The sequence below is a fragment of the Mycolicibacterium sarraceniae genome (assembly GCF_010731875.1).
In the GTDB taxonomy this organism is placed as follows: Bacteria; Actinomycetota; Actinomycetes; order Mycobacteriales; family Mycobacteriaceae; genus Mycobacterium; species Mycobacterium sarraceniae.
This window is the reverse complement of record NZ_AP022595.1, coordinates 4,611,278-4,668,435: the sequence shown is the minus strand read 5'-3', so window position 1 is coordinate 4,668,435 and position 57,158 is coordinate 4,611,278. Positions and strand designations below refer to the sequence as shown.

The following is a 57,158-nucleotide window of genomic DNA, read 5'->3' as shown; positions in this document are numbered from 1 at the left end:
GTAGTGGGCCGTAACTCGCGCGGAGTGCACGTCTCGGGCGAGGTGACGGTCGTTCCCTACAACTCCGGCACGACGTCATGACCGCATCGGCAACGGGGTTCTCCGGCCGCGCGGCCATCGCCGGCATCGGCGCAACCGAATTCTCCAAGGACTCCGGGCGTAGCGAATGGCGGCTGGCCTGCGAAAGCGTGCTGAACGCGTTGGCAGACGCGCAGATCGACGTCGCCGAGGTCGACGGATTCGCACTGTTCACCATGGAAAACAACCCCGAGATCGCGGTTGCGCGGGCGCTGGGCATCCCGCAGCTGAGGTTCTTCAGCAGGATTCCGCACGGCGGCGGCGGCGCCTGCGCGCCGATCCAGCAGGCCGCGCTCGCGGTGTCCGCGGGCGTCGCCGACGTGGTGGTCGTTTATCGGGCGTTCAACGAGCGCTCCGGGCACCGATTCGGCGCTGGCCCACCCCCATTCGCCTACACCGCCAACACCGACCAGGAATACCGTAACTGGATCAACCCGTACGGGTTGATGACGCCGGCGCAACAGGAGGCCTTCCTGGCCCGCCGCTACATGCACACCTACGGCGCGACCAGTGCCGATTTCGGTGCGATCTCGGTGCTCTCACGCAAACATGCCGCCAACAACCCCAAGGCCTGGTTCTATCGGCGGCCGATCACCCTCGAGGAACACCAAGACTCCCGGATGATCGCCGATCCGCTGCGGCTGCTGGACTGCTGTCAGGAAAGCGACGGCGGCCAAGCCATCGTCGTCGTCAGTACCGAGCGGGCTCGAGACCTGCCGCACCCCCCTGCGGTCATCACCGGAGCGGCTCAAGGGGTTGGGCCCCAACAGATTTCGATGAGCAGCTACTATCGCGAGGACATCGAGAAGATGCCCGAGGTGCAACTGGTCGCCGAACAGCTCTGGGCGCAGTCCGGGCTCGGCCCGGACCGCATCGACGCCGCCATCATCTACGACGCATTCACCCCGATGGTGCTGCTCCAACTCGAGGAGTACGGGTTCTGCGGCCGCGGTGAGGCCAAGGACTACGTTGCCGAGGGCAATCTGGAAATCGACGGGCGGCTACCGATCAACACCCACGGTGGCCAGCTCGGCGAGGGATACATCCACGGCGTCAACGGGATTGCCGAGGGGGTCCGGCTGATCCGCGGCACATCCACCAACCAGCCGGCTAAACGGGTCGACAATGTGCTGGTCACCGCGGGCTCACCCGTTCCGCACAGCGGCATCGTGTTGTCCTCGGACTATTAATTCACGCCATGATTGAGCCAACCCACGATCAGGAGGAACCGGTGACGTACCAGACACCCCTCGAGCGCATCACCTATGCCCGCGCCACCCACGGCGAGGACGAGATAGCCGCCGTCCTGGAGGTGCTGCGCAGCGGCCACCAGGGGCTGCGGATCGGCCGGAACGTCCGCGAAATGGAAACCCGCGTGCCGGAATTGAGCGGCAAGAAGTTCGGCGTGATGTGCAACTCCGGCTCGTCGGCGTTGTATCTGGCCGTCGAACTACTGGGGTTGGAGCCGGGATGTGAGGTCATCACCTCACCGCTGACGTTCTCGACCGACGTGGCGCCCATCGTGCGGGCCGGGTTGGTGCCGGTGTTCGTCGATGTCGCGCCGAACACCTACAACGTCGACGCCGCCCAGATCGAGGCCTTGGTCTCCGACAAGACCCGCGCCATCCTGATCCCCAACCTGGCCGGCAATGCCCCCGATTGGGATGCGATCCGTGCGGTCGCCGGCCGCCACGGGCTCAAGGTCATCGAGGACACTTGCGACGCGTTGGGTGCCACCTTGGGCGGAACCCCCACCGGGGCGCGCGCCGATATCAGCGCCACCAGTTTCGCGATGGCGCACATCATCACGTGTGCCGGCAATGGTGGCATGGTGATGGTCGATGACGAGGACAGCTGGGAGAAAGCCCTCCTGTTGCGCCGCTGGGGCCGCCGCAGCGAACCGCATCTCTTCGGCCGCGGCGGCGGACGGGTGTTCCGCGAGAACCTCGATGGGGTCCCCTACGATAACGACTTCATCTTCGACGTCCTGCCGTGGAACTTCGAGCCGTCGGAGTTGGGCGCCGCCTACGGCATCGTCCAACTCAACAAGTTGGCCGCCAACCACGCGCGCCGCAAGGAGATCTTCGCGCGCTACACGACTGCCTACGGCGCGTTCCCGGACTTCTTCACGACCCCGGTGCAGGCACCCGGCCTGGACACGGCGTGGCTGTGCTACCCCGTCATGGTCAATGCCGATGCCCCGTTCGACCGCGGCGACCTGCAGGAGTGGCTGGAGGCTGAGGGCATCGACACCCGCACGGTGTGGAGCGGGAACATCACCCGCCACCCGATGATGGACGGCGTGCGCCATCGTGTTCCCGCCGGCGGTCTGCCGGAGGCCGACGCGGTCTTCGCGCGAGGCATGACGCTGGGGATGAGCCATGGCCTGCGCGACGACGAGGTGGACCGGATCGCCGACGCCATCCACCGATTTGCCGGGAAGTACTGATGGGCCAACGATTCTCGGGCCAACGGGCACTCGTCACCGGGGCGAGCCGTGGGATCGGTGCCGCGATCGCACAGCGGCTGGCCGCCGGCGGTGCCGACGTCGCGATCGTCGCTCGCACCGCCGAGCGGCACGACCACCTGCCGGGGAGCCTGGCTGAGACACGCGAGCGACTCGCCGGGTACGGGACCACCGTGGCTACCGTGGTCGCCGATCTCACCGACGAGGATCAGCGCGCCACCATCGTCGCGGGCGCCGTCGAGCAGCTGGGCGGGCCCATCGACATCCTCGTCAACAATGCGGCCGCGGCAATCTATCAACCCGTCGTGGGATATGCGCGCAAACGGCGCCGGATCACTTACGAGGCCAACGTCTTTGCTCCCATGGATCTGGCCGATGCGGTCGTTCCCGCCATGCTGGATCGGGGTCGCGGGTTCATCGTCAACGTCTCCAGTTCGACCGCCTCGGTCTGGCCGGGTCCGCCGTTCACCCTGACGTCACCGGGCACCTCGACCGGAATGTATGGTTCGTCGAAGGCGGCGCTCGTCCGGTGGAGCAATGCGTTGGGCGTTGAGCTCTATGGGCGGGGCGTCCGGGTGAATGCGGTGCGTCCGAAGGTTGCGGTGCTCACCGAGGGGGCCCAAGCCCTCGTCGGTGAGACTATCCGCCCAGATCAGTTGGAATCGGTGGAGCAGATGGTGGAATCCGTTGTTGCCCTGTGTGATTGTGCGCCGGAGGTGACCGGCCAGGTGTTCGCGAGCCTGGACCTGATCGCGGCCTGGGGGCTTGATGTGCGTGGACTCGACGGACAGTCACTTGTGAAGCAGCCCAGCGCATGACCCCGGTGATCGTCGACGCGGTGCGCACGCCCTTCGGGCGGCGCAACGGCTGGCTGTCCACCCTGCACGCCACGGAGTTGATGGGTGCGGTGCAGAAGGCCGTGCTGCAGCGCACCGGGGTCGACGCGGATTTCGTCGACCAGGTGATCGGCGGCTGCGTGACCCCGCTCGGCGAGCAGTACGGCAACGTCGCCCGCAGCGCGTGGATGCACGCCGGACTGCCGTCGGCGAGCGGCGTGACCGCGATCGACGCCCAGTGCGGAACCGCGCTGCAGGCGGTGAATTTGGTGGCCGGGCAGATCGCCGCCGGGGCCGTCGATGTCGGCATCGCTTGCGGAGTGGAGGTCATGTCGCGGGTGTCGTTGACCGCGAAGAGTGGCTTCGGGTTGGGTTTCCCCCGTCCGGCGGACTGGCGGTTCGACATGCCCGATCAGTACACCGCCGCCGACCGCATCGCCGCACTGCGCGGGTTCTCCAGGGAGCGGCTCGACGAGTTCGGCCTGCGCTCACAGCAACTGGCCCACGAGGCCTGGGCGGCAGGCAAGTTCGACCGTCATGTGATCGCGCTCAGTGCGCCCACCGAACCCGATAGGGACGTCACCACGGTCGTGGGTCGCGACCAGGGTTTGCGGGATACCAGCCTGGAGGCGCTGGCCGGGCTACGACCCACCAAGGACGGTGGTTTGCACACCGCGGGGACGTCGTCGCAGGTCTCCGACGGTGCCTCGGCCGCGCTACTGATGTCCGCGCAGCGCGCCAAGGCCCTGGGTATCGCTCCTAGAGCGCGACTGCGAGCCCAATGCGTGGTGGGTGGCGACCCGGAATACATGCTCGATGGGCCGATCGACGGGGCCCAGCGCCTGCTGGAGCGAACCGGGTTGGGTGTGAGGGACTTCGATTTGTTCGAGGTCAACGAAGCATTCGCCGCCATCCCCATGTCGTTCGCGTCGGTGCTCGGCATCGACGACACCCTGCTCAACGTCAACGGCGGTGCCATCGCGCTCGGACATCCCGCCGGGGCCACCGGAATTCGGCTGCTGGCCAACGTGATCGACGAACTCGAACGCCGCGATGGCGAGCGGGCGATGATCGCGATCTGCGCCTCCGCCTCCACCACGTGCACCATCGTGGAGCGGCTATGAAACTGCCCGTTGCCTGCATCGGCCTGAGTCGCGAGCTGCACGGCCTCGCGGATTCGGTCGCGGCGTTCGCTGCTCGCAACGCGCCGATCGCGGACACCAGGGCCCGACTCGGCGACCTCGCCGCCGGCGCGCTACCGCTGAGCTGGAAATCATTGGTGGATAACGATTTCCACCGCGTCCACCTCGGTGAGGACGTCGGTGGGGCAGGGGCCGGGCTGGTGGAGCTCGCGGTCATTTGCGAGCAGCTGGGACGCACCCTGTTTCCGGGGCCCTTCCTGCCCACCGTGATGGCCAGCGCGGCGCTGGCGACAGTGCCAGACCACCCGGCGGCGTCGCGCCTGCTGAGCCGTTTCAGCGGCGGCGAGACCGGGGCCATCGTCAGCTCGCGGGGGATGAGCGTCGACAACGTCGGGGACCGGTGGAACATCAGCGGCACCACCGAAACCGCGCTCGGCCTGCCCGGCGCCGACATCGTCGTGATGCGCGCCCAGTCGTCCACCGGCCATGATGTGCTGATCCCGATACCCGTTCAGGCCGTGGCGGTATCGGTGACCGTCGAGGAACCCACCGATCTCACCCGCCCGGCAGGGCGCCTGACGGTAGACAACCTGGAAATCCCTGGCGATCACGTGATCCCGTGCAGCGCGTCGTCGGTGGAGCTCGTCGTCACCGCGCTGTTGGCCGCCGAGGCCGCCGGAGTGGCCCAATGGTGTGTACAGGCGTCCCTGGACCACATCACCCGCCGCGAACAGTTCGGTCGGGTGATCGGATCCTTCCAGGCTGTTCAGCACAAGGCGGCGATGATGCTGGTGCACGCCGAGGTGGCGCGCTCGGCCGCGTGGGACGCCGCTCGCGCGATCGGCGACGACCCCGCCCAACAACAATTGGCCGCCGATGCAGCCGCGGTGAGCTCCTTGCAGCTGGCTAGGGATATCGCCCTGGACGCGGTCCTGCTGCACGGCGGGATCGGCTACACCTGGGAGCACGACGCGCACCTCTATTGGCGCAAGGCCGTCAGCCTGGCCGGCGCCGCCGGCGCCCGGCAGCAGCGCGCCCACGCCCTCGGCGCGGCCGCGGTGAATAACCGGCGCAGTTATGATTTCGTCGATCCCACCGCGTTCGCCGACCTACGCCAACACGTCGGCGAGGTGCTCGACCGCGCCATGTCGATGAGCGAGCAGGACGCCCGCGTCGTCCTGGCGGACGCCGGTCTGGTCGCCCCCCACTATCCCGCGCCCTACGGCATCGGCGCCGGGCCGCAGGAACAGGTGGTCGTCGCCGAGGAGTTCCTCCGACGCGGGCTGCGCCAACCGACCACGGTGGTGGGCGAGTGGGTTTTGCCGACGCTGCTGCTGCACGGCAGCCCGGAGCAGCAGCAGCGATTCCTCTCCGCCACCTTGGACGGCCGAATCGTGTGGTGCCAGTTGTTCAGTGAGCCTGGCGCCGGATCGGATCTGGCCGGTTTGTCGACCTCGGCGCGCCGCGTCGCCGGCGGTTGGCAACTCAACGGTCAGAAGGTCTGGACGTCCAACGCGCACGTCGCCCACTGGGGCGCATGCCTGGCGCGAACCGACCCGCACGCGCCGAAACACCGAGGCATTTCCTACTTCCTGGTGAAGATGGAATCCCCTGGCGTCGAAGTACGGCCCATCAGGCAGGCCACCGGGCGCTCGGAGTTCAACGAGGTCTTCCTTACCGATGTGTTCGTGCCCGACGACTGCGTGGTCGGCGAGGTCAATGATGGGTGGAAGCTGGCCACGACGACGCTGGCCAACGAACGCCTCAAAATGGGCAACGATTTCGCGCACGGCTCGACGCGGCACCTGCGTCAGGCCATTGGCAACGGTGACGTGGTCGCCACGCCGGAGGAAGCCCTGCGGGTGCTCGGCGAATGCACCGCCCGGGAAATGGCCTTGGCCGCCATCGGATTACGTACCATCCTGGGGCGGCTGTCCGGGCTGGACACCGGCGCGGCGACCAGCGTGCAAAAGGTGTTCAACGCGCTCGCGCAGCGTCAGGGCAGCGTCGACACGCTGTCAGTCGTCGGCCCGGCCGGGTGCGTGAGCGCCACCTACACCGACTACGCCACCGACCACCTTGCCCTGCCCGCCTCCATGACCGGCGGCGGCACCGTGGAAATCCAGCTCAACGTCATCGCTCAACGACTACTCGGCCTACCCCGCTAACCTTCGAAACGGACATCGCTATGTATTTGGAATTGTCAGACCGATCAAAGGCGTTACGCACCGAACTGCGTGAGTATTTCGCGGCAATCATCAGCGAGCAGGATCAGCTCGACCTGGTGGACCAAACCGAAGGTGGACCCACGTTCTCCCGGATCCTGCGCCGGATGGGGGCCGACGGCTGGTTGGGCCTGGGCTGGCCCGAGCAGTTCGGTGGGCGTGGCGAAGATCCAGAAGCGCTCTTCGTGTTCTACGACGAGGCCGTCCGCGCCAACGCACCCCTTTCCCTGGTCACCCTGAACACCGTGGCGCCCGCGTTGATGAAGCACGGTACGGCCGCACAAAAGGAGTTCTTCCTCCCGCCAATCCTCGCCGGAGAATTGATCTTCGCGATCGGCTACAGCGAGCCCTCGGCCGGCACCGACCTCGCGGCGCTGAAGACCCGCGGCGACATCGACGGCGACGAGTTGGTGATCAACGGCAACAAGATCTTCACCAGCGCCGGGATCTATGCCGACTGGATTTGGCTGGCGGTCCGCACCGACCAGAATGCCCCGACGCATCAGGGGATCTCGGTGGTCCTCGTGCCGACGAGCTCACCGGGATTCTCGGTGACCGAGATCCACACCGTTGCCGGCATCAGCACCGCGGCAACCTATTACGACGATGTGCGCGTGCCCCTGTCCAATGTGGTCGGCGAAATCAACCGGGGTTGGGGGCTGATCACCAATCAGCTCAACCACGAACGCGTCGCACTGGCTGCGCGCTGCGGCATCGCGTACCACCTCTTCGCCCAGGTCCTGGGGTGGGCGCGCACCGAACCCCACGGTGGGGGAGTCGTCTACGACCAGCCGTGGGTCCGGCAGAAGATGGGCGAGCTCTACGCGTTGCTGTCCGCAACCGATCTGATGAACATGCGGCTGGTTGCCGACGTCGCCAACAACACCCTCGACGGCGGGGATTCTTCGGCGACCAAGGTCTTTGGCACCGAGGCCTCCGTCGTCGCCTACAACGCGATGCAGGAGGTGCTGGGAGCTGCGGGGCAGCTGCGGCACGGCTCGGTGGGTGCCGCCATTGACGGCAGGGTCGAAGCCCTCGGGCGGCGCGCCCAGAACAACACCTTCGGTGGCGGCACCAACGAAGTGATGCGCGAGATCGTCGCCGCCAAGAACCTCGGCATGACCCTGTCACCGCGGCGTCGCGAACCCGCGTCGCCGGCACGCCCCAACGCAACAGCACAAGGAGCCTGACGTGGATTTCGAACTCGATGAACCTGTTCGCGAGCTCGGGCAGCTGGCGAGCACGATCTTCGATGACCGCTCGGGCGTCGAACGTGTCAAGCACGTCGAGTCCACACTCGGCGGGCATGACGCCGAATTGTGGTCGACGCTCGCCGAAACCGGTGTGCTGGGGGCGGCGCTGCCCGAACAGGTCGGCGGCGCCGGGCTGGGCATGCTCGGTCTCGTCACCATCCTGGAGGCGCAGGGCCGTCGCGTGGCCCCCGTTCCGCTGTGGCCCGTCCTGGCCGGGGCGGCGCTACCCATCGCCGAGTTCGGCACTGCCGATCAACGGTCCCGGTGGCTGGACGGTGTGGTGGCCGGCACCACTCTGGTCGCCGGCGCCCCCGGAGCGTCGACGGTTCGGGGCACGCGACACCACGACCGGATCGTCCTCGATGGTCAGCTTCCGCTGGTGTTCGGCGGGGCGGTCGCCGACGCCATCGTGGTTCCGGTGCGCTGCGATGACGAGGAACTCGTCGCGATCGTGCCGACTGAACATCTCACCGTCACCCCGGTGCAGGTGATCAGCCGGGTCAGCGCGGCCGCGGTGACATTCGATGATGTCAGCCTGACCGAGGCCGACCTCCTCGGGGGTGGAAAGGACGTCGGCGCATGGATTCTCGGTCGCTGCCGGACGGCGATCGCGGGCCTGCAGGCAGGCATCTGCCATGAAGCGCTGGCGATGGCCGCGGCGTACACGAGTCAACGCATCCAGTTCGGCCGGCCGTTGTCCACCAACCAGGCCGTGGCCATGCGCGCCGCCGATGCCCATCTCGATACCGTCGCGATCCGGCTCAGCGCCCAACGGGCGGCCTGGTTGATGGATCGTGGCGACGAGCAGGCCGCCGTGAGCGCCGCGTTGGTGGCGAAGTGGTGGGCCTCCCACGGCGGCCTGCGCACCGTGCACGCCACCCAGCACCTGCACGGCGGAATGGGCGCCGATCTCGACTACCCGATCCACCGCTATTTCATCTGGGGGCGCGACGCGGCGTTCTCGCTCGGTGGCGCTGACGCGGTTGCCGCCGAACTCGGGGACCTGCTGCCGTCGGCGCCTGCCATCGGTGCACCGCTGTAGACGGTTCTCGGGTCGGTCATGAGTGAGGGGACCCGCGTTGTGCCTCTGATCCAGTCCACCTGCGGCACAGCTGTTGCGGGCTGTTCTCGCCCCGTGAGGGCCGTGTCGTCAACCGATCCAAGCACCTGTGGGCCAAGGCATCCGAGAGCCGAATTGGCATGCGCACCATATGCCTACATGGCCGCAGGCTGTCACCGGCACGCACGCCATGGTCGCCACATACGCGACTTTCCAGTCGACCACTATCGGTCAACCGTCACGCTGTGCGGTCCTTGGCTCGCTGGACCAGCGTGCAGATGGACAGCGTGAGCCGGTAGGAGGCAAGCAGATGCACCGGCGTCCCCCAAACGTCTTGTCGGAGTGAGAGTTGATTCATGGCCGCGTCCACTTATCTGGACATCGGCGTCCGTTTAGGGTTAGTGTGGTGCCATGACCGGAGCCGACCACAGTGGTGTCGTCAGGCAGCGTCGTCGGCGTCGGGATGCCGAACACAACTCGTCCGTGGTGATGCAGGCCGCACACGAACTGTTTGCAGAGCAAGGGATGTCGACGACCGTCGATCAAGTGGCGGCGCGTGCCGGAGTAGGCCGAGCGACGGTATACCGCTCGTTCCCGACACGCTCCAGCCTGGTGGAGGCGATGAGCGCCGAACGCATCGACTGGATGCTGGCCCGGCTACGCCGGGCGTTGGCCGCCCCGGACATCACCACGGAGTTTCCGGTCTTCGTGCATGAGGTGATGCTTCGTGTGCTCGGCGATCGGGTGCTGGGGGAGGTGGTGGCCCCGCCATTGGAGCCAGGCGCCAACCGCGAGTGGGAGATTGGGGAGCTGATGGCTGCACTGGTCGCACGCGGCCACGCCGCGGGCTGTATCAACGAAGAGATCAGCCACACCGACCTGGGATTGTTGCTGTCCGGACTGGTTCTAGCACTGGTCCACCGATGCGACATTGACCCCGACAGCTGGCACCGGGCGGCCGATCTCGTCGTGATGGCATGTGGGGAAAGCGAACTGAGACCATGAATTCCAGGATCGAGGACGGCCTTGCGGTACTACGGGAGATGATGCCCGAGCAGTTTGACGAGGGTGGCGCCCATCAGGTGGTGGCACGACAGTTCGCGGATGGGCTGCGAGAGCAGAGCCTGGAAAACGTTTTTGGTGGGCTATGGGCCCAGAGCGCAACGTAGCCGTCACAAGTAACTGCAGCTGAGAGTAGCAACATGCCATTGCCCGTCATCCCCCGCCCAGCCGTCATGGAGCTGGCCGATGGCAGCGTGATCGTCGCCGATGGAATGCCGGTCGTCGCGTTAGGGCCGATCCTCGGACCCGTCGCCCAGCGGTTCGCCGCGGATCTGCGGGCCGACACAGGGATCGAGCTCCCGGTCGTGACGGAAGGAATCGCCCCGGGCGGTCCGCCGGCGATCACGCTCGCGATAAGTGAGGGAGGGCTCGCCGGGCTCGCGCCGACCAGCGGGGTGCGCGCAGACGGCCGCTCGGTGACCGAAGATGCTGACGAGCGGCACGCCCTGGAGATCGACGCCGACGGCGTCCGCGTCTGGGGTGCCACGGCCGAAGCCGTCTTCCGTGGCACCACCACCCTGCGACAGCTTCTGGTCGCCCAACTCGAGGGTGGACGCGCAGAACTCCGGGGCGCGCGGATCGCCGACAGCCCCCGTTTCGCGTGGCGCGGGCTCTCACTCGATGTGGCCCGCACCTTCCACTCACCCGAGACCGTGCGGCGCGTGATCGATATGTGCTCGCTCTATAAGCTCAATGTCCTGCACCTGCATCTCACCGACGACCAGGGCTGGCGGGTGGAGGTCCCGAGCCGACCACTGCTGACCGAGGTCGGTGCACGGGGCGCGCTCGGTGATCGCCCCGGTGGCTTCTACCGTTTGCACGAGATCGCCGCACTGGTGGCCTACGCAGCCGAGCGGTTTGTCACGGTCGTGCCGGAGATCGACATGCCGGGCCACGCATCAGCGGCGTTCCACGCCTACCCCGAACTCGGCGGGCTCACACCGATGGGCTCGGGCCCGCTGGAAGCCGAGGGAATCGGCTCGCTGCCAGCGATCAGCAACCTGGATCCCGGTCGGCCTGAGGTGTGGGCGTTCGTCGAGGACGTGCTCGACGCAGTCATTTCTCAGTTCCCGGCCAGCGCCTACGTGCATATCGGCGGCGACGAGGCGTTCGGAATGCCAGACACGGCCCATGCGACGTTCGTCGAGAAGGTCATCGAGCTGGTGCGCGCTCGCGGACGCCTCGCGGTCGGGTGGCAGGAGATCGCGCGGGCCGCGATCGACGGCGATGTCCTCGTCCAGTACTGGATGGATCCTGCCGAGACGGAGAGCATCACGGGCAGCGAGGCGTTCCAGTCGGCCGTGCCGGCGGAGTTCCTACCGATCCTGCTCGAGGCACTCGCTAAATCGACCGAGGACGTGCCCAGGGCGCTGGAGCAGGGCGCGAAGTTGCTCATCTCGCCGACGAACCGCGTGTACCTCGACCGTCCCCACGCGGCACCCTCGGCCGACCCGGCACAGGAGGAGCGGCGTAGGCGCGTAGGGCTGCCGGTTTATCCGCCAGCATCGCTGAGGCAGGGCGTGGAGTGGGATCCGATCGACGCTGCCCTCGGCGTGGACAGCGACGAGCAGGTCGCCGGGGTCGAAGCCGCCGCGTGGGGCGAGACCGTGACCGATCGCGACGACCTCGAATTCCTCCTCATGCCGCGCCTCGCCGGGGTGGGAGAGAAGGCCTGGGCCATCAGTGGTGCCACCGACTGGGACGAGTTCGCACTCCGCCTGGCCCCACACGCCACGGCCTGGGATCGCCGCGGCTGGGAGTGGTTCCGCTCGCAAGAGCTTCCGGCCGCGGTCACTGCACGGCCCGTCTCCGGCTAGCCCGACCGGTCAGCCTGCCTTTGGCCCGGCCGACTTCCCCAGTCCACGCGCCATGAACTTTCCGACCATCGTGACAGCGCGGCGCCGCGACATGAGCCGGGTATTGAGCAAGGTGAAGAACCGGTTCGCGTGACCTGGCATCACCATGTGCTTGCGCCCGATCGCGCGCAGCGCTTCGGTGGCGGCGTCGTTGGGGTCGGCGATCTGCCACTGCGGGTACTTCGAGTACGCATCTCCGTGTGTCCTCATCAATCCCGCCGACATCACCAGCACATCGACACCGGTGCCGCGGGTCTCGAACCACAGCGCTTCACCGAAGAGGGATTGGAATGCCTTGTTCGCCGAGTACGAACCCGTGAACGGAGTGGGCAGCAGGCCGCTGCCCGACGACACGACGACGATCGCCCCCTTCCCCCGTGTGACCATGAGGTTCCCGAAGGGGTGGATAAGGTTGACGTAGGCCCGCGCGTTGATGTCGATCATCGCGTTGTGCACATCCAGCGACATGTCCAGGATCTTTGGCGTGTCCTGCGGGGTGAACATGTGATCGCAGATCAGCACGTCGACATCGATATCGCTGACTGCGTCCAGGATTTCCGGATACACCGACAGGTCGGCGAGATCGGCGGGAATCGCACGCACGTCGACGCCGTACCGCGAGCGCAGCTCGGCGGCCCTGGACTCAAGCTCGTCGGCCAGGACGTCGACCAGGACGAGATTGATCTTGCGGCTGGCGATCTGACGTGCAAAGGCGTAGCCGAGTCCAACCTCCCTCGCGCTGCCGGTGATCAGCGCCCATGAGCCGGCGTACTTGTCAAGCGGATGAGGCTTATTCACGAAACATGGCTCCCTCTTGAATGCCGATGGTGTGTGCCATTACACGCCCGAGGTGGTGCGCCGAGCAGGCTCAGTGCCGCCAGGTGGAACCCGTTCACCGGCCGGTGAGGTGGTCGCGGTGCTGGATACCCCGTTCTCCAGCACCACCGTGGCCTTGGCGAAGCCGTCGAAGAACATGGTCCAGATGGTGTCGGCGAGTGCGGGTGTTGAGTATCGCGGCCGAATGGGCCAGTGGGTGGTCGACCACAACGTGTCGCGCGCTGAGCGGTAGAAGATCTCGGCGGGCACATCGTCGCGGAATGAACCGTCGGCCACCCCCTGGTTCAGCGCCGTCATCCAGAATTCCCGGATCCCGCGGGATGCCTCGTCGACAGGCTCGAGCAGACCGCGTTCACGCAGATAGGCCCGGTCATTCTGGTAGATCGTCGTCGCGTGGGGGTGGCGGTCGATCACATCGAGGGTGGCGCCGATCAGTCCGCGCACCGCGCCCTTGGCGTCGGTGGCCTCCTCGACCGCGGCGCTGAAGGTGTGGTGCACGTCCTCCATGAAGGTCGCCAGGATCTCGGCGACGATCAGGTCCTTGGAGGCGAAGAAGTGATACAGGCTGCCTGAGAAGATGTTGGCTGCATCCCCGATGTCGCGGACGGTGGTGCTGGCCACGCCCTTACGCGCGAACAGCTCGGCAGCGACGGCAAGTATGTCGCTTCGTCGGGTGTGACGTCCACTCATGATCGCCCTCTCCGGCGGCCGCGGATTCGCGCAGCGAAGTTGCTGTATCAACCCGCTGACCCTACGTCCGCTCGGCACGTCCCAGCGTCGGGTTCCCACTGGGCGGCAGGCCCGCACTGCGGCCACCTGCCGATGTGATACTCAGTGGGCTCGGCGTCGCTCGGCGCCTAGCGACGTTTCATCCGGTTCAACGCGAAGGATCCCATGTCGGGTCATCCCCAGATATCACTGCAATTGCGAACTTTCACCGACGACGCCGACCACGACTGGTCGTCGACGCTGGCGCTGGGCCGGGCGATGGATGTCGCTGGCGTGGATCGGGTGGTGGTCTCGGACCATGTCGTGTTCGGGGAGAACCCCGACGCCTATGCCAATCCGGCTGTCGGGGGCATCGCCGGCGGTCGCCAGCCCACCGGACCCGACGGGCAATGGCTCGAACCCCTGACGGTGCTGACCGCGTTGGCCGCTACGACGACTCGGATCCGGCTGGGCACCGCGGTGCTGTTGGCTGCCTTGCGCCGACCGGCGGTGCTGGCCAAGCAGGTCTCTACGTTGGATGTGCTCTCGGGAGGGCGGCTTGACCTGGGTGTGGGAGTGGGGTGGCAACGCGAGGAGTACGAGGCGGCCGGCTTGCCGTTCGAGCGGCGGGGACGCCTGCTCGACCACACCTTGGAGGTGTGTCAGGCGCTGTGGGCCCAGCAGCAGGCGCACTACGACAGCCCGGAGTTGTCGTTTCAGGGAATCCACCTGATGCCCAAGCCGGTTCAGGCCGGCGGGGTGCCCATCTGGGTCAGTGGGACGGTGAACAACGCGGTCGCTCGGCGGTTGAGCCGATTCGGCCGCGGCTGGATCCCGTGGGGCCCGGCGCGCGACGATCTGGCGGGGGCCATCGCCACCATGAAGGACGCGATGGCCGGCTTCGGCGCCGATCCGACGGATTTGCAGGTGCAGGGCAATGCCACCACCATCAACCGCGCCGACGGTTCGGTGGACCTGAAGGCCACGGTCGCCTCCGCGGTGCCTCTGGTGGCCGCCGGGGTGAGCGATGTGCGGGTCACCCTGGCGTTGCCCGGCGACGAGCAGCACGCCGTCGACCTGCTGACCGAACTGGTAGTGGCATTCCGCGCGGCAACCCGTTGACCGGCCGTTCCGTCCAGCGGAAACGCGGTTGTGTGCGGACATGTCACGCGTAGAGTCCGCGGCCATGACCAGCGATAACTCCGAGGCCCCCAGTCGGTGCCACGCCGAGGCCGTCCCCCCAATCGAGGATTGGAACCGTCTGCTCGACGGCCGGGTCGTCGTCGTGACCGGCGGCGGTGACGGTATCGGCGGCGCCATCACGCGGCTGTTCGCCCAACACGGCGCCCGCGTCGAGGTTGCCGAGATCGACCCGGAGCGCGCCGCACGTATCGGCGCGGAGGTGGGCGCGGCCGGTGGCGTGATCGGTACCCATGTGCTCGACGTGACCGACGACGATGACGTCGCACGCTTGGCCGACGCCGTGTTGAACGCCCACGGCCGCGTCGACGTGTTGGTCAACAACGTGGGGGACTACCGCCCGCTGGTGCCGTTCGAACGATCGACTGCGCAGTCGTGGCAGCAGATGTACGACATCAACCTGCGCCACATCTTCGCGGTTACGAGGGCATTCCTGCCAGCGATGATCGACAGTCGCCGCGGCAGCATCGTCAACGTGCATTCGGTGGAGGGCATGCGCGGCTACCCCAAGGACCCGGTGTACGGAGCCATGAAGGCCGCCGCCGCGCATTTCACCACGTGCCTGGCGGTGGATGTGGGGCGCTACGGCATTCGGGTGAACGGCATCGGCAGCGATCTAACCCAGACCCCCCAGGTCGATTACCTCACCGGTTATGAAGACGCCGAACATCTTTGGGCGTCATGGGCGCCGGTGGGCCGGCTGGGCTGGCCCGAGGACCAGGCCAGGGTCGCGTTGTTTCTGGCCTCCGATCAGTCCGCTTACGTCACCGGACACAACGTGCCCGTCGACGGCGGCACCAAGGCCGGCGGGGGTTGGTTGTTCTCGCCGCGGGAGGGCCGTTTCGTCAACCGATCGAGGAACCTGTGAGGCGCACTTTCGTGCGCGAATCGTCCTAGTACCGCTGGAGGCTCCTGACCTCGGCTACGAGGATGGAGTCATGCCGAAGCAACAGTCGCCAGGTAAGCCGACGACGCGCAGGTGCACATCCGATGAGAAGGCGTCTGTAGTGCGGATGGTACGGGCCCTGCGGGCAGGGTTGGCGACCGATCACGGGACGGTGCAGCGGGTCGCCTGTCAACTCGGGTATGGGATCGAGTGGGTCCGTTCCTGGGTTCGCCAGGCTGACGTCGACGACGGCCGTGCTCCCGGGTGTCGACCACGGAGTCACAACGGATCCAGGATCTCGAGCAGGAGAACCGAGAACTCAAGCGTGCCAACGGGATTCTGAAGCCAGCAGCGAGTTTCTTCGGGGCGGAGCTTGACCGCCAACACAAGAAGTCGTCGCCTCTATCGATGGCCAGTCGTGTCTCGCATGCGGACCACGGTAGTCCTCGATGCGATCGAGATGGCCCGCTGGTCGCGGGGAAACATGTTGGGCGGCTTGCGATGTCACTCCGATGCCGGATCGCAGCTCACGTCCCTCCGCTACGGCGAGCCGCTCGCCGAGATCGGCGCGGTGCCTTCCATCGGGACTGTCGGGGACTGCGACAATGCCCTGGCCGAGACCGTCGAGCTGGCCACCCTTGGCTGGGTGCACTGGCACAACACCCCGAGGCAATGCATATGGGCTCGTTGGAATTCAGCGAGGCGGAGCGTGAACGCATCTGCGGGGTGTGACGTGCTGTTCCGACAGTCCTCGACATGTACCTCGATAGACCGGCGGTGCTGACCCCATTCGTCGATGAGACCGAGGCCGATCATCGCCAACCACGGTGTCGATGAGCATGCTTTGCTGGACCTGCTTTTCGGGGCAAGCGCACCTCTTGGGAACTCACCCTTTGACCTGCCCAGGTCCCACGCCGCGGTGACAGCCAGCCGATCAGACGTGCCGTTCGATACTGCCGACCCGGTGTTCACCTTCGGCCACGGACTGCGATACGGACCGCAGTTCTAGGCTGTTGGGTCCGGTGTGCAGCACCCTGTTAGCGAGCTCAGATTCTCTCGATAATCGTCGCGCTGGACAGTGCGCCGCCCGCGCACATCGTGACCAGCGCGGTGCTCTTGTCGGTGCGCTCCATCTCGTGCAACGCCGTCGTCAGCAGACGCGCACCCGTGCTGCCCACCGCGTGCCCGAGAGCGATGGCGCCGCCGTTGACGTTGACTCGCGACATGTCAGCTTGGTATTCCTGCGCCCACGACAGCACCACCGATGCGAACGCCTCATTTATTTCAATCAAGTCGATGTCGCCGATTTTCATACCGGCCCGGTCAAGCACCCGGGCAGTAGCCTGCACCGGACCGTCGAGAAGGTAGTAGGTTTCCGCGCCGACCAGCGCTTGACTGACGATGCGAGCTCGCGGCCGCAGCCCTAGTGCCCCTGCCTTTGCCTCGTCCATGAGCAGAACGGCCGCCGCGCCGTCAGAGATCTGTGACGCCGTGCCCGCCGTGTGGATGCCGCCCTCAACGATTGGCTTCAGCGCCGCCAAACCTTCAAGCGTGGTCTCACGCAGCCCCTGATCGCGGTCGACTAAAAGTCTTTCGGTACTGCTGGGCAATTTGTTCTCGTCGATCGCCGGCGCGTCGATGGGGGAGATCTCCCGATCGAACCGGCGCTCGTCCCAGGCGCGCTTAGCTCGTTGCTGGGAAACAAATCCGAAGTGATCGACCTCCTCACGGGTAAGGCCGCGTCGCCGCGCAATTCGTTCGGCGCCGTCGAACTGGTTGGGTAGATCGATGTCCCATGACGACGCGCGTATCAAGGAACGGTCGTGACCGGCGTTGAGACCCAGCGGGACTCGGCTCATGGCCTCGACACCACAGCCGATTCCGACGTCGATGGCATTGCTGGCGATCAACCCTGCCACAAGATGGTTAGCTTGCTGAGCGCTACCGCATTGACAGTCAACCGTAGTAGCCCCTACCTGTTCCGGCAGCCCCGCAGTCAGCCAGGCCACTCGGGTGATGTTATTGGACTGCTCTCCGAACTGGGTGACACACCCGCCGATGACTTCATCCACCTCGGTGGGATCGATCCCGGCCTTCTCCACGAGCGCTTTCTGCACTGCGCCAAGCAATTCGGTGGCGTGCAGTGCAGAGAGCCAGCCGTTGCGCTTGCCCATGGGGCTGCGGGTGGCCTCAACGATGACAGGGTTGCCCATGATCGGTTCCTCACTCCTCGGATTCGGGTGCTCTGTTAACTCAGGTGCTCGGCATGGTGCTGCATCAGGTCGGCCCGTCGGTCGGCGAGCGAATCCCTATAGCAGAGTGGTTGGATTGCCGGAGTGTTCACGCAGTTGCAGTGATCATTACGATCGTCATCGTCGGCCAATGTCAACCGGCGGCTCGCCGCGGCGACGAGAAGAGCGGATCCGCAGACTCCCGAAGATGACTCTCCGAGAAGGAAAGTCACGGCGGCGGCAACATCGGTTGCGCTTGGTCCGACGCGATGCCCCTCGTCGACCGCAGTGAGCGGGTGGCAAGCGGCTCGGTTGCCCACAGTGACGGAGTTAATCTGCCACCGCGCGGCGGCCTGTTGGCTGGCCGTTGCGCGAACCGGCATCTGAACACCACGTTGAGCCGTCCGGTAGGCGCAACCTGCGTCGGGGAATCGGTCAGGGTGAACGAACGGTAGGTCCAGGAGTTCGCTAGGCGGAACGTGTCCAAGCGCAGCCTCATCATCGGCATTGATGCCAGCTTGATAGGCCTTCGCGCACGCGAGCGCCACGAGAGATCCCCCCGGCGAGAGCCGAGGCGCACAGCGATCGATGCATAGTGCTGCACCGCAAGACGTGCCGTGCAGGACATCCTGTACTGCCACGGAAGCGGGCACGGCAGAGGCATAGACGGCCGAACGTAATTGCCCCAACCGGACGGCAACTGAAGCAAGATGCTCGAAGGATCCGGCGTCGATCCGATCGACTAGAAAGGCCTCCACGGTGTGACCGAGATCGGTTAGTGTCGCGACGGATTCGTTCAACCGAACCGCGTCCGAGTCAGCCAGCGAAACATGCCCAGTTTCGTGCGATGCAGCCACGATGGCTCTATCCAGAGCGCCAGCACCCAAAACGAGCGTCACACCTCGGGCATTCCACGTTCGGAAAACTGATTGAAATCCGCCAAATTCCATGTGCAACATCACCTTGTTGAGATCAGATCGCTCTACCTGCCGCGTCCATACCCGTTCACTGTGGATCGCAGTCAGTTAGTGCTTGGCCGGCTCAACATTGAAGCTCGGACCAACTTGACTGATGCTAGCGGCCTCACTCTGAGTAGTCGGTGCTGTTCTCACTGGCTGAAACGTTGGTCGTCGAGGAACGGACAGAAACCTCCGTACGGCGCTTAGCTCAAGCCGACCGCACCGGCTCACCACTGCGTGTCGTCGGCTCGCGCTTCACCGGGTTGACCACAACCGTCGATATCGCCGGTGCCGTCATGGAGCCGCTGATATCAGCCTGCGCGGCAACGGGTTCCACAGCCTTGGTCGGTGCGCCAGTGCAGTCCTACGGACGTCGCTACGTTGCGACCGTTTTGGTCGACGCCAACGGGCCTATCGTCGTCTACCGCAAGACCCACCTCGGCGCTGACGAGAAGGGATCGTTCTGGTCGGGCCCGGGGCCGCACGCGATCTGCCTCGACGGGTGGCGCATCGGTCTGGGGATATGTCGCGATACCGGGATCGGCAAAAACCTAAGCGGCACAGCGCAACTGGGCGTGGACCTCTACGCCTGGGGCGTAGTTCACCACGATTGGGAGCTCGTCGAACAGGAGCGCCGCGCCCGACACATCGCTGCGATCTGCCGTGCACCGGTGGCCATGGCCAGCTTCGCCGGCTCGACCGGGGAAGGCTTCCTCACCACCGCCGGCCATTCGGCGATCTGGTCAGCAACCTCAACACTCATCGCTCGGGCCGGCAATGGGCCCGCTGAGATCGCCTCCGCCACGCTCCCACGCGTCCCATCCTTACCAACGGAAGAACTCTCCCGACACGCCGGGGCGGATCAGTCGGGCAGTTGGCCGAAATGGCGCGGGGGAGCCGAGGGCAGAGACAGCGGAGACCCGGTGTCACCGCACTCGCTCGTCACACCCCAGGACAAGTCCAATGTCCACTGCTCCCAGTACTCCTTCGACCTAGTGCCACCTAGTGGCCCCCGCCAATACACAGATCGCGCGCCGCGGGACATTCCGTGAGGACGGGTCCACCACCTCGGATTCGACTCTATGACAAAGAGTCTTGATTCTTAAGGGACATACTGGGATCTGTCCACTGTCAGCCCTGCCAGCTACCGTTCTGCGCATTGGCCGGTGTGCAGCCGGTCGGCCATCGGCATTGACTCTGTGTTCGAGCAGATGATCGCGTCGACCGGCGGTGTGTTCTTGGGTTGCGCCGCGCGCGACGGCCGGGACTGGTGCGCCGCCTTCGGCTGGTCAAGTAGCGCGCGCTCGGCCCGGTCGTTGAATTCTGCGTCCGTCAGCTTCGAGGTTCGTCGTGACGCTCGGTCAGATGCGCGCTCATGGTCGTGCGCAGGTCGATGAGGAGATCCTCGAAGCTGCTGAGCAACTCGGGTGTGTAGCGCGACATTGCCTGGTCGAGCTGGTGGGCCAGCGCCGCGAAGAACTCGTCCGCGCGGCTGTGGACCTGCGAACTGCTGCGCAGCGTCACCACCCGCCGGTCGGCACTCTCCCGACTGCGCACGACGTGTCCCGCTTCTTCGAGACGGTTGAGTAGCGACGTTGTGGCGCCCGATGTGAGGCCAATGCGGCTCGCCAGGCGTGCAGGCGAGAGCGGGACACCACGCTCCTCGCCATACACGATCTCCAGCAATGCCTCTGTGTCCGTGGAGTACAACCCGAGCCAGCTCCCGAATAGGCGGCTGAACTGGTTGAAGTTCGAACCGTAGATCCTGAGTTCTTCCATCAGGCGAGCGTGTTGCTCGGCGATGCCCGTGGTGGCCGGATAGTCCATGGCTGTCGATCACCTGCCTTCTTCATGGTCGCGCCGCGATCGTCGCGCGACCTTCACAACCTATCGCCTACCAGCATCCGTCTATATGACGAAGCTACTCGATTAGAAAGGGATTACCCTGTCGGCAACTCGAAGAACGCGCGAGGAGCTTCATGACCGACGAAATCCCCGATACCGCGGCGATCAACGCGTTCAACAAGACCGTCATCGACGAGTTCCGTACCAACGGCGGCAAGGTTGGCGGTCCATTCGCAGGCCAAGACCTGCTCCTGCTCACCACGACGGGCGCCAAGACCGGTCAGCCTCGGTTGGTTCCGCTGTCCTATCTGGTCATTGACTAGACGATGCTGCTCATTGGCTCCCTCGCCGGCGCCGATTATGACCCGGCGTGGGTGCACAACCTGCGGGCCACCCCGCGAGCACACATCGACCTTGGGACGGATTCCTACGAGGTCGTGACACGCGAGCTGCCACCGGCAGAACGGGACGCGGCCTTCCCGAAGGTCGCCGCCATGGAGCCTACCTATGCCGGCTACCAGGAGAAGACCACCCGGCCGATCCCGCTCTTCGAGGTACATCGGGCCTGATCGCCACGAATCGCCACCTCGGTCAGCCGACCAAGCAACTGCCGCGCCAAAGCGCCTGAGTCCGCCTCATCCTCGGCGATGATGTCCCACGCACGTCGGCCTTGGGCCCGGCTGTGTCCGGTCGTCACACACGGGCTTTCTGGGCCGGACCCCGAACGCTTCATGACAGCGTTCTTCATCCGTGGCCGCCCGACGTCAACGGATGAAGAACGGGCTCCCTGCCCAGGAACGCGACACCGACGCTGGGAATCGAAGCGACACCAGATGCGCCCGGCGACAGTCCTCGCTTGGCGGGCTGCATTGACAAACCCCCATTCACGGCGTGTACCTTCATTATCAAATCACTATTTACTGGAGGTATATCCGTGCGCATCTCGACGACTAACCGGCGATGGCTGGGCCTGATCGCGATCGCGCTCGGGGTGGCGCTCATCGTGGTCGACACCACCATCGTGAACGTGATCGTGCCGTCGATCATCGATGACTTGAAGGTCACCTCCGTTCAGTCGCAGTGGATTCAGGAGTCCTATGCGATCGTGTTAGCAGCGCTGCTGCTGTTGGTTGGGCGTGTCGCCGACATCCTCGGGGCACGACGGGTCTTCCTGACCGGTGTGGTGGTATTCGGCGCGTCGAGCCTGCTGGCCGGCCTGGCGTCGACCGGCGACCTGCTGATCGTGGCGCGCTTCGCCCAAGGCGCGGGCGCGGCGATGATCCTGCCCACCTCGCTGTCACTGCTGAACGCCTCCTTCACCGGTAAGGCCCGCGGACAGGCCTTCGCCGTCTGGGGATCGACCATTGGCGCCGCCGCCGCACTCGGACCCCTGCTGGGGGGCTGGCTCTCCGAACACGTGTCGTGGCGGTGGGCGTTCGGCATCAACATTCCGCTGGCGTGTCTCATCTTCGCCGCGTCGCTGGTCTTCCTGGACCGCTCACCCAAGGTCCTAGGACGGGTCGACGTCCTCGGTGCCGTGTTGTCGGTGTTGGGCCTGGGGTTGCTTGCGTTTGGCCTTATCGAGGGCCGAACCTACGGGTGGCTGCAGGTGAAGGAACCCCTGACCATGTTCGGTCTGAACTGGTCAGGGGGTCTTTCGCCGGTCGCGGTGGCGCTAATTCTCGCCGTCGCAGCGCTGGTGGGCTTCGCCGTGCGCCAAACGGTGTTGACCCGAAGCTCTGACCCGGATCGAGCGTTGATGGACGTGCGGCTGTTCTCCATCGGCTCGTTCCGCAACGGCAACATCGCCACCCTGATCATCGGCGTGGGCGAGTTCGGCATCGTCGCCGTGCTACCGCTGTGGCTGCAGTTCACTCTGGATTACAGCGCCGTGCAAGCCGGTCTGGCCCTAGTGCCGATCGCCATCGGAAGCTTCGTCGCCAGCGGTGCCAGTTTCGCGCTGGCCGCCAAGGCCTCCCCGCTGGACCTGGTGCGGCTGGGGCTGCTGCTGGAAGCAATAGGTCTGGCTGGCTTGGCCTTCGTCGCCGCCGTGGATGCTCCGTGGTGGCACCTGGCGGGCGTGCTGTTCTGCTACGGAATCGGTGTCGGATTCGCGACCGCCCAGGTCACCAACGTCGTTCTCAACGACGTGCCCGAGCAGAGCTCGGGCCAAGCGTCCGGCATCCAAAGCGCATTCCGCCAACTGGGCTCCGCCCTCGGCATCGCCGTTCTGACCACCACGTTCTTCAGTACACTCAGCGCGACATTGAAGACCGCGCTCACCGCCCGGGGCACCCCGCCGCAGCCAGCCGATGACCTCACCCACGCCGTCACCGACAGCGCCGGAGCAGCAATTCAAGGGCTCACCGCGCAACCGCAGACACTGTTCGTCGCCGACGCCGCACGGGATGCGATGACCCACAGCATCACTCTTTGCGGCTACATCGCCGCAGGCGTCATCGTGCTCGGACTCATCGCCACGACCTTCATCCGCAGCCAGCCCTCCGCATCAGCATCAGCCCTCGACCACGATCCCGCGCTCGAGCCGACGGACGGACGCCACCGCCAGCCGTAATCCCAACAACAGGCCTTCGCGCCCCCGGACAAGAGCTACACCCCACCGCCCTGGGCATCCGAGGCTCCAACCCCAGACATCAATGACCTTAGGGACTGTCCGAGGGTGGCCACGATGTGGGTGAGCATGCCGCGCACCCCGATGGTGGGGTTGGCCAGGTAGATGATGACGTGCCGCGCTGGGTCCAGGGCGGTGGCTGCGGCGCGGATCGCGACGGTTTTCCCGACAGGGCACGTCACCCTTGCGAGGAGGCCTATGCCACCGGTCCTCGACGCCTGCGCGTTGTCCGCGAGTCGTCTTCACGGCATAACGCGCTGCGGACCGAGTGCGGACTAGCAGATTTCAGCTAACTTATCAGTAATACTAGGTACCACTATCTAGCTGGTAAAAGTTGCGCCCCCGGCAGGAATCGAACCTGCGACCTAGGGATTAGAAGGCCCTTGCTCTATCCGACTGAGCTACGGAGGCAGCGCGTGCATAGTCTAGCGGGGCTGGTTTGCCACAAGGGGCGCGTGTAGCTCTCTGTGAATTGGAATCTTGATGAGCACAGATCCAGGCGAGCGTTCAATAGGCCCCGAAACGGGCCTGTAGCGACTTCTGTAAACGCTGTGCTTCCTTGAGCCTTTCGCGCAGCCGCAACACGGGTTCGGGCGTGCGCTCGGCACCCCAGCCCGCGTCGAGCCGGTTGGACCAGCGGCGCTCAGCAACCGCGATCAAGTCCTCGAGGTCCTCGATTTCGGCCTGCATCAACTCGCCGAACAGCCTCGCCTGAGCTGCATCGTTGGGGTGAAATCCCTGCCCTGTCGTCTTGCGCGGGAATCGCCGGCTCAACGGCACGGCCGTGTGCGTGATGTACGTCGGCTCGGCGCGGGCGGTCAGGGCACCGGCGGAGGCGGGGTACGGCTCTTCGAGAAGCATCGTCAAATCATCTATGGAAATTGCCCGACGTTTCCTGCGAGTCAAGTTGGCAGCCAATCCGCCGCCACCTGTTGTTCACTTTGCCGGCGACACGCTGCCCGGTTGAGCCGCCAGGGAGGTTTTGCCGATTATCTTGACCTCTGGCCTGCGTGAACATCTTCGCGCGCTGTCAGATCCTGAGGATTCCTCAGGTTCGGCCGGAGTTGAGTTAGGGTGTGACGACTGGCACACGCCTGGTCCACGCGCCACTCCGGTGCCGAAGACAGAGGTGTTAGGCAAGCTAAGGACAAGGGAGTCTTCAGCTATGAGCAGCCCGATCGAGCAGGTCACCGCGCGCTGTACGCGGGCGTTCCATACCGGTTCCCTGTTGCTGCGCGGGTCGCCGGCGGCCGCAGGCTGGGTTCTGGGCTGGCTCTCCGCTGAATTCGCCCCACACGTCCTTACCGGCCACGCGCTCTCGGCTGTGCCCTCACCGCTGGAGAAGATCGCCTCCGCCTGGGCCGTCCAGCGTGCCGACACCGTGCTCGACTCCGCTCTGAAAGAAACATTCGGCGAGAACTACACCGCGGCGGTACGTCAACCGCTTGAGGAGTACGCCGCCCGGCGGCCCAACCTGGCCGGCGTTGTCGCCGCCATGCGACACCGTGGCCGGTACGCCAAGAAGACCAGAAACATCTCCTACGGACCTGGCGGCCGCAATCACCTGCTCGACATCTGGCGCCGCCCCGACCTGCCGCAGGGATATCGCGCACCGGTCCTGATCCACGTACCCGGCGGCGGCTGGTCGGTCAACGACAAACGGGGACAGGGCTATCCGTTGATGACCCGGATGTCCGAGCTGGGCTGGATCTGCGTCTCGATCAACTACAGCCGCAGCCCACGCAACGCGTTCCCAGCGCACATCATCGACGTCAAACGGGCCATCGCCTGGGTGCGCGAGAACATCGCCGAGTACGGCGGCGACCCGGAATTCATCGCCATCACCGGTGGCTCGGCTGGCGGGCACCTGTCTTCACTGGCCGCGCTGACCGCGGGGGACCCGACACTGCAGCCGGGCTTCGAGGATGCCGACACCAGCGTGCAGGCCGCCGCGCCGTACTACGGCGTGTATGACCTGACCAACTCCGACAACATGCACCCGCTGATGATGCCCCTGCTTGAACGTGTCGTCGTGCAACGCCGCCTGGCTGACGACCCCAAGCTGTACCGGGACGCCTCGCCCATGCACCGCATCCACCGCAACGCTCCGCCGTTCTTCGTGCTGCACGGTGAAAACGACGCCGTCATTCCGAGCTCGCAGGCGCGCGCCTTCACCGACGCGTTACGAAAGTCCGTTCCCCGCACGGTTTCCTATGCCGAACTGCCCAACGCCCACCATGCCTTCGACACCATCGCCACCCTGCGCTGCCAGCTCGCGGCCGAGGCCGTCGCGAGCTTCCTGGGCATCGTTTACGGCCGGCACGTCGCGGCGGGCAAGCGCAGCAGAAGGGTCGCGGTCGGCTCGGCGAGCTGACGCTTACGTGACCGTCATCAGGTAGTCGGCGCTACCGCGGTAGACAATCGTCGACGGACTCGGGGTCACGGCGGCGTTGACGATCGCGGTGGCGAATTCCTCGGCCGGAACGATGCTCGTCCCGTCGCCGGATACCACCGTCAGGTGGATTCCCGCATGGTCGAACGCGGAACGCATTGCGTAGAGCGCAGTTTCACCCGCTCGCTTGCTGGCCGCAACGCCCGCATATCCCTTCGGCACCGCCTTGTTCGGGTAGAAGTGGGCCTGGTGGCTGGTAACGAACACCATCCGGGCACCCGCCGGCATCAGCGGCATCGCCAGCGACGCGAGTTGGCGCTGGGCATCGCCATTGCGTCGCATCTCAAGGCCGCCCGATGCGTTGAGAATCAACGCATCCAGCCTTCCGAAGTGGCTCGTGACGTATTGCATCATCGCCGCGACCTCAACTTCGTCGGAGATGTCCGCGGCCAGCGCGGTGGCATCGCCCCCGGCGCTGCGGATCGCGTCGATGACCGTGTTGGCGTGGTCCACCTTTTCGCGGTAGTTCACGATGACGTGGGTCTCGGGGGAGGCGAGCTGGCGCGCGACCTCGGCTCCGATGCCTCTCGATGCGCCCGTGATCAAGACGACGCGTGCAGGATGCTGCATGGCGGGTTCCTTCCGTTGCTGCGGCGATACCCACGCTACACGAACTTTAAGAAAAATAAGGTCAACATAAGATAACGCTAAACGATGGTCGGGCACCGACGCGTGCTGACAGCGATTGGTCGCACCGGCGAATTGTCGCCCGCGCCAGATCTGCGCTAAACCGCTGCCGCACGATGCGCCAGGTGGTCACGTCATACAGACATTGGCGAACAACAGCACGGGCCATGACGCGATCGAGCCGAGGAACGACACGACCAGATCGGCACCGTGCAACTGATGTGGGTGCTCGGTGTGCGTCGACGACCACACCAGGCCAACCGCGAGATACGGCACGCCGAGCAGCAACCCGATGCCGATTAACTCGGCGGTACTCAGCTGATAGCTGAGTACTTGTCGAAGCTTCGTCAGCAGCATTGAGGTCCCCTACCGCCCTGCGTGAGGCCAATCGTAAGCACCACGGCCCCCGCCGAGAACGATTTGTGGGCCTTCTTCCACCCTGAGGCGATGCCCGTCCGACTGCGGAAGGCGGCGTGGAACCCGCTGAAGTCGGGCAGCGGAATCGATTGCCGCTGCCAAACCTGACGCTTCGAGGGTTGTACACGCTGCCTGGTATCCACAAGTCGCTTTGCCGGCTCGGTCCGTTGGTGCCGGCCGAGCCGTCTCACAATCGAGACCCGTCATCCCTGCCCGCCGACTAGCGTGGTCGGGGTGAGCGGACCTGTCGACGAACTCGGTGCCCTGGATATGCTGCTGCATCGCGGGGAGGCCAATCCGCGGACGCGCTCGGGCATCATGGCCCTCGAGATCCTCGATCGCACACCGGACTGGAACCGGTTCCGGACGGGTTTTGAGAATGCTTCGCGCAAAGTGCTGCGCCTGCGCCAACGGGTCGTCGTACCGACCCTGCCGACCGCGGCGCCGCGGTGGGTGGTGGACCCCGACTTCAACCTCGACTTCCACGTCCGACGCGTGCGGGTACCGGAGCCCGGCACCCTGCGCGAGGTCCTCGATCTGGCCGAGGTGAGCCTGCAGTCGCCGCTCGATATCTCGCGACCGCTGTGGACCGTCACCCTCGTCGAAGGTCTTGAGGGCGGGAAAGCCGCCACCCTGCTGCACCTGAGCCACGCGGTGACCGACGGTGTCGGCGCGACCGCGATGTTCGCCGAGATCTACGACCTCGAACGTGAACCGGCCCCCAGGCCCGCGCCACCGATGCCGGTGCCGCAGGACCTGACGCCCAACGACCTGATGCGCGAAGGGTTCAACCAGCTGCCCGGTGCGATCGTCAGTGGGTTGTTCGGCGCTGTCTCGGGCGGGTTGTCGGTGATCGGACGAGCCGTGCGCAGCCCGGGCACCGCGGTGTGGGACGTCGTCGACTATGCCCGTTCGGGGCGCCGCGTCGTGAGCCGCGCCGCCGAACCGTCCCCGCTGCTGCGGCGTCGCAGCCTGTCGTCGCGCAGTGTGGCCATCGAGATGCGTCTGAGCGATCTGCGCGCCGCCGCTCACGCTGCGGGCGGCTCGATCAACGACGCCTACCTGGCCGGGTTATGCGGGGCGCTGCGGCGCTACCACGAGGCGCTCGGCGTCCCGATCAACAGCCTGCCGATGGCGGTGCCGGTGAGCCTGCGCGCTGAGGCCGACCCGGCCGGCGGCAACCGGTTCGCCGGGGTCAACCTTGCCGCGCCGATCGCCGTCGCCGACCCGGCCGTGCGCATCCAGAAGATCCGCAAACAGATGACCTCACGGCGGGAGGAAGCTGCCATCGATCTGATGGGGGCCATCGCGCCGGTGGTCGGGCTGCTGCCCGATGCTGTTCTCGAGGCGATGACCGGATCGGTCATCATCTCCGATGTGCAGGCCAGCAATGTGCCCGTCTATGCCGGAGATACCTACATCGCCGGGGCGAAGGTGTTGCGGCAGTTCGGAATCGGCCCGCTACCCGGCGTGGCGATGATGGTCGTGCTGGTGTCTCGCGGCGGCTTCGCGACGGTGACCGCTCGCTACGACCGGGCGTCGATCACCGACGAGGACCTGTTCGCGCGGTGTCTGCGTGCGGGTTTCGACGAAGTGCTGGCGCTGGCCGGTGATCCGCCGCCGCGCGTGGTGCCCTCGTCATTCCCCGACCAGGTCGACAACTCCGCCCAACCTTCCACGAACGGATCGGTGTCCTTCTGATGAGTGACAAGGAGATGCGGTTGCCCGGATCGGTCGCCGAGGTGATGGCCAGCCCAGCAGGGCCGCAGATCGGCGCATTCTTCGATCTGGACGGCACGCTGGTGGCCGGCTTCACCGCCGTCATCCTCACCCAAGAGCGTCTCCGCAGCCGCGATATAGGCATCGGTGAGCTGATCACGATGATCGCCGCCGGTCTCAACCATCAGCTCGGCCGACTCGAGTTCGAAGCGCTGATCACCAAGGCGTCACAAGCGTTGCGCGGGCGGCAGTTGAGCGATCTGCACGAGATCGGCGAGCGGCTGTTCGTGCAGAAGATCGAGAAGCGGATCTACCCCGAGATGCGTGAGCTGGTGCATGCGCACATAGAACGTGGGCACACCGTGGTGCTCAGCTCATCGGCCTTGACTCTTCAGGTCGAACCGGTAGCGAGGTTCTTGGGGATCGAGAACACCCTGACTAACCGGTTCGAGGTGGACGAGCACGACGTGCTGACCGGCGAGGTCGTCCGGCCGATCCTGTGGGGCCCGGGCAAGGCGAACGCCGTGCAGAAGTTCGCCGCCGACAACGACATTGACCTCAAAAAATCCTACTTCTACGCCGACGGCGACGAGGACGTTGCGCTGATGTATCTGGTCGGCAACCCGCGGCCCACCAACCCCGAAGGCAAGATGGCCACGGTGGCCCGCCGTCGCGGCTGGCCCATTCTGCAGTTCCACAGCCGCGGCGGCGGTGGCGTGATGGGTCAGGTTCGCACTCTGCTCGGGGTCGGTGCGTTAGTACCTGCGGCAACCGGTGCGATCTGGTGGGGCGCGTTGACCCGCAGCCGTCGGCGTGGCCTGAACTTCTTCACTACCGCGTTCCCGAACCTGCTACTGCTCGCAAATGGCGTGCGGGTCAACGTTCTTGGCCGCGAAAACCTCACCAAGCAGCGGCCGGCAGTGTTCATCTTCAACCACCGCAATAACGCCGACCCCGTCATCACGGCGTCGCTCCTGCGGGACAACTGGACCGGCGTCGGCAAGAAGGAATTGCAGAGCGACCCGGTCGTCGGCACGCTGGGCAAGCTCGTCGACACCGTGTTCATCGACCGCGACGACCCCAAGGCCGCTGTCGAAACCATGCACCAGGTCGAGGAAATGGTCGCCAAGGGGTTGTCGATCATGATCGCACCCGAAGGCACCCGCCTGGACACCCGGACCGTCGGTCCGTTCAAGAAGGGGCCGTTCCGGCTGGCGATGGCCGCCGGTGTTCCGCTGGTTCCGATCGTGATCCGCAACGCGGAGGTGATCGCCTCCCGGGATTCTTCTACCATGAATCCTGGCGAAGTGGATGTCGTTGTCTACCCGCCACTTTCGGTGGAAGACTGGACGCTAGAGAATCTTTCGGAACGCATCGACGAGGTTCGCCAGCTGTATTTGGACACGCTCAAGGACTGGCCGGAGGATGAGCTGCCGGTCCCGGCGATCTACCAGGTGCCCGCGAAGAAGGCAGCGAGGAAGGCGCCCGCGAAGAAAGCGGTAGCCAAGAAGACGCCGGCCAAGAAAGCTCCCGCCGCCCCGACGCCGAACACCAAGGGCCGAAAATGACCCATACCGACCACCTGGCCGACTTCAGCACCACCGACGATGCGCTGGTGCTGGCATCGGTGTCCTCCAAGGCGGAATTCGAGCTGCTGAACGACTGGCTGCACGCCCAGCGTCGCGCGCATCCAGACACCAAGGTCGAGGTGCTGCAACTGCCCGCCGGTGACCCACCGCCCGGCGTGGTGGCCTCGCTCGTCGAGGAGCTCTCCGGCGGGGCGGATCGGCTGGTGGTCCCGGTGCGGGTGTTCTGGGTTCCCGGTGGACTGCCCACCCGGGTGAAGATCGTTGGCCTGATCTCCGGGCGCGACACCTACCGGCCACCGCAAGTCCTGCAGCGCAACATCCTTCGCAAGGACCCCTCCCGTGCCCGGATCGTCGCCGGTGAACCGGCGAAGGTGTCCGAACTGCGTCAGCTGTGGCAGGAGAACACTGTTGGCGAGAGTCCGCGTGATTTCGCGCGCTTCGTGCTGCGCCGCGCCGCATTGGCGGTCGAGCGGATGGAACTGCGGCTGCTCGGACCGGAATACAAGTCGCCGCGGCTGATCACCGACGAGCTGATGGAGTCCTCCCGCTTCATGGAGGGCCTAGAGCAGATCCCCGGGTCCACGCCGGCCAAAGCCGAGGAGATGCTCAACGAACTGGCCACCGGGTGGAGCAGATTCTCCGTCGATCTGATCCCGAATCTCGGGCGCGCCATCTTCAGTCGCGGATTCGATCCCCGAATTGACTACGACACGATGGAAATTGAGTTCATGCGCCGGGGCCTCGAAGACCATCCGGCGGTCCTGCTGTGGTCACACCGCTCCTACCTCGACGGCGTCATCGTCCCGGTGGCCATGCAGGAGAACAAGTTACCGCCGGCGCACACGTTCGCCGGTATCAACCTGTCCTTCGGGTTCATGGGACCTCTGATGCGCCGCTCGGGTGTCATCTTCCTGCGCCGCAAACTCGACGATCCGCTCTACAAGTACGTGCTGCGCCAGTTCGTCGGTTTTATCGTGCAGAAGCGTTTCAACCTCAGTTGGTCGATAGAAGGAACTCGTTCTCGAACCGGAAAGATGCTGCCGCCCAAACTCGGTCTGCTCGCCTACGTCGCCGACGCGTATCTGGACGGCCGCAGCGAGGACATCTTGCTGCAGCCGGTGTCGATCAGCTTTGACCAGCTGCACGAAACCACCGAGTACGCCAACTACGCCCGCGGCGGGGAGAAGACTCCGGAGAGCGCGGAGTGGTTGTTCAATTTCATCAAGGCGCAGGGTGAGCGCAACTACGGCAAGATCTACGTCCGCTTCCCCGAAGCGGTGTCGATGCGGCAATACCTCGGCGAGCCAGGTGGTGCGATCGCCTCCGATGCGGATGCCAAACGTCTGGCCCTGCAGAAAATGGCCTTCGAAGTGGCGTGGCGGATCCTGCGCGTGACACCGATCAACGCGACTGCGTTGTTATCGGCCTTGCTGCTGACCACCCGCGGCCGCGCGCTGACGCTGAGCCAGCTGCATCACACCCTGCAGGATTCGTTGGATTACCTTGAGCGCAAGCAGAATCCGGTAACCAACAGCACACTGCGGCTGCGCACCCCCGAAGGGGTGCGTGCTGCTGTCGACGCCTTGTCGAATGGTCATCCGGTGACCCGGGTGGACGGCGGCCACGAGCCGGTGTGGCGGATCGCACCAGAGCACGAACATGAGGCGGCCTTCTACCGCAACACGCTGATTCACGCGTTTCTGGAAACCGCGATCGCCGAACTGGCACTGGCCCATGCCGGGCGGGCGCCCGACGGCGACCGGGTGGCGGTGTTCTGGGATCAGGCGATGAAGCTGCGCGATCTGCTGAAATTCGACTTCTATTTCGCCGATTCCGCCGCTTTCCGCGAGCATCTCGCCGAAGAGATGTCCTGGCAAGAGGATTGGGAGATCCACGTGGCCGCCGGTGGTGACGCGGTGGACAACCTGTTGCGCCGCAAGCAGCCACTGATGTCCCACGCCATGCTGCGGCCGTTCATCGAGGCTTACGAGATCGTCGCCGACGTGCTCTGTGACGCGCCGACCGATATCGAGGAGAAGGAACTGACCAAGCTGGCACTGGGTGTGGGCGCTCAGTACGCCGCCCAGGGGCGCATCCGCAGCAACGAGTCGGTGTCGGCGCTACTGTTCGCGACTGCACGCCAGGTGGCCGCCGATCAGCATCTGCTGGAAGCCGTACCCGATCTGAAGCAGCGCCGGCGAGACTTCCTGCACGAGCTCCGCGGCGTCCTGGCCGATATGGACCGCATCAGCGGGCTCTCCAGCGCGCAGTTCTATATCCGCGAGCTGAAACTACGCGAGCGAGACGCGTAAACCTACGCTGAACGCATGACCGCCTCCGCCGACCGCCGTGCCGCGGTATGGCCGGTGCTGTGGATGGTGGCGCTGCTCGCTGGAATCACCGCTGCCGGTATCGGGGCGCTGTCGCTGGCCGACGCCCTGACGGCAACCGGGTTGCCCGATCCCGGCCAGGTCACCACGCTGGGGCTGCCGTTCGTGCGGGCCGGCGGTGAGATCGCGGCGGTGCTGGCTGTCGGCTCGTTCATGTTCGCGACGTTCTTCGTGCCACCGCAGGACAGCGGGGTGCTCGACGTCGCTGGTTACCGCGCACTGAAGATGGGTGTCGCCGCATCCGGAACCTGGGCCGTCTGCGCTGCCCTGCTGGTGCCGCTGACCGTCTCCGATGTCTCCGGTCAGCCGCTGCGTGACCACCTCAACCCGGTCCAGCTGTGGTCGGTGACGGGCCTGGTCGACACCGCCGATGCGTGGCGCTGGACGGCGTTTCTGGCGTTGGTGGTGGCGGCCGCGGGCCGGGCGGTGCTGCGGTGGTCCTGGACGCCGTTCCTCGTGGCCGGTTCGCTGATCACGCTCATTCCGCTGGCCCTGACCGGACACTCGTCGGCCGGTGGCGCGCACGATCTGGCCACCAACAGCCTGTTGATCCACCTGCTCACGGGTGCGCTGTGGGCGGGTGGGCTGCTGGCCCTGCTGGCGCACGCGATCCGCGGCGGCGGGCACGCCGGGCTGGCGGCGCGACGGTTCTCGGCGGTGGCGTTCTGGTGCTTCATCGCGATGGCGCTCTCCGGCGTCATCAACGCGCTTGTGCGGCTGCGGGTGTCCGACCTGTTCGCCAGCGAGTACGGCTGGCTGGTGGTGGCCAAGATCGTCGCACTGTGTTCTCTCGGCGTCATCGGCTGGCGGCAACGACGCGGGCCGGTGGCCGCATTGCAGGCCGACCCGCAGGCGCGCGATGTACTGATCCGGCTCGCGTTCGTCGAGGCGCTGGTCTTCGGTCTCACGTTTGGCATCGCCGTCGGCTTGGGCCGCACCCCGCCAGCCGCGCCGCTGGACGCCAACCCGTCACCGGCGGAAGTGGCGATCGGCTACGACTTCGCCGGACCGCCGACCGTTGCGCGGATCCTGCTGGACTGGCGTTTCGATCTGGTCTTCGGCACAGCCGCCCTCGTCCTCGCCGCGGTCTATGTGGCCGCGGTGATCCGACTACGTCGCCGCGGCGACGCCTGGCCAGCGGGCCGGACCCTCGCCTGGCTGCTGGGCTGCGCAGTGCTGCTGTTCACCACGTCGTCCGGTCTGGGCCGGTATATGCCGGCGATGTTCAGCATGCACATGGCCGCGCACATGCTGTTGTCGATGTTGGTACCGGTCCTGCTGGTGCTGGGCGCCCCGGCCACCCTGGCGCTGCGGGCATTGCCGACGGCGGGCAAGGGCAAGCCGCCCGGGCCCCGGGAGTGGCTGCTCGACGTGCTGCACAGCAGGTGGTCGCGGTTCTTCACCCACCCCGTGGTGGCCACCATCGTGTTCGTCGCCGGGTTCTACGGCCTGTACTTCGGCGGCATCTTCGACGCCGCGGTGAGCAATCACGGCGCGCACCTGCTGATGAACCTGCACTTTCTGATGAGCGGCTACCTGTTCTATTGGGTCGTGATCGGCGTCGACCCCACCCCACGGCCGTTGCCGCCGGTCGCCAAGATCGCGATGGTGTTCGCCTCACTGCCGCTGCACGCGTTCTTCGGCGTGGTGATGATGGGGCAGCAGCGGGTGCTGGGGGAGAGCTTCTACCGGTCGCTGCGGCTGGGCTGGCACACCAACCTGCTGGACGACCAGCATCTGGGCGGTGGAATCGCTTGGGCAGCAGGCGAAATCCCGCTCGTGCTGGTGATGATCGCGCTGCTGATCCAGTGGAGCCGCAGCGACCGGCGCACCGCCAAACGGCTTGATCGCGCAGCCGACCGCGACGACGATGCCGACCTGGCCGCCTACAACAGGATGCTGGCTGAGATGGCGCGCCGCGAGAACAACCGCTGACGTCGAAATTTAGAGCGGGTTGCCGTGCTTGGTGGTACGCCTCGGGAAGATCGCCAATGCGTTCAGTGAGGTCTTCGAGTGGCCACCCCGACCATCGGCTGGCGGGGACCTCGTTGGCTAACCGCGCTGATGCGAGTGCATGCTGCCCAGCCAGGGACTGCGAGGCTTCGTGGCAAACCTCAAGGTGTCCCATCGGCCAAGCCTAGAACCGGTCATCGGAGCTGACCCGTCACCCGTGCTGGTGCCTATCCACACATCAGGCTTCATCCACAACCTTCTTCGATCGGGAGCCGTCCCGTGACGCGCCTGTCGGTGAGTTGCGGCCCACTGAGGGGGCACGACATCACTCACCGAAAGGACCTCAGTCATGTTCGAAACCCCTCTCACCGTCATCGGCCGAGTCGTCACCGACCCGCGCCGCCGTGTGGTCGGCGACCAGGAGCTGATCAGCTTCCGGGTGGCGAGCAATTCGCGCCGCCGCACCGGTGACGGCACCTGGGAGCCCGGCAACTCGCTGTTCATCACCGTCAACTGCTGGGGCAAGCTGGTCACCGGCGTCGGCGCTGGCCTCTACAAGGGCGCCCCGGTGATCGTCGTCGGCGACGTTTTCACCAGCGAGTACGACGACAAAGAGGGCATCCGGCGCTCGTCGCTGGAGATGCGGGCCACCGCCGTCGGCCCCGACCTCTCGCGTGCCATCGTGCGCTACGAACAACCGCAGGCCAGGGCGGCTGAACCCGTCGTCGACGAGCCTGACGCCGACGATGCCCTGGAGACAGACGCTGCCGAGAAGGGGACGGGCCTGCCGCTGTCTGCGTAGACGAGGCCCGGTGGCCGCGCTGGCCTGGCCAGCGCGGCCGCAAGGCGTCCACCGCGCGCGCCTAGGATGGTCGGCGAGCATTTCACGACCAGACGGAAGGCAACACCGCGGCAATGGCGGAATACATCTACACCATGCGGAAGGTCCGCAAGGCACACGGCGACAAGGTCATCCTCGACGACGTCACGCTGGCCTTCCTGCCCGGAGCCAAGATCGGCGTCGTCGGCCCCAACGGTGCCGGCAAGTCGAGCGTCCTGCGGATCATGGCCGGGCTTGACCAGGCCAACAACGGTGACGCCCTGCTGGCGCCCGGCGCCTCCGTCGGCATCCTCATGCAGGAGCCGCAGCTGGACGAGACAAAGACGGTCCGCGAAAACGTCGAGGACGGCGTCGCGATCAAGGCGAAGCTCAACAGGTACAACGAGGTGGCCGAGCTGATGGCCACCGATTACACCGACGAGCTCATGGACGAGATGGGCAAGCTCCAGGAAGAACTGGACGCCGCCGACGCTTGGGACATCGACTCCCAGCTGGAACAGGCGATGGACGCGCTGCGCTGTCCGCCGCCCGACGAGCCGGTGACCCACCTCTCCGGAGGTGAGAAGCGTCGCGTCGCGCTGTGCAAGCTGCTGCTGTCCAAGCCCGACCTGCTGCTGCTCGACGAGCCGACCAACCACCTGGATGCCGAGAGCGTGCAGTGGCTCGAACAGCACCTCGCCGAGTACAAGGGCGCCATCCTGGCGGTGACCCACGATCGCTACTTCCTGGACAACGTCGCGGAGTGGATCCTGGAGCTCGACCGCGGCCGCGCCTACCCGTACGAGGGCAACTACTCGACGTACCTGGAGAAGAAGGCCGAGCGCCTTGAGGTGCAGGGCAAGAAAGATCAGAAACTCCAGCGGCGCCTCAAGGACGAACTCGCCTGGGTCCGCTCCGGCGCCAAGGCCCGGCAGGCCAAGAACAAGGCCCGCCTCGGCCGCTATGAGGAGATGGTCGCCGAAGCGGAGAAGACTCGGAAGCTCGACTTCGAGGAGATCCAGATCCCGGCTCCGCCGCGGCTGGGCAATGTCGTTGTCGAGGTCGAACACCTCGACAAGGGCTTCGACGGTCGCATCCTAATCAAGGACCTGTCGTTCACCTTGCCCCGCAACGGCATCGTCGGCGTGATCGGCCCCAACGGTGTCGGTAAGACGACGCTGTTCAAGACAATCGTCGGGCTCGAGGAGGCCGATAGCGGCAGCGTGCGAGTCGGCGACACCGTGAAGCTCAGCTACGTCGACCAGAGCCGCGCCGGTATCGATCCGAAAAAGAATGTGTGGCAAGTCGTTTCGGATGGGCTTGACTACATCGAGGTCGGCCAGAACGAGATCCCGTCGCGGGCGTATGTGTCCGCGTTCGGGTTCAAGGGACCCGACCAGCAGAAGCCGGCCGGGGTGCTCTCCGGTGGTGAACGCAACCGGCTCAACTTGGCGCTGACCCTTAAAGAGGGCGGCAATCTGATCCTGCTCGACGAGCCCACCAACGACCTCGACGTCGAGACGCTGTCCTCGTTGGAGAACGCCTTGGAGAACTTCCCGGGTTGCGCCGTGGTGATCAGCCACGATCGCTGGTTCCTCGACCGCACGTGCACGCACATCCTGGCGTGGGAGGGCGACGACGATAACGAGGCCAAGTGGTTCTGGTTTGAAGGAAACTTCGGCGCCTACGAGGAAAACAAGCTGGAGCGACTGGGAGCCGACGCGGCCCGCCCGCACCGGGTCACCCACCGCAGGCTCACACGCGACTAATCTGGCGCTGCGGACCAGCGCCGGTTCGCAGGCTGATCAGGAGCGGCAGGTATGACGGTTGATCCCAGAACTACCGAGTCGATAGGTGGGGCCTACCTCGCCACGTATCGCGGTCCGCACGGCGGGGCTCCTGACCCGGACGCCACCGATACCGGTACGCCCGTGACCGCGGCCGCCGACCGGCTGGTTCCGCCGGGCCTGATCGCCGCACAGGAGCGCCTGGCGCGTAGCCGCGTGGTCGGGGAGACCCTCGTCGCGATCTACCCCAGCGACGATCCCGCGGGCTTCGGGCCCGCCCTGCAGATCGTCACCGACCAGGCGACCATGCTGCTGGACTCGGTCACGGTGCTGCTGCACCGCTTGGGCGTCGCCTACGTCGCTCTGATGAACCCGGTGTTCCGGGTGCGGCGCAGCGCAGGCGGCGAGCTGCTCGACGTCCGGCCGTTGGCCGACGATGCGGCCGGCTCGGATTCGCAGGGCTTCGAAGAGTCCTGGATTCACGTTCAGCTCTCGCCCTCGGTGGATCGCAAGGCGCTGGCTGACGCCGAGCGGATGCTGCCGATGGTGGTGACCGATGCGCGGCAGGTGGCACTGGACTCGGTGGCGCTCAGTGCTGCGCTGCACGACCTGGCCCGCGACCTCGACAACGACTCGGGAACCCGCTTCACCGGCCCCGACCGCGAGGACGTCGCCGACCTGCTCCGGTGGCTGTTGATGGGCAACTTCGTGCTACTGGGCTGCCAGGACTGCACCGTCGGCAACGGGACATCCACGGTCGTGGAGTCCACCCGGCTGGGGGTGGCGCGGCTGCGCACCGAGGTGCTGCCCGAGCTCACGCATCCGGGCGACTTGTTGGTGCTCGCTCAAGCCACGATGCCCAGCTTCCTGCGTTACGGCTCGTACCCGTACATCGTGGTGATCAGGGAGCGCCGCGCCGACGGGTCCGATCTGGAACACCGGTTCGTCGGGCTGTTCACGGCGACGGCGATGAGCGCCAATGTGCTTGACATCCCGCTGATCTCGCGGCGGGTTCGCGAGGTGTTGACGCTATCGCAGAACGACCCCAGCCACCCCGGTCAGCTGATGCTCGACATCGTTCAGACCATTCCGCGCCCAGAGCTGTTCGCCCTAACCGCCCAACAGCTGCTCGAGATGGCGACCACAGTCGTCGACCTAGGCTCGCGCCGCCGTGCGCTGTTGTTCCTGCGCGCCGCCCAACTCGGTCACTTCGTGTCCTGCCTGGTGTACCTACCCCGGGACCGATACACCACCGCGGTCCGGCTGGGTATGCAGGACATCCTGGTCCGCGAGTTCGGCGGGCTGAGCATCGACTACACCGCGCGGGTCAGTGAATCGCCCTGGGCGGTTGTACATTTCACCGTCAGGCTGCCCGACGGCTCCAGCCGCGAGTCGATCGATGACAGTGAAGCCAACCGCGCCCGCGTCCAGGGTCTGCTCACCGAGGCGTTGCGGACCTGGGGCGACCGGCTGATCGGATCGGCACGCGCCGGCCAGATCGACCTGGCGATCGCCGAGCACTATGCCGACGCGCTGCCCGAGGAGTTCAAACAGGCCGTCACCTCCACCGAGGCGATCACCGATATCGGCATTATCGAAGCGCTGCAAGCGGATTCGGTCAAGTTGCAGTTCGAGGCCGGCGACGAAGCCAACGAGGCCTTCCTCACCTGGTACCTCGGCGGGTCCACGGCTTCGCTGAGTTACCTGCTGCCGATGCTGCAGTGCATGGGTGTGCTGGTGCTCGAGGAGCGCCCGTTCACCGTCGTGCGCCCGGACGGGCTGAAGGTGTGGATCTACCAGTTCAAGATCCGCCCGGACGCGTCGATGCCCGACGCCGCCACCCAGGAGGAGTGGGACGCCACCGCCCAGCGGTTCGCCGACGCGGTCACCGCCATCTGGCAGGGCCGCGCCGAGATCGACCGTTTCAACGAACTGGTGCTGCGGGCCGGGCTGACCTGGCACCAGGTCGCGGTGCTGCGCGCCTACGCAAAGTACCTGCGGCAGGCGGGTTTTCCCTACAGCCAATCGCATATCGAGTCGGTGCTGAACGGAAATCCCGGGACCGCACGTTCACTGGTTGCCCTCTTCGAGGCGATGTTCGATCCGTACTCGGCCGACAAGGGTCTGGATGCCCTCGCCGCGGCGGACGCCGTGGCCGTCGATATCGACGCGCTGGTGAGCCTGGACACCGACCGGGTGCTGCGCGCCTTTGCCACGATGATCCAGGCCACGCTGCGCACCAACTACTTCGTCACCAGTCCAGACTCGGCGCGCGCGCAGAACATCCTGTCGCTCAAGCTGAATCCGCAGCTCATCGACGAGTTACCGCTGCCCAGACCCAGATTCGAGATCTTCGTGTACTCGCCGCGGGTCGAGGGTGTGCACCTGCGATTCGGTCACGTCGCGCGCGGCGGGCTGCGCTGGTCGGACCGTCGCGAGGATTTCCGCACCGAGATCCTGGGCCTGGTCAAGGCTCAAGCCGTCAAGAACGCGGTCATCGTGCCCGTCGGCGCCAAGGGTGGATTCGTCGTCAAGAAGCCCGGTGACGAGGGTGTGGCCTGTTATCGGCTGTTCATTGCCGGGCTGCTCGACGTCACCGACAATGTCGACCGGGTCACCGGCGATGTGGTTACCCCGCCCGGGGTGGTCCGCCGCGACGGTGATGACGCCTACCTCGTCGTCGCCGCCGACAAGGGCACGGCCACCTTCTCCGATATCGCCAACGACGTCGCCAACTCCTACGGCTTCTGGCTCGGCGACGCGTTTGCCTCCGGCGGCTCGGTGGGCTACGACCACAAGGCGATGGGCATCACCGCCAAGGGCGCCTGGGAGTCCGTCAAACGTCACTTCCGCGAGATGGGTGTGGACACCCAGACCGAGGACTTCACCGTGGTCGGCGTCGGCGATATGAGTGGTGACGTCTTCGGCAACGGAATGCTGCTGTCGCACCATATTCGGCTGATCGCGGCCTTCGACCACCGGCATATCTTCATCGATCCCAACCCGGTGGCCGAGCGGTCCTGGGCCGAACGTCGCCGGTTGTTCGACCTGCCGCGCTCCAGCTGGGAGGACTACGACACCGCACTGATCAGCGAGGGCGGCGGCGTGTTCAGCCGCCAGCAGAAGGCGATTGCGATCAGCCCGCAGATGCGTTCTGCGCTCGGTCTGCAGGGCGATGCCGACGAGATGACGCCGCCCGCCCTGATGAAGGCGATCATGTTAGCCCCGGTGGACCTCTGGTTCAACGGCGGTATCGGCACCTATATCAAGGCCGAATCGGAATCCGACGCCGAAGTCGGCGACCGCGCGAACGACACCATCCGGGTGAACGGAAATCAGCTGCGGGCCAAGGTGATCGGCGAGGGTGGCAATCTCGGCGTGACATCGCTGGGCCGTGTTGAGTTCGACCTGTGTGGCGGCCGGATCAACACCGACGCGATGGACAACTCCGCCGGTGTCGACTGCTCCGACCACGAGGTCAACATCAAGATCCTGGTCGACTCGCTGGTCACCGCAGGCAAGGTCAGTGTCGCCGAGCGCAGCGACCTGCTGGCCTCGATGACCGACGAGGTCTCGCGGCTGGTGCTCACCGACAATATCGACCAGAACGACCTGATGGGTACCAGCCGGGCCAACGCGGCCTCGCTGCTCAACGTGCATGCCCGCCAGATCGCCGAGCTCGAGGCGCGGCGTGGGCTCAACCGTGAGCTGGAAGCACTGCCGTCGAACAAGGAGATCCGTCGGCGTCAGGAAGCCGGAATCGGTCTGACCTCACCGGAATTGGCGACCTTGATGGCCCACGTCAAACTTGCGCTCAAAGACGAGGTGCTGGCCAGCGATCTGCCCGATCAGGAAGTGTGCGCATCGCGGCTGCCGCGGTACTTCCCCAGCCAGCTGCGCGACCACTTCGCCGCCGAGATCCGCACCCACCAGCTGCGTCGTGAGATCACCACCACGATGCTGGTCAACGATGTCGTCGACATCGGCGGTATCTCCTTTGCCTACCGGGTCGCCGAAGACACCGGCGTGGGATACGTCGATGCGGTGCGCACGTTCGTGGCCGCCGACGCGATCTTCGGTATCGGCCAGGTGTGGCAGCGCATCCTGGAGGCCTCCCGCAACAATGAGATGCCGGTCAGTGTTTCCGACCGGATGACGCTGGACCTGCGCCGCCTGCTCGACCGGGCCGCGCGCTGGCTGCTGAACTACCGCCCGCAGCCGCTGGCGGTCGGTGCCGAAATCAACCGCTTCGCAGCGAAAGTCGCCGAACTGACGCCTCGGATGCCGGACTGGTTGCGGGGCGACGACAAGGCTATCGTCACCAAGGAGGCCGGTGAGTTCGCCGCACATGGCGCTCGCCCGGACCTGGCGTACACCGTGGCAAGCGGGCTCTACCAGTACAGCCTGCTCGACGTGATCGATATCGCCGACATTATCGAACGCGAGCCCGCCGAGGTCGCCGACACCTACTTCGCATTGATGGATCACCTCGGCACCGACGGGCTGCTGACCGCGGTGTCCGGACTTGCGCGCGACGACCGCTGGCACTCGTTGGCCCGCTTGGCGATTCGCGATGACATCTATGGATCGCTGCGGGCGTTGTGTTTCGACGTGCTGGCCGTCGGCGAGCCCGACGAGACCGGCGAGCAGAAGATCACCGAGTGGGAGCACACCAACGGGTCGCGGGTCGAACGAGCCCGCCGCATATTGGCTGAGATCTATGCCGATGATGAACGGGATCTGGCCACGCTGTCGGTAGCGGCCCGCCAGATCCGCAGCATGACCAGAACGAGTGGGACAGGATCAAGTGGCTAACGGATTCACCACCGGCGTGCGGGTGCGCTGGTCGGATATCGATATGTACCAGCACATCAACCACGCCACGATGGTGACGATCCTCGAAGAGGCGCGGGTGGACTTTCTGCAGGAGCCGTTCGCCGAGGACATCGCGACCATCGGGTTGCTTATTCACGAGGTGCGGGTTCTCTACAAAGGTCAACTGCGGCTTGCTGATTCACCGCTGCAGGTGACGATGTGGACCAAGCGGCTACGCGCGGTGGACTTCACCCTCGGGTACGAGGTGCGGTCTCTGCTCGCCGATCCGGATTCGCGGCCGGCGGTGATCGCCGAGACGCAGCTGGCGGCGGTGCACATCGACGAGCAACGACTGGTTCGGCTTTCGGAGAAGCATCGAGAGTATTTGCAACGCTGGCAACGATGACACGCCCGGAGCGTGGCCTGATCATCCGCGACCCCGTTGCGCGCGGCGATCTTGCGGCGTTCGTCGAGCACGCGCTGCGTCTGGATGAGTCCGCGGTGATCCGGCTGCGGGCCCGCTCCGACGGAGCGGTGATGGCCTGGGTGGCCACCGGCTTGGACGTGCTCGCGGTGCGGGTCATCGCCGGTGCGCTGACCCCGAACGACTTATCCTGCGGGGCAGACGGATTGGCCCGTGGCCTGCGTGACATCGACGATTCGGGCCACGTCGACCCAGGGTATCCGATGGACTCCGCGTGGCGTGGCGCGCTGCCGCCGGACACCGGCTTCAGCCACCTCGACGACGTGCCGGCAGCGGTGCTCATCGATCTGGCGGGACGCGGGGCAGGATTGGCTAAGGAGCACAGCAGTGCCCACGGTCCGCCCGCCTCGCTTCTGGATCAGGATGTACTGCAGGTGAGTTCGGGCGATACCGCCGTCGGTGTGCCGATGCGCTGCGTCTTCGCCCTCACCGCAATGGGATTCGTGCCCGAATCGCCGGATGCCGACGAGATCGTGCGAGTTCGGCTGTCGCCGACCTGGCTGCGCATCGACGCCCGTTTCGGTTCGGTGTATCGACGACGCGGCGATCCCGCGCTGGTACTGCGTTAGGAGCCCGGATGGCTCAGACCCCGCACGGCACGCTGTCGTTCGGGAAGACCCCCGCGGCCCGCGTCGTTCGTTTTCGGGGCGGTCATCGTCGGCTCCGTGGTGAACGTGATCGGCTCCGGTATCTAGCCCGTCGCGATCCACGCGGCCGAATCCGGCGCCAGCTCGCCGTCGATCAACGGGCGCCGGCATCGGCAGCCAGGTGTCAGGGTTCGTCGAAAAGCCGAACGGGGGAGTGTCGCCCGCCCACGGCAGCGGCACCCGACAACCGTCGCGGCCGCTGCCAGCGCGTTCTCGATCGCGACGCGGATGCTGGTGACGTCGAATTCGGCTCGTGCCAAACGAAAGCTGAACCCCATGTGCAGTTCGTCGGGGCGCAGATACTTGGCGAAGTCTTCGTTCTCGAACACCCAGATCTGGCCGATCGTCACCGCATCCGGGTAATCGTCGAGCACCGAACGGATGCCGCGGTGGATCTCGTGAACGGCGTCGTGATTGAACCGGGGATCGTCGTCATCGAGGGTGAGCATCCCGACATCGGGGTTGGCCATATCCGGCAGTCCGGGCGGCTCGGCCATCCCGTGCGCGACATCGAGCCTGGCTCGATTCCCGGGTCGCTGCGCCCCTGCCCTCCGTCCCGCGCCCTGCCATCCCGGAAGATATACCGTTCTCGCTCAATGCTTCCCGGGGCGGCCTGACACCAGGTGTGCGCAGAACTGGTGTGGTTGGGCATCAGGTCCATGGTGATCCGGATGCCCCGGGCGTGGGCCGCGGTGATCCGCCGCTCGAGTGCGGCCAGCCCGCCGAACAGGGGATCGACATCGCGCGGGTCCGCCACGCAGGGTGGGTCATCGACGTCCTTAGAAGGCGGAGTTGACCATCGCTTGGGCGGCCATATCGAGATAGGCCAGAAGCTCGCCGCGATGCGCGTCGTCGAGCGTCGCGGAGTCGATCGAAGCGACCGCGGTGTGCATGCACCGCAGCCAGGCGTCCCGTTCCAGGAAGCCGATCGTGAACGGGGCATGACGCATCCGGAGCCGGGGATGACCCCGCTCATCGGAGTACGTCCGCGGACCACCCCAGTACTGTTCGAGGAACATCCGCAACCGGTCCTCAGCGCCGTCGAGGTCTTCCAGCGGGTAGAGCGGAAGCAGCACTTCGTCCTCTTGGACCAGCTCGTAGAACCGGGACACGATCTGGCGGAACGTCTCAGCGCCGCCCACCGCGTCGTAAAAAGTCTGTCCATCGGCGTTCGACTGAGTTTCCGTCACCCCACCATTGTGTACATCCGCCTCCCGCGCGACCCACGTCACCCGATGTTCACGGATTTGACCTGCGAACATCGACCACATAGTCGTGCGATTACGGCCGATCCGTGGTGGACTGGTCTTTGGAGGTCGAATGGCGCAGCGCAATCGGAACCGCGGTCACCGAGCCGCGACGGGCCCGATCGGGTCCTTACCGAGTTCAAGCCTGCACGCCGACCCTCACATACCCAGCCCGGCCGACGGATCAGTGTGGGGTCGTCGCCGGGTGCTGTTACTGAATTCCACGTACGAACCGCTGACGGCGCTCCCCATGCGCCGGGCGGTGATCATGCTCCTATGCGGTAAAGCCGATGTGGTGCACGACGACCCCGGCGGACCGGTCATCCATTCGGCCAGCCGGGCAATTGTGGTGCCGTCGGTGATCCGGTTGCGCAGCTTCGTCCGGGTGCCCTACCGGGCGCGCATCCCGATGACCCGGGCCGCGTTGATGCATCGCGATCGTTTCCGGTGCGCGTACTGCGGCTCCAAGGCCGACACCGTCGATCACGTGGTGCCGCGCAGCCGCGGCGGTGAGCATTCCTGGGAGAACTGCGTGGCTGCCTGCGCGACGTGTAATCACCGCAAGGCCGACAAGCTCCTGAGCGAGCTGGGCTGGACGCTGAGACTGGTGCCGATGCCGCCGAAGGGCCAGCATTGGCGGCTGCTGTGCACCATCAAGGAACTCGACCCGGCCTGGGTGCGCTACCTGGGTGAGGGCGCGGCGTGAGACTGCTACGGTTTGCCTCGTGAATGCTGCTGTCGTCCACGGCCTGTTCGTGGGCATCCCCTTTGGGCTCGCGGCTGTCTTGGCCCTGTTGATTATTCCCGGCAAGGGCAAGCGCGCCGCGACGTACAAGTTGTCCGAGCCTTGGACGCACGCGCCGATCCTCTGGGCGGCCGTCGATGAGGTCGTTCCCGACGGTGGCCATCACGGTCACGGTGCGGCTGAGGTGAACGTGGGAGGTGGAGCAAGTGGGAAGTGGTGAGCACGGGACGGTAGCGACCGTCGATCCGGCCAACCTGCCGTACGGTTTTGCGCTGACCACCAGCGGACGGGTTTCGGGCGTCACCGAACCCGGCGAGCTGTCGATGCACTACCCGTTTCCGGTCAGCCAGCTGGTCGAACTCGACGATGCGCTGAAGTACGGCAGCCGGCAGTCCAAGGCCCGCTTCGCCGTCTACATCGGTGATCTGGGCAGCGACACCACGGCCCGGGCCCGCGAGATCCTCGCCGACGTCCCGACCCCGAACAACGCGGTGCTGCTGGCCGTGTCGCCCGATCAGAAGGCGATCGAGGTGGTCTACGGCGCGGACGTTCGTGGCCGTGGCGCGGAGTCAGCAGCCCCACTCGGGGTGTCGGCAGCCGCGTCGGCGATCAAAGAGGGCAACCTCATCGACGGGCTGGTCAGTGCCGTGCGCGTGATGTCGGCGGCCATCTCCCGCCCGTAGTCAGGTCGTTGCCAGCAACTGCGCGCGGATGTGGACGTAGCGCTCGAGAAACAAGCGTTCATCAAGGCGCTTGCGGCGCAGCCAACCGGTCACCTCGTCATTGCATTTACTGGCGTTGCAGGCCGCGCAGGCGGGCACCACGTTGTCGATCGTGTATCTGCCGCCCCGGGATATCGCCATGACGCAATCCCGCTGCAGCGGCTTACCGGTCGCCCCGCAATAGGCGCAGCCGCTCCACGCTTCTTTCAACGTCGCCCACTGCGCCTCGGTCAGGTCGTTGACGACGGCCTTGACACGCCTGGTGCGCCTGCGCGCCGCGCGTGCTCGCCGACTGTTGGGGGCCGCCATGGCCGAAAGCGTAGGCGGCAGACGCTAGCTTGCGTCGAAGGCGCGCGCCTTCAACGACCGCTCGACGCCGGCCCGGCCTTCCAGAACTAGCCGCCGCAGTGCGGACGGCAGCTCGCCGTCGAGGAATGTGTCCGCAGCCGCCAAAGCCTCGGAGCTGATATCCCACGACGGGTACAGGCCGATCACCACGGTCTGCGCCACCTCGCTGGACCGGCGCTCCCAAACTCCCGGGATCGCCTCGAAATAGTGTGCTGTGAACGGCTGCAGCAGCGCGGCCTGCCCGGCCGGGGCGAACCCGCCGATGATCGCCCGCGCGGTGATATTGGCCAGTGTGTCGTCCTCGATCACCTGCTGCCACGCGGCTTGCTTAACGGCGAGCTGCGGACGGGCCGCGGCCGCCGCGGCGGCGTGCCGGCGACCGGCCGCGGTCGGATCGTTGGCGGCTTCAGCGTCCAGGAATGGCGTCTGGGGACCGTCGCCGTCGATGTCACCGGCGGCGGCCAGCGCGGTGACGATGCGCCAGCGTAGATCGGTGTCGATCACCAGGCCAGCGAGGTTCACCTCGGCAGGCTCACCGTCCAGCAGCGTCGCCAGCACCGCGACGTGGTTCAGCTGCAGCACCGAGGTGCACAGCGCGTTGACGAACGCCAGCTGGTGGTCCGACCCCGGGGCCGATTCCCGGGCCAGGTCCAGCAGCCGGTCGGCGAACGCCGGCCAGCCGTTGGCGCACGCCCACGCCGGGTCGGCGTAGGAGTTCAGCGCGGTCTGCGCCTGCAGCAGCAGCCGCTGAGCCACCCCGACCTCGGATTCGGCCTGAACGCCGCTCATCACCAGGGCCACGAAGTCCCGCGCGGTCAGCTCGGCATCGCGGGTCATCTCCCACGCCGCCGACCACACCAGCGTGCGGGGCAGCGGTTCCTCAATATCGGCAGTCCGGCTCAGCGCGGTCTGCAGTGACGCGTCGTCGAGCCGCAGTGAGCAGTAGGTCAGGTCGTCATCGTTGACAAGGATCAGCTTGCCGCGCGAAACACCTTGCAGCGCAGGAACATCCGTCAACGCGCCGGATACGTCGAGTTCCTCGCGGTGCACTCGGACCAGCTTGCCCGTCATCGGGTCGTCGTCGTAGATGCCGACCGCGAGCCGGTGCACACGGGTCTCGCCGGCACCGGGTGCGGCACCGCCCTGCGCGATCGCGAAGCGGGTGAAACGGCCGTCGGCGTCGACGTCGAAGTCGGCGCGCAGCGTGTTGAGCCCGGTGGTCTTGAGCCACTGCCGACCCCAGTCGGACAGGTCGCGGCCCGAGGCCTTCTCCAGCGCGCCCAACAGATCATCGAATGTCGCGTTGTCGAAGGCGTGCGCGGCGAAGTAGTCGCGCAGCCCGGACAGGAAGTGCTCCAACCCGACATAGGCCACGAGTTGCTTGAGGACGCTGGCACCCTTGGCATAGGTGATGCCGTCGAAGTTGACCTCGACAGCGTGCAGGTCGGGGATGTCGGCGGCGACCGGATGGGTCGAGGGCAGCTGGTCTTGACGGTAGGCCCAGGACTTCTCCACGTTGGCGAACGTGGTCCACGCCTGGTCATACTCGGTGGCCTCGGCCTGGCAGAGCACCGAGGCGAACGTCGCGAACGACTCGTTGAGCCACAGGTCGTCCCACCAGGTCATCGTCACCAGATCGCCGAACCACATGTGTGCCATCTCGTGCAGCACCGTCTCAGCCCGGCGCTCATAGCTGTACCGGGTGACCTTGGACCGGAAGACGTAGTCCTCCAAGAAGGTCACCGCGCCGGCGTTCTCCATTGCGCCGGCGTTGAATTCGGGCACGAACAACTGGTCGTACTTGCCGAACGCGTACGGCACGCCGAAGTTGCGGTGATAGAACCCGAAGCCCTGCTTGGTCTCGCTGAACAGCCGCTCGGCGTCCATGTACTCCGCCAGTGAGGACCGGCAGAACAGGCCCAGCGGGATCTCGCCATGCTCGTCGGCGTAGACGTCATCCCAGCGCGCGTAGGGACCCGCGATCAGCGCGACCAGATAGGTGCTCATCCGCGGGGTGGTGGCGAAGGTGTGGGCCTTCACCTTGCCGTTTTCCTCGACGGTGCTGGTCGCGCCGTTGGAGATCACCTGCCAGTGCGACGGCGCGGTGACCGTCACATCGAAGGTCGCCTTGAGGTCAGGCTGGTCGAAGCAGGCGAACATCCGCTTGGCGTCGGCGGTTTCGAACTGCGAGTACAGGTAGACCTCGCTGTCGACCGGGTCGACGAACCGGTGCAGGCCTTCGCCGGTGTTGGAGTAGCGGCAGTCGGCCTCGACCACGAGGACGTTGGTCTGGGCCAGGCCTTCCAGCGGGATGCCGGTGGACTCGTCATACCCCGACACGTCGATCTCAACTCCATTGAGCACGGCGCTGTGCACGGTGTCGGCGGCCAGGTCGATGACGGTATCGGCCCCCGGCACCGCCTCGAACTCGACGGTCGTGGTCGACCGGAAGGTCTTTTCCCCGGAAGTCAGGTCCAGATCGATGCGGTAATTGCCGACGGTGACCAGAGCAGCGCGCTCGATGGCCTCGTCACGGGTGAGGTTGGGAAGTGCCACGCGTCCAACCTAGCGGGAGCGGGAACAGTGTTCTATTGACATGAGTTGTGATGAAGATCTGCGTCAACCGCGAGGAGGAGCCCGCATGTCCGAGAAGTCACGCGCCGATTTCTGGTTCGACCCGCTGTGTCCGTGGTGTTGGATCACCTCCCGCTGGATTCTCGAGGTGGAGAAGGTCCGCGATATCGATGTCAGCTTTCACGTGATGAGCCTGGCGGTGCTCAACGAAGGTCGCGACCTGCCCGAGCAATACCAAGAGATGATGAAGAAGGCGTGGGGTCCGGTGCGGGTCGCCATCGCTGCCGAGCAGGCCCACGGCGCCGAGGCGCTCGGACCGCTTTACACCGCTATGGGCACCCGCATCCACAACCAGGACAACAAGAACCTCGACGAGGTCATCGCGCAGTCGCTGGACGAGGCCGGCCTTCCCGCCGAGTTGGCCAAGGCTGCGACGGATCCGTCGTACGACGACGCTCTGCGCAAGAGCCATCACGCCGGGGTGGACGCCGTGGGCGAGGATGTCGGCACGCCGACGATTCATGTCAAGGGGGTCGCGTTTTTCGGTCCGGTGTTGTCGCGCATTCCGCGCGGTGAGGAAGCCGGCAAGTTGTGGGACGCTTCGGTGACGTTTGCGGCCTACCCGCACTTTTGGGAGTTGAAGCGGTCTCGTACGGAGCCGCCGCAATTCGACTGAGCGGGCGAACCGGAGGTAGGGATCGAGTTCGCGCATTCGGTTCACGTGTTCTTGTTGTAGTTCGTCGGTGCGGGTGAGGAAGTCGATGATCCAAGCGAGTTCGGTTGGCATCCGATGAAAAGACCTCCCCAGCCTGGGCTTGACCCGGTTCGTCGATACCAGGGCAAGCGGCCCGTGCCGACTGGTCGAGTCAGTTTCCATTGAGGCGCAAGGCTGACTGTATCCAGATTGCGTTGTGTGGCCGGCGTTTTGGGGTTTGATCGCGGGGCTTGTTGGCGCGGGGAGGCCCCAGCCTCCCCACACCGCCTAACCGATCAGCACCTGGTCTATTCGACCCGCAGGGTTAGGTGACAGTCGTGGTGGTGAGTGTCGGAGAAGGATTCGGGTAGCAGGAGGTTGCGACATTGAAGTTAGGACCAATCACTGGTTTTACTGTCGTGGTGAAGGTCATGCCGGGGTTGGAATAGCTGGTGCCGGCATACTTGCTGGTAATCGAGCCGGGAGAGTTGGCCGTCACGTTGATGGTGACCGCAGGCGGTGTGTACGTCGAGCCACCGGGAATCGGGCCGGCAACGGTAAGCACGACATTACTGCCCACGAGGGCAGTCGTACCGGAGAATGTTCCACCGGATGCGCTGGAAGAGACATATGTCGAGTTGGCCGGGACCGGGATGATCATCTGCATGTTACTGATGCTGACGACCGTGACAAGGGGGATTGGGTTCGTCGGCACCGTCGATGAACCTGGTGCGATGGTAATGGCCACAGGAGAACCCGCGGTCACCGAGCCCGGCGCGGTGCCGGTGACCGAGGTTGTCATGCTCGACGTCCCAGCCGAGGCCTGGCAGCTCCAGTTCACCGAGACGGCTGCATTTGCCGTCCCAGCGAAACAAAGTGCGGCGGCAAGGGCCATGGGAGTGATGGCACCAGCGCGAAGCAGCGTGGATGTATTTGATCGCATATTCTTCTCCAAACGGTGAAGGTAGCGACGTAGCCAGGGTGCCGCGCCGCGGATAAATGTATCTCGCCTCCGCGGAAATTCCCGGCACATTTCGAACACGTTTCGATGGCAGTGTCGCGTCCATTATTCGCTATTGATAATTCGCAAATGAAAGCTATTGCTGCAAAGATATTGAATACAGAATAATTGTGGACGTGCACTCTTGGGGACTGCGCGAAAAGTCGAGGACCTGTCGAGGTGTGGGTCCGCCCTGGCGGATGTGTCAGGCTTCGCCGTCGAAGGGGTCGCCTTGTCGGCGCCGAGGCTACCCATCTCGCAGTCCTCGCCACTCAACGCATCGACGCCCGAGACCTGGCCGCAGACGCAGAACAACGCGGATGGAGCCCGCATGAACGAGAGCGCCCGGTACCGCCTTACTGCCGTCCTTGGTGGCGGCGGTCGCCGCCGGGGTTTTGGACGCGGTCGGCGGGGATGTCGGTATGCCGATGCTTCATGTCGGCGGGGTTGCGCTCTTCGGTCCGGCGTTGTCCCGTATTCCGCGCGGTGGAGGTTTCGTCCTAGGCCGCTGCATTCCGGCCGACGGGGTGAGTTCCTAGTGTGTGCGGTTGGCGTGTCCCGCTTTTCGTGCTGAGGAGCCGGTGCTTGTGGAGCCGCCTGCGGCAGCTCCGTGGGTGTTATGAGTCTCGGCGGGCTGTGTGTTGTTTTCGCTGCCCGCGCTGGTGTTGTCGGCTGCCGCGGGTGTGGCTTTTGTGCTCGCTGTGCCGCGCGTGCTCGTCGCGGTTCGTGGGCTGGCGGTGGCGGTGGCGGGGGTGGTGTCCAGTGTCACCGTGGCGGCCGGTGTCGGTGGGGCTGCGGCCGCGCGGGAGGACGTGACCGCCGCCGCCGTGGATGACACCGGTGCGCCCAGCTTTTGCGCGAAGAGGTCGCGAAAGCCGATAAATACGGGGACCAAGCCAGTTCCGGAGGTGACCGGAGTCAGAATCCCCCATGACGCCGCCGGTGCATACCCGTTGAGGAAGGCGTTGGTGAGCACGGCAGGGGCGTTGACGATCGCGTTCACCGCCGCCCCGAAATCGCCGGCGCCCACCGCGTCGTACACCGCTTGCGCGGTATCCCCAAACGCGCTCTCGACGCCGCTAGCCGTGTAGAGCGCAGAAAGGCCCAGTGTCCCAACAAAAGTGGGGACGAGGTTGACGAAGTTGGTGATGTTCTGCAAAACCTGGCCGGGGATGTTGAGTATCGGACTTTGTATCAGTGCGAAGCCGGGGGATACCACCAGTGCGAGCGCGGCGGTGTATGCCGTGGACAGGCCAGCGCTGATCTGGCCGGCGGCCACTTGTTGAGCTGCCTGAAGGAGAGCCGAGGGAAGTGCCTTCGCGGCCGCGACAAAGGCGCCGCCGGCGTTGCCGAGCGCTGTGGAGATGGTGGTGGCGTAGCCGATCTGGTTGGCGATGATCTGCTTGAGGATGGGAGCAGGGCTGGCCTGTATCTGTTGGCCGATGGCCGCCAGGTTGTTGAACGTGGTCGTCAGGACCTGCACCCACTCGGTGAAGGGATCGACCATCGAGGTCGTCGACGCGGTCAACGTGGCCGCGATGCTCGAGACCGGGATCGCCGGCGGGTGCACCTGCTGCGGTGTCACCACTAGCGGTGACAGCGCGATGGCGCTCGCTCCGATCAGTGCCACGCCGCCGGTCATGCTGGTCCGTACAAACGTTTGCATTGCTCTGCCCCAATCATCGGTAACCTGAACTCGTAAATTACTTCACCCCGATCGCTGCCGGGACCGATTTCGCCGGAGTTTTTGAGAATTTCTCAGCTGGGTGGTGTCTCTCCTGGGAAAAGTCTCGCGTCCCTGGCCGTTATTCGATGTTGAAAGTTAACGACAGAAAGTTATCGATTTAAGATAATTAACTACATAAAGCTATTGATAGCAAGGCGTTGAATACTGAATATGCTCGAGCGGCGAAGGCTCACTTGCCAGAGTCAGGGGAGGTGGCAAGCCACCTGCCGGCGGTGACATCCCGGTACTTGCCGGACCCGACGTGGTCGAGGTGAGTGCAATCACGCGATAACGCAACCATTTTCAAGCCTGGATCGGCCGTCGCATAGTCGCTGGACGGAGTCGGTCTTCCCGCCGGATTGGCCAAGGCTGCGGCGGACCCGTCGTATGACGACGCTCTGCGCAAGAGTCATCACGCCGACGATTCACCTCAAACGGGGTCGCGTTTCCGTGGTGCGGTGTCGCCGCGCAGTCCGCGCGGTGAGGAAGCCGGCAAGCTGTGGGACATCTCGGTGACGTCTGCGGCCAATCCGCACTTTGGGAGTTGAAGCGGTCTCATATGGAGCCGCCGCAATTCGACTGAGCGGGCGAACCCTAGTGGGGGTAGGGATCGAGTTCGCGCATTCGGTTCACGTGTTCTTGTTGTAGTTCGTCGGTGCGGGTGAGGAAGTCGATGATGAGAGCGAGTTCGGCTGGGTTGTAGTGGCTGAACAGCACTTTGCCGCCGTGGCTCAGTAGGGGGGCGAGGAGTTCGGAGACGCGGCGGGCGGCGAGCTCGGTGGCTACCACGATTACTCGGCGGTGATCGGTGGGGTGTTGGGAACGGGTGACGTAGCCGAGTTTTTCGAGGCGGTCGAGGGCGATCGTGGTGCCGGCGGCGGTGAGGCCGAGCTGGTCGGCGAGAAGTCCTGGTGTCATGACCTTCTCGCCGGCGCAGAGGATGAGTTCCAGGGCGCGTCGGTCTGTTTGATTGACGCCGAGCACTCGCACCAGTTCGCGGGCTACGTCGTCGGAGGACGCATGAAGTGCTTCCATTTTTCTCTTGAGCATTACCGAGATCCGAGCGAGTTCGGTTGGCATCCGATGAAAAGACCTCCCCAGCCTGGGCTTGACCCGGTTCTGCTGACCGTTGGCTTTTCTTTGTGGTGGAGCTTCATCATACGCATGATCGAGTGGCCTTCGTGGCGTTTATCGACACGGGTACTCGAAGGGGCGACAGCGAACTTGGCTGGCAACACGCGCCGCTGACGGATTCAGCCGCAGCGCCACACCAACACTGGTGCGGTCGGCCTGCGGGCAACGCGGGGTTTGGGCCGAATTGGGCCAGCGTGTGTCGGTATTCGGCAACCAAGACCGGTGCGCGCGATCGTCTCATCGGGGAGCGCAGTCCTGTATGCAACCCGGCTGATTGGTGTTTCATAACCCCGCAGAGTTGGAGTCCTTGTCGGAAAACGCGAGTGTGAATCGCGCGTTATTAACGGCATCAGTCGTCCTTCCATTCTCCCGAGTTTATGGAAATATGTTTGGCAAATTCTGATGGTAAACGCTATCTCCCGAGAGTCGCCGATGGTGCGGCACAGGACCATTGGCGGACGAATTTCAAGAGCTCCGATAAAGAACTGGGGAGAGGATGGCCGCCATTCGACTGCGACTGGGAAATAGCAACGATGCCCGCCTGGGCTGCCACGTCGAGAGCCATTCACCGCTACGGTCGTCCACATCGCCCGCTGAATCCGACCCCAACTCGGTCAGCGCCGACCATGCGTGCAGTCAGCTGTTCGTCGTCCGCTATCCGCCGGTGTGTCCGACTTGCAGAGCTTGGGCAGCGGTCGCGCTGGCGAGGACCCGGGTAGCACTTGGTTGTCACGGGTGCATTCCCGCAATGATCGTGGTCGAAGCTCATGCCGAGGTTCTAGTGTCGGCATACTGGCTGGCAACCGAGCGGGCGGCGGTGACCGACGCGTTCGCGTTGACCGCAGGCGTCGTGCAGGACGAGCCACCAGGAATTGGACCGGGTATGGTCTGCGCGACATATCGCCTCCTAAAGCCGTCGGGCCGGAGACGGTGTTGCCAGATGTGCTAGCGCACACATATATCGAATTCGCCGGATCTGGATGAGCATCTTCATGTTGGTGATATTTGTGCTCGGAAACCGGATGCCGAATGCCAGACCGTAAATTAAGCCGATGCAACGGAAATGACTACTGGTGAGCGCGCAGTCACCGAGCCCGGTGCGGTGCCAGTAACCGAGGTTGTGATAATCGGCGTCTGAAAGACGCCCGACGTCGTGTCCTAGTAGGTCCCGTTTACGTCGATGCCTGCATTCGCCGCGCCGTGAAAAACTTGCGGCAGCAAGCGCCAGCGGAGTGATTGTGATGTTCTCGCCGAAACTCTCTAGTATGTGAATGTCGTTTCAACAGCAAATTTTTGTATCCGTTATTGATGTTGACACTTAACTGTCGAAAGTTATTAGCGCAAAGATATGTCGAACTATGTTCGGTCGCGAGCCCAGGACAATTCGGATCCGAACCCGGGGAGATTTGTGCGTCAGGTCCGACACGAGGTCGGCCAGCCGACCGCGGTTTCGGCATGGATGCCCCCATCACTCGCGCCACGACGTGGTGGTCCTTGAATTCGGCGTCGCGGGTCAGGCCGTAGTCGTCACGTGCAGCGACGCCCGAGGGCCACGCACTTCTGGGAGCTCAAGCGGACGCGGATCGCGGCGCCCCAAGTTCGACTAACTTTCGCCTTCCGGTTGCGCGCCGGGGCGTCAGGTACAACCTTGTAGCCATGACAGTGGCTGACCCGACTGAGCCGAGCGTGCAGACCGACGGCACCTACCGCGACAAGTTGGTGGCCGTCGAACCCGGTGGCAACGAGTTCATCGCCCACGAAGACCGCCACGGCAAGCCGAGTCAGCTGTTCTGGACGTGGACCTCACCCAACCTCGAATTCGCGACGATCTTCGTGGGTGTGCTCGCAGTGGCCGTCTACGGGATGTCGTTCTGGCAGGCCGTCGTCGGCATCGTGATCGGCACCGGTCTGGGCGCGGTCGCGCACTACTTCCTGTCGGCCCGCGGCCCGTTGCACGGTGTGCCACAGATGGTGCTGGGCCGGATGGCGTTCGGCTTCAAGGGCAACGCGGTGCCGTCGGTACTGATGTCGGTGACCGCGGGCGTCGGGTGGTTCGCCACCAACAGCGTCAGCGGTGCGTTCGCCCTGTCCACTCTGTTCCACATCGGGCCGCTGCCGGCGCTCGTCATCATCGTGTTGATCCAGACAGCCTTCGCATTCTTCGGTCACAACCTGGTCCAAGCCTTCGAACGCTGGTCGTTCCCGGTGCTCGCGGTGATCTTCACCGTCGCCTCCGTGGTGATCCTGACCAAATCGCACTTCGACGCGCCCGCGGTCGACGGTGGCGTCGGTGGTCTCGGTGGCTTCCTGCTGACGGTCGGTACCGCCTTCGGCTATGCCGCGGGCTGGACGCCCTACGCCGCCGACTACACCCGATATCTGCCGGCCACGGTGTCGACGGCTCGCACCGGGCTGTTCGCCTCGATGGGGCTATTCCTGTCGTGCGTGATCCTCGAGACCGTCGGTGCCGCATCGGTGACCATCGGGCCGGCGCTGTCCGACAACCCCACCGAGGCGTTCACCAGCGAGCTGGCCTCGCCGTTGGCCAAGGCCACGCTGCTGGCCATCGCGGTGGGTGCTATTGCGGCCAACGCCATCAACATCTATTCCGGGGCAATGGCTTTCGTGACCATCGGGGTCAAACTTCCGCACCACATCGCCCGTGCCCTGGTCACCGTGTTCTTCGGCGTCGCAGGTTTCGCGATCGCCTGGTGGGCCCTGGCTGATGCGGCCGCCAGCTACGAAGCCTTCCTGCTGATCATCGCCTACTGGATCGGTCCGTGGCTCGGCGTGGTGTTCGCCGATCAGTACCTGCGCCGGGGCCAGTCGATCGCCGGATTCCTCTATGACCGCAGCTACGCCAACTGGGGCGGATTCGCGTCCTTCGCAGTCGGCCTGGTTGTCTCGGTGCTGCTGTTCTCCAACCAGGAGAAGTTCGTCGGCTACATCGCCAGGACGCTGCCCCAGCTCGGCGACATCACGTTCTTCGTGGGCTTCCTGATCGCCGGCGCGAGCTATCTTGTGCTATGCCGATCGAAGATCGCCGCCGAACGAACCGCGGTATGACTCCGCTGGAGATGCTCGAGGTCGCGTACGAGGAAGCTCGAAAGGGCCTGGCGGAAGGTGGAATCCCGATCGGTGCCGCGCTGTTCAGCGCCGATGGGGTGCTGCTGGGTAGCGGGCACAACCGCCGGGTGCAGCAGGGCGACCCGTCGCTGCACGCCGAGACCGACGCCTTCCGTGCGGCGGGCCGTCAGCGCGATTACCGCTCGACGATCATGGTCACCACGCTCTCACCGTGCTGGTACTGCAGTGGGCTCGTGCGCCAGTTCAACATCGGCGCGGTGCTGATCGGCGAGAGCAAAACCTTCACCGGTGGCCATGATTGGCTGGCCGAGCACGGCGTCGACGTGACGCTGCTGGACGACGAACGCTGCGTGGCGATGATGACGGATTTCATCGCCGAGAACCCCGCACTGTGGAACGAAGATATCGGAGTAGCCGACACGTGATCACAGGAGTCGACATCACCCGCTGGCACGCCGGGGGAGCGCAGGCCGACGCCGTCGCGGCCGAACTCGACGAGGGCTTGCAGCAGTCCGGCTTCATCCTCGTCACCGGGCACGGCATCGATCCCGAACTTGCTGCCCGGGTGCGCGCAGCGTCACGAAAGTTCTTCAGCCTGCCCGACGAGGTCAAGCGGCGGTACTCGGTGGCGGTCGGCGGCCACGGCTGGATCGCCCCCGGCGCGGAGGCCAACGCCTACGCCGAGGGCACCGAGACGCCGCCCGACCTCAAGGAGAGCTACAGCCTGGGTGCCGAGACCGCCGTCGGCGACCCTGAGGTCGACCGAATCTGGTTCGCGCCCAATGTCTGGCCAGCCGAGGTGGCCGAACTGCAGACGTTGGTCAACGAGTACACCGCCGCCATGCGCCGGCTGGCCGATGACGTGCTGGCGCTGATGGCGCATGCGCTCGGGCTGCCGGAGAAC

Annotated in this window: 49 protein-coding genes, 1 tRNA gene and 4 pseudogenes (2 of these 54 running past the window's edge); 37 read left to right on the top strand and 17 right to left on the bottom strand. The window is 65.4% G+C overall.

What is annotated here, in order from left to right:
- The 11 genes from G6N13_RS23255 to G6N13_RS23205 all read left to right on the top strand — a co-directional run.
- Window positions 1-81 carry the 3' end of a MaoC/PaaZ C-terminal domain-containing protein gene (locus tag G6N13_RS23255; RefSeq protein ID WP_163701084.1) on the top strand. It extends 342 nt beyond the left edge of the window, so the window shows 81 of its 423 coding nt (coding positions 343-423); the start codon falls outside the window, past its left edge; the stop codon is at window positions 79-81.
- On the top strand, window positions 78-1,268 hold the full coding sequence (locus tag G6N13_RS23250; RefSeq protein WP_163701081.1) for a lipid-transfer protein: 1,191 nt from the start codon (window positions 78-80) through the stop codon (window positions 1,266-1,268). Before G6N13_RS23255 ends, G6N13_RS23250 begins: the two co-directional genes overlap by 4 nt.
- 8 nt (window positions 1,269-1,276) lie before the next feature.
- Window positions 1,277-2,527, top strand: coding sequence for a DegT/DnrJ/EryC1/StrS family aminotransferase (locus G6N13_RS23245; protein ID WP_163701078.1), 1,251 nt, complete (start codon window positions 1,277-1,279; stop codon window positions 2,525-2,527).
- Window positions 2,527-3,363 carry an SDR family NAD(P)-dependent oxidoreductase gene (locus tag G6N13_RS23240; RefSeq protein WP_163701076.1) on the top strand — a complete coding sequence of 279 codons (837 nt, stop codon included), beginning with the start codon at window positions 2,527-2,529 and terminating at the stop codon, window positions 3,361-3,363. The genes G6N13_RS23245 and G6N13_RS23240 overlap by 1 nt, the downstream gene beginning before the upstream one ends.
- The gene (locus tag G6N13_RS23235; RefSeq protein ID WP_163701073.1) at window positions 3,360-4,505 is read left to right on the top strand and encodes a steroid 3-ketoacyl-CoA thiolase; all 1,146 of its coding nucleotides are present in this window, start codon (window positions 3,360-3,362) and stop codon (window positions 4,503-4,505) included. The genes G6N13_RS23240 and G6N13_RS23235 overlap by 4 nt, the downstream gene beginning before the upstream one ends.
- A complete protein-coding gene (locus G6N13_RS23230; RefSeq protein ID WP_163701070.1) occupies window positions 4,502-6,691 on the top strand; it encodes an acyl-CoA dehydrogenase family protein in 2,190 nt (729 codons plus the stop codon). The genes G6N13_RS23235 and G6N13_RS23230 overlap by 4 nt, the downstream gene beginning before the upstream one ends.
- A gap of 20 nt (window positions 6,692-6,711) precedes the next feature.
- Window positions 6,712-7,938: an acyl-CoA dehydrogenase family protein gene (locus G6N13_RS23225; RefSeq protein ID WP_163701064.1), complete on the top strand. Its 1,227-nt coding sequence runs from the start codon at window positions 6,712-6,714 to the stop codon at window positions 7,936-7,938.
- A gap of 1 nt (window position 7,939) precedes the next feature.
- Entirely contained in the window at window positions 7,940-9,043 is a 1,104-nt protein-coding gene (locus tag G6N13_RS23220; RefSeq protein WP_163701061.1) for an acyl-CoA dehydrogenase family protein, read from the top strand.
- Between the two features lie 429 nt (window positions 9,044-9,472).
- The gene (locus G6N13_RS23215) at window positions 9,473-10,066 is read left to right on the top strand and encodes a TetR/AcrR family transcriptional regulator (protein WP_163701058.1); all 594 of its coding nucleotides are present in this window, start codon (window positions 9,473-9,475) and stop codon (window positions 10,064-10,066) included.
- Window positions 10,063-10,230 (top strand): hypothetical protein, encoded by a 168-nt coding sequence (locus tag G6N13_RS23210; protein ID WP_163701055.1) that lies wholly within the window; start codon window positions 10,063-10,065, stop codon window positions 10,228-10,230. Before G6N13_RS23215 ends, G6N13_RS23210 begins: the two co-directional genes overlap by 4 nt.
- A gap of 33 nt (window positions 10,231-10,263) precedes the next feature.
- Complete coding sequence (locus G6N13_RS23205; protein WP_163701052.1) at window positions 10,264-11,940, top strand: beta-N-acetylhexosaminidase; 1,677 nt, start codon at window positions 10,264-10,266, stop codon at window positions 11,938-11,940.
- A gap of 9 nt (window positions 11,941-11,949) precedes the next feature.
- Here G6N13_RS23205 and G6N13_RS23200 read toward each other — a convergent pair whose 3' ends face one another.
- Entirely contained in the window at window positions 11,950-12,777 is an 828-nt protein-coding gene (locus G6N13_RS23200; protein ID WP_163701049.1) for an SDR family NAD(P)-dependent oxidoreductase, read from the bottom strand.
- Window positions 12,778-12,816: 39 nt separating this feature from the next.
- A complete protein-coding gene (locus tag G6N13_RS23195) occupies window positions 12,817-13,506 on the bottom strand; it encodes a TetR/AcrR family transcriptional regulator (RefSeq protein ID WP_163701046.1) in 690 nt (229 codons plus the stop codon).
- 204 nt (window positions 13,507-13,710) lie between these two features.
- On the opposite strand from G6N13_RS23195, the gene G6N13_RS23190 reads away from it, so the two are divergent.
- The 3 genes and pseudogenes from G6N13_RS23190 to G6N13_RS23180 form a co-directional block, all read left to right on the top strand.
- Window positions 13,711-14,646 (top strand): TIGR03619 family F420-dependent LLM class oxidoreductase, encoded by a 936-nt coding sequence (locus tag G6N13_RS23190; protein ID WP_163701043.1) that lies wholly within the window; start codon window positions 13,711-13,713, stop codon window positions 14,644-14,646.
- A gap of 64 nt (window positions 14,647-14,710) precedes the next feature.
- Window positions 14,711-15,592 carry an SDR family NAD(P)-dependent oxidoreductase gene (locus G6N13_RS23185; protein ID WP_163701040.1) on the top strand — a complete coding sequence of 294 codons (882 nt, stop codon included), beginning with the start codon at window positions 14,711-14,713 and terminating at the stop codon, window positions 15,590-15,592.
- A gap of 70 nt (window positions 15,593-15,662) precedes the next feature.
- A pseudogene (locus tag G6N13_RS23180) lies at window positions 15,663-16,280 on the top strand (transposase); the annotation flags it as partial.
- Window positions 16,281-16,656: 376 nt separating this feature from the next.
- On the opposite strand, the gene G6N13_RS23175 reads toward G6N13_RS23180, so the two are convergent.
- Window positions 16,657-17,823 carry a steroid 3-ketoacyl-CoA thiolase gene (locus G6N13_RS23175; RefSeq protein WP_163701037.1) on the bottom strand — a complete coding sequence of 389 codons (1,167 nt, stop codon included), beginning with the start codon at window positions 17,821-17,823 and terminating at the stop codon, window positions 16,657-16,659.
- A gap of 35 nt (window positions 17,824-17,858) precedes the next feature.
- Complete coding sequence (locus G6N13_RS23170; RefSeq protein ID WP_163701035.1) at window positions 17,859-18,698, bottom strand: Rossmann-fold NAD(P)-binding domain-containing protein; 840 nt, start codon at window positions 18,696-18,698, stop codon at window positions 17,859-17,861.
- A 242-nt stretch (window positions 18,699-18,940) separates the two neighbouring features.
- On the opposite strand from G6N13_RS23170, the gene G6N13_RS25565 reads away from it, so the two are divergent.
- Window positions 18,941-19,852: a carbon-nitrogen hydrolase family protein gene (locus G6N13_RS25565; RefSeq protein WP_235677871.1), complete on the top strand. Its 912-nt coding sequence runs from the start codon at window positions 18,941-18,943 to the stop codon at window positions 19,850-19,852.
- 280 nt (window positions 19,853-20,132) lie between these two features.
- Here the strand turns inward: G6N13_RS25565 and G6N13_RS23160 are convergent, their stop codons facing one another.
- Window positions 20,133-20,627: a MarR family winged helix-turn-helix transcriptional regulator gene (locus tag G6N13_RS23160; protein WP_163701032.1), complete on the bottom strand. Its 495-nt coding sequence runs from the start codon at window positions 20,625-20,627 to the stop codon at window positions 20,133-20,135.
- Window positions 20,628-20,779: 152 nt separating this feature from the next.
- Between G6N13_RS23160 and G6N13_RS23155 the strand changes: the two are divergent.
- Window positions 20,780-21,214: pseudogene (locus tag G6N13_RS23155) on the top strand (nitroreductase family deazaflavin-dependent oxidoreductase).
- A 365-nt stretch (window positions 21,215-21,579) separates the two neighbouring features.
- Entirely contained in the window at window positions 21,580-23,220 is a 1,641-nt protein-coding gene (locus G6N13_RS23150) for a DHA2 family efflux MFS transporter permease subunit (protein WP_163701029.1), read from the top strand.
- Between the two features lie 35 nt (window positions 23,221-23,255).
- On the opposite strand, the gene G6N13_RS26300 is transcribed toward G6N13_RS23150, so the two are convergent.
- The 3 genes from G6N13_RS26300 to G6N13_RS23135 form a co-directional block, all read right to left on the bottom strand.
- Window positions 23,256-23,459, bottom strand: coding sequence for a hypothetical protein (locus G6N13_RS26300; RefSeq protein WP_407663830.1), 204 nt, complete (start codon window positions 23,457-23,459; stop codon window positions 23,256-23,258).
- Between the two features lie 155 nt (window positions 23,460-23,614).
- A tRNA-Arg gene (locus tag G6N13_RS23140) sits at window positions 23,615-23,688 on the bottom strand.
- 96 nt (window positions 23,689-23,784) lie between these two features.
- Complete coding sequence (locus G6N13_RS23135) at window positions 23,785-24,138, bottom strand: hypothetical protein (protein ID WP_163701026.1); 354 nt, start codon at window positions 24,136-24,138, stop codon at window positions 23,785-23,787.
- A 304-nt stretch (window positions 24,139-24,442) separates the two neighbouring features.
- Here G6N13_RS23135 and G6N13_RS23130 point away from each other — a divergent pair, with 304 nt between their 5' ends.
- Entirely contained in the window at window positions 24,443-25,651 is a 1,209-nt protein-coding gene (locus tag G6N13_RS23130) for an alpha/beta hydrolase (RefSeq protein WP_163701023.1), read from the top strand.
- Between the two features lie 3 nt (window positions 25,652-25,654).
- On the opposite strand, the gene G6N13_RS23125 is transcribed toward G6N13_RS23130, so the two are convergent.
- Together G6N13_RS23125 and G6N13_RS23120 are read right to left on the bottom strand one after the other, a co-directional pair.
- Complete coding sequence (locus tag G6N13_RS23125; RefSeq protein ID WP_163702467.1) at window positions 25,655-26,299, bottom strand: SDR family oxidoreductase; 645 nt, start codon at window positions 26,297-26,299, stop codon at window positions 25,655-25,657.
- A gap of 186 nt (window positions 26,300-26,485) precedes the next feature.
- The gene (locus tag G6N13_RS23120; RefSeq protein ID WP_407663829.1) at window positions 26,486-26,713 is read right to left on the bottom strand and encodes a hypothetical protein; all 228 of its coding nucleotides are present in this window, start codon (window positions 26,711-26,713) and stop codon (window positions 26,486-26,488) included.
- Window positions 26,714-27,043: 330 nt separating this feature from the next.
- Here G6N13_RS23120 and G6N13_RS23115 point away from each other — a divergent pair, with 330 nt between their 5' ends.
- The 9 genes from G6N13_RS23115 (at window position 27,044) to G6N13_RS23075 (ending at window position 42,899) form a co-directional block, all read left to right on the top strand.
- Window positions 27,044-28,474: a wax ester/triacylglycerol synthase family O-acyltransferase gene (locus G6N13_RS23115; RefSeq protein ID WP_235678118.1), complete on the top strand. Its 1,431-nt coding sequence runs from the start codon at window positions 27,044-27,046 to the stop codon at window positions 28,472-28,474.
- The gene (locus G6N13_RS23110) at window positions 28,474-30,060 is read left to right on the top strand and encodes an HAD-IB family hydrolase/lysophospholipid acyltransferase family protein (protein WP_170310464.1); all 1,587 of its coding nucleotides are present in this window, start codon (window positions 28,474-28,476) and stop codon (window positions 30,058-30,060) included. The genes G6N13_RS23115 and G6N13_RS23110 overlap by 1 nt, the downstream gene beginning before the upstream one ends.
- Entirely contained in the window at window positions 30,057-32,393 is a 2,337-nt protein-coding gene (locus G6N13_RS23105) for a glycerol-3-phosphate 1-O-acyltransferase (protein WP_163701017.1), read from the top strand. Before G6N13_RS23110 ends, G6N13_RS23105 begins: the two co-directional genes overlap by 4 nt.
- Window positions 32,394-32,408: 15 nt before the next feature.
- Window positions 32,409-34,406 carry a bifunctional copper resistance protein CopD/cytochrome c oxidase assembly protein gene (locus tag G6N13_RS23100; RefSeq protein WP_163701014.1) on the top strand — a complete coding sequence of 666 codons (1,998 nt, stop codon included), beginning with the start codon at window positions 32,409-32,411 and terminating at the stop codon, window positions 34,404-34,406.
- A gap of 367 nt (window positions 34,407-34,773) precedes the next feature.
- Window positions 34,774-35,226 (top strand): single-stranded DNA-binding protein, encoded by a 453-nt coding sequence (locus G6N13_RS23095; protein WP_163701011.1) that lies wholly within the window; start codon window positions 34,774-34,776, stop codon window positions 35,224-35,226.
- 113 nt (window positions 35,227-35,339) lie between these two features.
- Window positions 35,340-37,013, top strand: coding sequence for an energy-dependent translational throttle protein EttA (ettA, locus tag G6N13_RS23090; protein ID WP_163701008.1), 1,674 nt, complete (start codon window positions 35,340-35,342; stop codon window positions 37,011-37,013).
- A 51-nt stretch (window positions 37,014-37,064) separates the two neighbouring features.
- Complete coding sequence (locus G6N13_RS23085) at window positions 37,065-41,846, top strand: NAD-glutamate dehydrogenase (RefSeq protein WP_163701005.1); 4,782 nt, start codon at window positions 37,065-37,067, stop codon at window positions 41,844-41,846.
- The gene (locus tag G6N13_RS23080) at window positions 41,839-42,252 is read left to right on the top strand and encodes an acyl-CoA thioesterase (RefSeq protein ID WP_163701001.1); all 414 of its coding nucleotides are present in this window, start codon (window positions 41,839-41,841) and stop codon (window positions 42,250-42,252) included. Before G6N13_RS23085 ends, G6N13_RS23080 begins: the two co-directional genes overlap by 8 nt.
- The gene (locus tag G6N13_RS23075; protein ID WP_163700998.1) at window positions 42,249-42,899 is read left to right on the top strand and encodes a DUF8185 domain-containing protein; all 651 of its coding nucleotides are present in this window, start codon (window positions 42,249-42,251) and stop codon (window positions 42,897-42,899) included. The genes G6N13_RS23080 and G6N13_RS23075 overlap by 4 nt, the downstream gene beginning before the upstream one ends.
- A 183-nt stretch (window positions 42,900-43,082) precedes the next feature.
- Here the strand turns inward: G6N13_RS23075 and G6N13_RS23070 are convergent.
- Both G6N13_RS23070 and G6N13_RS23065 read right to left on the bottom strand, forming a co-directional pair.
- A pseudogene (locus G6N13_RS23070) lies at window positions 43,083-43,734 on the bottom strand (alpha-amylase family glycosyl hydrolase); the annotation flags it as partial.
- Between the two features lie 22 nt (window positions 43,735-43,756).
- Window positions 43,757-44,167 (bottom strand): globin, encoded by a 411-nt coding sequence (locus G6N13_RS23065; protein WP_163700995.1) that lies wholly within the window; start codon window positions 44,165-44,167, stop codon window positions 43,757-43,759.
- Window positions 44,168-44,297: 130 nt separating this feature from the next.
- On the opposite strand from G6N13_RS23065, the gene G6N13_RS23060 reads away from it, so the two are divergent.
- The 3 genes from G6N13_RS23060 to G6N13_RS23050 are packed head-to-tail and all read left to right on the top strand — an operon-like array spanning window position 44,298 to window position 45,652.
- The gene (locus tag G6N13_RS23060; RefSeq protein WP_163700993.1) at window positions 44,298-44,930 is read left to right on the top strand and encodes an HNH endonuclease; all 633 of its coding nucleotides are present in this window, start codon (window positions 44,298-44,300) and stop codon (window positions 44,928-44,930) included.
- Window positions 44,931-44,949: 19 nt separating this feature from the next.
- Complete coding sequence (gene ctaJ, locus G6N13_RS23055) at window positions 44,950-45,189, top strand: aa3-type cytochrome oxidase subunit CtaJ (RefSeq protein WP_163700990.1); 240 nt, start codon at window positions 44,950-44,952, stop codon at window positions 45,187-45,189.
- Window positions 45,176-45,652, top strand: a complete 477-nt coding sequence (locus G6N13_RS23050; RefSeq protein ID WP_163700987.1) for a DUF5130 domain-containing protein — start codon at window positions 45,176-45,178, stop codon at window positions 45,650-45,652. Before ctaJ ends, G6N13_RS23050 begins: the two co-directional genes overlap by 14 nt.
- Here G6N13_RS23050 and G6N13_RS23045 read toward each other — a convergent pair whose 3' ends face one another.
- Both G6N13_RS23045 and pepN read right to left on the bottom strand, forming a co-directional pair.
- Entirely contained in the window at window positions 45,653-46,000 is a 348-nt protein-coding gene (locus G6N13_RS23045) for an HNH endonuclease (RefSeq protein WP_163700985.1), read from the bottom strand.
- Between the two features lie 24 nt (window positions 46,001-46,024).
- Window positions 46,025-48,595, bottom strand: a complete 2,571-nt coding sequence (gene pepN / locus G6N13_RS23040) for an aminopeptidase N (RefSeq protein ID WP_163700981.1) — start codon at window positions 48,593-48,595, stop codon at window positions 46,025-46,027.
- A gap of 85 nt (window positions 48,596-48,680) precedes the next feature.
- Here pepN and G6N13_RS23035 point away from each other — a divergent pair, with 85 nt between their 5' ends.
- Window positions 48,681-49,289, top strand: coding sequence for a mycothiol-dependent nitroreductase Rv2466c family protein (locus G6N13_RS23035; protein ID WP_163700978.1), 609 nt, complete (start codon window positions 48,681-48,683; stop codon window positions 49,287-49,289).
- A 343-nt stretch (window positions 49,290-49,632) separates the two neighbouring features.
- On the opposite strand, the gene G6N13_RS24510 is transcribed toward G6N13_RS23035, so the two are convergent.
- A complete protein-coding gene (locus tag G6N13_RS24510) occupies window positions 49,633-49,974 on the bottom strand; it encodes a hypothetical protein (RefSeq protein ID WP_235677870.1) in 342 nt (113 codons plus the stop codon).
- On the opposite strand from G6N13_RS24510, the gene G6N13_RS24595 reads away from it, so the two are divergent.
- Window positions 49,973-50,269, top strand: coding sequence for a hypothetical protein (locus G6N13_RS24595; RefSeq protein WP_220096767.1), 297 nt, complete (start codon window positions 49,973-49,975; stop codon window positions 50,267-50,269). The genes G6N13_RS24510 and G6N13_RS24595 overlap by 2 nt on opposite strands.
- 409 nt (window positions 50,270-50,678) lie before the next feature.
- Window positions 50,679-50,846: a mycothiol-dependent nitroreductase Rv2466c family protein gene (locus G6N13_RS26295; RefSeq protein ID WP_163694303.1), complete on the top strand. Its 168-nt coding sequence runs from the start codon at window positions 50,679-50,681 to the stop codon at window positions 50,844-50,846.
- Here the strand turns inward: G6N13_RS26295 and G6N13_RS23020 are convergent.
- A complete protein-coding gene (locus tag G6N13_RS23020) occupies window positions 50,843-51,949 on the bottom strand; it encodes a hypothetical protein (protein WP_163700973.1) in 1,107 nt (368 codons plus the stop codon). The two genes, G6N13_RS26295 and G6N13_RS23020, sit on opposite strands and share 4 nt — an antisense overlap.
- Window positions 51,950-52,362: 413 nt before the next feature.
- Here G6N13_RS23020 and G6N13_RS25555 point away from each other — a divergent pair.
- Window positions 52,363-52,616: pseudogene (locus G6N13_RS25555) on the top strand (mycothiol-dependent nitroreductase Rv2466c family protein); the annotation flags it as partial.
- Window positions 52,617-52,627: 11 nt separating this feature from the next.
- Here the strand turns inward: G6N13_RS25555 and G6N13_RS23015 are convergent.
- The gene (locus G6N13_RS23015; protein ID WP_235677869.1) at window positions 52,628-53,083 is read right to left on the bottom strand and encodes a MarR family winged helix-turn-helix transcriptional regulator; all 456 of its coding nucleotides are present in this window, start codon (window positions 53,081-53,083) and stop codon (window positions 52,628-52,630) included.
- Between the two features lie 1,740 nt (window positions 53,084-54,823).
- Here G6N13_RS23015 and G6N13_RS23010 point away from each other — a divergent pair.
- The 3 genes in view from G6N13_RS23010 to G6N13_RS23000 are tightly spaced (each overlapping or abutting the next) and all read left to right on the top strand, a layout consistent with a single transcriptional unit that may run on beyond the window.
- Window positions 54,824-56,233, top strand: a complete 1,410-nt coding sequence (locus G6N13_RS23010) for a purine-cytosine permease family protein (protein WP_163700970.1) — start codon at window positions 54,824-54,826, stop codon at window positions 56,231-56,233.
- Window positions 56,230-56,679 (top strand): nucleoside deaminase, encoded by a 450-nt coding sequence (locus G6N13_RS23005; protein WP_094483888.1) that lies wholly within the window; start codon window positions 56,230-56,232, stop codon window positions 56,677-56,679. The genes G6N13_RS23010 and G6N13_RS23005 overlap by 4 nt, the downstream gene beginning before the upstream one ends.
- Window positions 56,676-57,158 carry the 5' portion of an isopenicillin N synthase family dioxygenase gene (locus G6N13_RS23000; RefSeq protein ID WP_163700967.1) on the top strand. It continues 471 nt past the right edge of the window, so only the first 483 of its 954 coding nucleotides appear in the window; its start codon is at window positions 56,676-56,678; the stop codon falls past the right edge of the window. Before G6N13_RS23005 ends, G6N13_RS23000 begins: the two co-directional genes overlap by 4 nt.

What these genes read in the sequence shown, in the direction of transcription:
- G6N13_RS23075 (WP_163700998.1), top strand. Translation starts at nt 42,249, where the DNA reads ATGACACGCCCGGAGCGTGGCCTGATCATCCGCGACCCCGTTGCGCGC.
- G6N13_RS23110 (WP_170310464.1), top strand. Translation starts at nt 28,474, where the DNA reads ATGAGTGACAAGGAGATGCGGTTGCCCGGATCGGTCGCCGAGGTGATG.
- G6N13_RS23010 (WP_163700970.1), top strand. Translation starts at nt 54,824, where the DNA reads ATGACAGTGGCTGACCCGACTGAGCCGAGCGTGCAGACCGACGGCACC.
- G6N13_RS23115 (WP_235678118.1), top strand. Translation starts at nt 27,044, where the DNA reads ATGCTGCTGCATCGCGGGGAGGCCAATCCGCGGACGCGCTCGGGCATC.
- G6N13_RS23160 (WP_163701032.1), bottom strand. Translation starts at nt 20,627, where the DNA reads ATGGACTATCCGGCCACCACGGGCATCGCCGAGCAACACGCTCGCCTG.
- G6N13_RS23250 (WP_163701081.1), top strand. Translation starts at nt 78, where the DNA reads ATGACCGCATCGGCAACGGGGTTCTCCGGCCGCGCGGCCATCGCCGGC.
- G6N13_RS23100 (WP_163701014.1), top strand. Translation starts at nt 32,409, where the DNA reads ATGACCGCCTCCGCCGACCGCCGTGCCGCGGTATGGCCGGTGCTGTGG.
- G6N13_RS24595 (WP_220096767.1), top strand. Translation starts at nt 49,973, where the DNA reads ATGTTACTGATGCTGACGACCGTGACAAGGGGGATTGGGTTCGTCGGC.
- G6N13_RS23085 (WP_163701005.1), top strand. Translation starts at nt 37,065, where the DNA reads ATGACGGTTGATCCCAGAACTACCGAGTCGATAGGTGGGGCCTACCTC.
- G6N13_RS23060 (WP_163700993.1), top strand. Translation starts at nt 44,298, where the DNA reads ATGGCGCAGCGCAATCGGAACCGCGGTCACCGAGCCGCGACGGGCCCG.
- G6N13_RS23135 (WP_163701026.1), bottom strand. Translation starts at nt 24,138, where the DNA reads ATGCTTCTCGAAGAGCCGTACCCCGCCTCCGCCGGTGCCCTGACCGCC.
- G6N13_RS23230 (WP_163701070.1), top strand. Translation starts at nt 4,502, where the DNA reads ATGAAACTGCCCGTTGCCTGCATCGGCCTGAGTCGCGAGCTGCACGGC.
- G6N13_RS23045 (WP_163700985.1), bottom strand. Translation starts at nt 46,000, where the DNA reads ATGGCGGCCCCCAACAGTCGGCGAGCACGCGCGGCGCGCAGGCGCACC.
- G6N13_RS23125 (WP_163702467.1), bottom strand. Translation starts at nt 26,299, where the DNA reads ATGCAGCATCCTGCACGCGTCGTCTTGATCACGGGCGCATCGAGAGGC.
- G6N13_RS23190 (WP_163701043.1), top strand. Translation starts at nt 13,711, where the DNA reads ATGTCGGGTCATCCCCAGATATCACTGCAATTGCGAACTTTCACCGAC.
- G6N13_RS23195 (WP_163701046.1), bottom strand. Translation starts at nt 13,506, where the DNA reads ATGAGTGGACGTCACACCCGACGAAGCGACATACTTGCCGTCGCTGCC.
- G6N13_RS23245 (WP_163701078.1), top strand. Translation starts at nt 1,277, where the DNA reads ATGATTGAGCCAACCCACGATCAGGAGGAACCGGTGACGTACCAGACA.
- G6N13_RS23105 (WP_163701017.1), top strand. Translation starts at nt 30,057, where the DNA reads ATGACCCATACCGACCACCTGGCCGACTTCAGCACCACCGACGATGCG.
- G6N13_RS23005 (WP_094483888.1), top strand. Translation starts at nt 56,230, where the DNA reads ATGACTCCGCTGGAGATGCTCGAGGTCGCGTACGAGGAAGCTCGAAAG.
- G6N13_RS23130 (WP_163701023.1), top strand. Translation starts at nt 24,443, where the DNA reads ATGAGCAGCCCGATCGAGCAGGTCACCGCGCGCTGTACGCGGGCGTTC.
- G6N13_RS23095 (WP_163701011.1), top strand. Translation starts at nt 34,774, where the DNA reads ATGTTCGAAACCCCTCTCACCGTCATCGGCCGAGTCGTCACCGACCCG.
- G6N13_RS23235 (WP_163701073.1), top strand. Translation starts at nt 3,360, where the DNA reads ATGACCCCGGTGATCGTCGACGCGGTGCGCACGCCCTTCGGGCGGCGC.
- G6N13_RS23185 (WP_163701040.1), top strand. Translation starts at nt 14,711, where the DNA reads ATGACCAGCGATAACTCCGAGGCCCCCAGTCGGTGCCACGCCGAGGCC.
- G6N13_RS23240 (WP_163701076.1), top strand. Translation starts at nt 2,527, where the DNA reads ATGGGCCAACGATTCTCGGGCCAACGGGCACTCGTCACCGGGGCGAGC.
- G6N13_RS23035 (WP_163700978.1), top strand. Translation starts at nt 48,681, where the DNA reads ATGTCCGAGAAGTCACGCGCCGATTTCTGGTTCGACCCGCTGTGTCCG.
- ettA (WP_163701008.1), top strand. Translation starts at nt 35,340, where the DNA reads ATGGCGGAATACATCTACACCATGCGGAAGGTCCGCAAGGCACACGGC.
- G6N13_RS23015 (WP_235677869.1), bottom strand. Translation starts at nt 53,083, where the DNA reads ATGCTCAAGAGAAAAATGGAAGCACTTCATGCGTCCTCCGACGACGTA.
- G6N13_RS23215 (WP_163701058.1), top strand. Translation starts at nt 9,473, where the DNA reads ATGACCGGAGCCGACCACAGTGGTGTCGTCAGGCAGCGTCGTCGGCGT.
- G6N13_RS23210 (WP_163701055.1), top strand. Translation starts at nt 10,063, where the DNA reads ATGAATTCCAGGATCGAGGACGGCCTTGCGGTACTACGGGAGATGATG.
- G6N13_RS23205 (WP_163701052.1), top strand. Translation starts at nt 10,264, where the DNA reads ATGCCATTGCCCGTCATCCCCCGCCCAGCCGTCATGGAGCTGGCCGAT.
- G6N13_RS23175 (WP_163701037.1), bottom strand. Translation starts at nt 17,823, where the DNA reads ATGGGCAACCCTGTCATCGTTGAGGCCACCCGCAGCCCCATGGGCAAG.
- G6N13_RS23120 (WP_407663829.1), bottom strand. Translation starts at nt 26,713, where the DNA reads ATGCTGCTGACGAAGCTTCGACAAGTACTCAGCTATCAGCTGAGTACC.
- G6N13_RS23020 (WP_163700973.1), bottom strand. Translation starts at nt 51,949, where the DNA reads ATGACCGGCGGCGTGGCACTGATCGGAGCGAGCGCCATCGCGCTGTCA.
- G6N13_RS23225 (WP_163701064.1), top strand. Translation starts at nt 6,712, where the DNA reads ATGTATTTGGAATTGTCAGACCGATCAAAGGCGTTACGCACCGAACTG.
- G6N13_RS24510 (WP_235677870.1), bottom strand. Translation starts at nt 49,974, where the DNA reads ATGCAGATGATCATCCCGGTCCCGGCCAACTCGACATATGTCTCTTCC.